The organism is Flaviflexus sp. (assembly GCF_041440645.1).
Classification (GTDB): Bacteria; Actinomycetota; Actinomycetes; order Actinomycetales; family Actinomycetaceae; genus Flaviflexus.
On the sequence record NZ_JASDVN010000055.1, the window covers coordinates 7803 to 64147 of the forward strand.

63 protein-coding genes (1 of these 63 only partly in view) are annotated in these 56345 nt (G+C 60.7%); 11 read left to right on the forward strand and 52 right to left on the reverse strand.

Annotation, left to right across the window (positions count from 1 at the left end; translation table 11 throughout):
- From alr to glmS, 3 genes are all read right to left on the reverse strand, one after another.
- The coding region (gene alr / locus QMB98_RS08180; protein WP_371685218.1) for an alanine racemase at nucleotides 1-974 on the reverse strand (974 nt) is incomplete at its 3' end.
- Nucleotides 967-2388, reverse strand: a complete 1422-nt coding sequence (locus QMB98_RS08185) for a bifunctional ADP-dependent NAD(P)H-hydrate dehydratase/NAD(P)H-hydrate epimerase (protein WP_371685219.1) — start codon at nucleotides 2386-2388, stop codon at nucleotides 967-969. The genes QMB98_RS08185 and alr, both read right to left, overlap by 8 nt.
- 74 nt (nucleotides 2389-2462) lie before the next feature.
- Nucleotides 2463-4313 (reverse strand): glutamine--fructose-6-phosphate transaminase (isomerizing), encoded by a 1851-nt coding sequence (glmS, locus tag QMB98_RS08190; protein ID WP_371685220.1) that lies wholly within the window; start codon nucleotides 4311-4313, stop codon nucleotides 2463-2465.
- A gap of 51 nt (nucleotides 4314-4364) precedes the next feature.
- Here glmS and coaA point away from each other — a divergent pair, with 51 nt between their 5' ends.
- A complete protein-coding gene (coaA, locus tag QMB98_RS08195; protein ID WP_371685221.1) occupies nucleotides 4365-5318 on the forward strand; it encodes a type I pantothenate kinase in 954 nt (317 codons plus the stop codon).
- Nucleotides 5319-5377: 59 nt separating this feature from the next.
- On the forward strand, nucleotides 5378-6301 hold the full coding sequence (locus QMB98_RS08200; protein WP_371685222.1) for an alpha/beta hydrolase fold domain-containing protein: 924 nt from the start codon (nucleotides 5378-5380) through the stop codon (nucleotides 6299-6301).
- A gap of 248 nt (nucleotides 6302-6549) precedes the next feature.
- Here QMB98_RS08200 and QMB98_RS08205 read toward each other — a convergent pair whose 3' ends face one another.
- Nucleotides 6550-7323, reverse strand: a complete 774-nt coding sequence (locus QMB98_RS08205) for a nucleotidyltransferase domain-containing protein (protein WP_371685223.1) — start codon at nucleotides 7321-7323, stop codon at nucleotides 6550-6552.
- 243 nt (nucleotides 7324-7566) lie between these two features.
- Here QMB98_RS08205 and QMB98_RS08210 point away from each other — a divergent pair, with 243 nt between their 5' ends.
- The 3 genes from QMB98_RS08210 to QMB98_RS08220 are packed head-to-tail and all read left to right on the forward strand — an operon-like array spanning nucleotide 7567 to nucleotide 10918.
- Nucleotides 7567-8949 (forward strand): ribulose-bisphosphate carboxylase, encoded by a 1383-nt coding sequence (locus QMB98_RS08210; protein ID WP_371685224.1) that lies wholly within the window; start codon nucleotides 7567-7569, stop codon nucleotides 8947-8949.
- Nucleotides 8946-10001, forward strand: a complete 1056-nt coding sequence (locus tag QMB98_RS08215) for a hypothetical protein (protein ID WP_371685226.1) — start codon at nucleotides 8946-8948, stop codon at nucleotides 9999-10001. Before QMB98_RS08210 ends, QMB98_RS08215 begins: the two co-directional genes overlap by 4 nt.
- 8 nt (nucleotides 10002-10009) lie before the next feature.
- The gene (locus tag QMB98_RS08220) at nucleotides 10010-10918 is read left to right on the forward strand and encodes a phosphoribulokinase (protein ID WP_371685227.1); all 909 of its coding nucleotides are present in this window, start codon (nucleotides 10010-10012) and stop codon (nucleotides 10916-10918) included.
- Between the two features lie 349 nt (nucleotides 10919-11267).
- Here QMB98_RS08220 and QMB98_RS08225 read toward each other — a convergent pair whose 3' ends face one another.
- The 6 genes from QMB98_RS08225 to truA form a co-directional block, all read right to left on the reverse strand.
- Entirely contained in the window at nucleotides 11268-11576 is a 309-nt protein-coding gene (locus QMB98_RS08225) for a hypothetical protein (RefSeq protein WP_371685228.1), read from the reverse strand.
- A gap of 55 nt (nucleotides 11577-11631) precedes the next feature.
- Nucleotides 11632-12333, reverse strand: coding sequence for a DedA family protein (locus tag QMB98_RS08230; protein WP_371685229.1), 702 nt, complete (start codon nucleotides 12331-12333; stop codon nucleotides 11632-11634).
- Nucleotides 12334-12341: 8 nt separating this feature from the next.
- Entirely contained in the window at nucleotides 12342-13688 is a 1347-nt protein-coding gene (glmM, locus tag QMB98_RS08235) for a phosphoglucosamine mutase (RefSeq protein WP_371685230.1), read from the reverse strand.
- A gap of 461 nt (nucleotides 13689-14149) precedes the next feature.
- Nucleotides 14150-14638: a 30S ribosomal protein S9 gene (gene rpsI, locus QMB98_RS08240; RefSeq protein WP_371685231.1), complete on the reverse strand. Its 489-nt coding sequence runs from the start codon at nucleotides 14636-14638 to the stop codon at nucleotides 14150-14152.
- Nucleotides 14639-14673: 35 nt separating this feature from the next.
- Nucleotides 14674-15117 carry a 50S ribosomal protein L13 gene (gene rplM / locus QMB98_RS08245; protein WP_371685232.1) on the reverse strand — a complete coding sequence of 148 codons (444 nt, stop codon included), beginning with the start codon at nucleotides 15115-15117 and terminating at the stop codon, nucleotides 14674-14676.
- A gap of 184 nt (nucleotides 15118-15301) precedes the next feature.
- Nucleotides 15302-16174 carry a tRNA pseudouridine(38-40) synthase TruA gene (gene truA, locus QMB98_RS08250; RefSeq protein WP_371685233.1) on the reverse strand — a complete coding sequence of 291 codons (873 nt, stop codon included), beginning with the start codon at nucleotides 16172-16174 and terminating at the stop codon, nucleotides 15302-15304.
- Nucleotides 16175-16232: 58 nt separating this feature from the next.
- Between truA and QMB98_RS08255 the strand changes: the two genes are divergently transcribed.
- Together QMB98_RS08255 and QMB98_RS08260 are read left to right on the forward strand one after the other, a co-directional pair.
- Nucleotides 16233-17003, forward strand: a complete 771-nt coding sequence (locus tag QMB98_RS08255; RefSeq protein WP_371685234.1) for an ROK family protein — start codon at nucleotides 16233-16235, stop codon at nucleotides 17001-17003.
- A gap of 293 nt (nucleotides 17004-17296) precedes the next feature.
- Nucleotides 17297-17734: a hypothetical protein gene (locus QMB98_RS08260; protein WP_371685235.1), complete on the forward strand. Its 438-nt coding sequence runs from the start codon at nucleotides 17297-17299 to the stop codon at nucleotides 17732-17734.
- A 323-nt stretch (nucleotides 17735-18057) separates the two neighbouring features.
- Here the strand turns inward: QMB98_RS08260 and QMB98_RS08265 are convergent, their stop codons facing one another.
- From QMB98_RS08265 to rpsJ, 32 genes are all read right to left on the reverse strand, one after another.
- Entirely contained in the window at nucleotides 18058-18735 is a 678-nt protein-coding gene (locus QMB98_RS08265; RefSeq protein ID WP_371685236.1) for a GTP pyrophosphokinase family protein, read from the reverse strand.
- Nucleotides 18736-19219: 484 nt separating this feature from the next.
- Nucleotides 19220-20923 carry a hypothetical protein gene (locus tag QMB98_RS08270; protein ID WP_371685237.1) on the reverse strand — a complete coding sequence of 568 codons (1704 nt, stop codon included), beginning with the start codon at nucleotides 20921-20923 and terminating at the stop codon, nucleotides 19220-19222.
- A 164-nt stretch (nucleotides 20924-21087) separates the two neighbouring features.
- Complete coding sequence (locus QMB98_RS08275; protein ID WP_371685239.1) at nucleotides 21088-21435, reverse strand: cupin; 348 nt, start codon at nucleotides 21433-21435, stop codon at nucleotides 21088-21090.
- A 123-nt stretch (nucleotides 21436-21558) separates the two neighbouring features.
- Nucleotides 21559-22152 carry a 50S ribosomal protein L17 gene (gene rplQ / locus QMB98_RS08280; RefSeq protein ID WP_371685240.1) on the reverse strand — a complete coding sequence of 198 codons (594 nt, stop codon included), beginning with the start codon at nucleotides 22150-22152 and terminating at the stop codon, nucleotides 21559-21561.
- 21 nt (nucleotides 22153-22173) lie between these two features.
- Nucleotides 22174-23178 carry a DNA-directed RNA polymerase subunit alpha gene (locus QMB98_RS08285; protein ID WP_371685241.1) on the reverse strand — a complete coding sequence of 335 codons (1005 nt, stop codon included), beginning with the start codon at nucleotides 23176-23178 and terminating at the stop codon, nucleotides 22174-22176.
- Between the two features lie 77 nt (nucleotides 23179-23255).
- Nucleotides 23256-23654 (reverse strand): 30S ribosomal protein S11, encoded by a 399-nt coding sequence (gene rpsK, locus QMB98_RS08290; RefSeq protein WP_371685242.1) that lies wholly within the window; start codon nucleotides 23652-23654, stop codon nucleotides 23256-23258.
- Between the two features lie 40 nt (nucleotides 23655-23694).
- Nucleotides 23695-24063 carry a 30S ribosomal protein S13 gene (gene rpsM / locus QMB98_RS08295; protein WP_371685243.1) on the reverse strand — a complete coding sequence of 123 codons (369 nt, stop codon included), beginning with the start codon at nucleotides 24061-24063 and terminating at the stop codon, nucleotides 23695-23697.
- Nucleotides 24064-24185: 122 nt separating this feature from the next.
- Nucleotides 24186-24299, reverse strand: a complete 114-nt coding sequence (gene rpmJ / locus QMB98_RS08300; RefSeq protein ID WP_077138342.1) for a 50S ribosomal protein L36 — start codon at nucleotides 24297-24299, stop codon at nucleotides 24186-24188.
- A gap of 53 nt (nucleotides 24300-24352) precedes the next feature.
- Nucleotides 24353-24574 (reverse strand): translation initiation factor IF-1, encoded by a 222-nt coding sequence (gene infA, locus QMB98_RS08305; RefSeq protein ID WP_371685244.1) that lies wholly within the window; start codon nucleotides 24572-24574, stop codon nucleotides 24353-24355.
- A 384-nt stretch (nucleotides 24575-24958) separates the two neighbouring features.
- Entirely contained in the window at nucleotides 24959-25789 is an 831-nt protein-coding gene (map, locus tag QMB98_RS08310; RefSeq protein WP_371685245.1) for a type I methionyl aminopeptidase, read from the reverse strand.
- Complete coding sequence (locus tag QMB98_RS08315) at nucleotides 25789-26349, reverse strand: adenylate kinase (RefSeq protein WP_371685284.1); 561 nt, start codon at nucleotides 26347-26349, stop codon at nucleotides 25789-25791. The genes map and QMB98_RS08315 overlap by 1 nt, the downstream gene beginning before the upstream one ends.
- Before the next feature lie 5 nt (nucleotides 26350-26354).
- Nucleotides 26355-27641: a preprotein translocase subunit SecY gene (secY, locus tag QMB98_RS08320; protein WP_371685246.1), complete on the reverse strand. Its 1287-nt coding sequence runs from the start codon at nucleotides 27639-27641 to the stop codon at nucleotides 26355-26357.
- A 148-nt stretch (nucleotides 27642-27789) separates the two neighbouring features.
- A complete protein-coding gene (gene rplO / locus QMB98_RS08325) occupies nucleotides 27790-28248 on the reverse strand; it encodes a 50S ribosomal protein L15 (protein WP_371685247.1) in 459 nt (152 codons plus the stop codon).
- The gene (gene rpmD, locus QMB98_RS08330; protein ID WP_371685248.1) at nucleotides 28248-28421 is read right to left on the reverse strand and encodes a 50S ribosomal protein L30; all 174 of its coding nucleotides are present in this window, start codon (nucleotides 28419-28421) and stop codon (nucleotides 28248-28250) included. Before rpmD ends, rplO begins: the two co-directional genes overlap by 1 nt.
- Nucleotides 28421-29128, reverse strand: a complete 708-nt coding sequence (rpsE, locus tag QMB98_RS08335; RefSeq protein WP_371685249.1) for a 30S ribosomal protein S5 — start codon at nucleotides 29126-29128, stop codon at nucleotides 28421-28423. Before rpsE ends, rpmD begins: the two co-directional genes overlap by 1 nt.
- Before the next feature lie 26 nt (nucleotides 29129-29154).
- Complete coding sequence (gene rplR / locus QMB98_RS08340) at nucleotides 29155-29526, reverse strand: 50S ribosomal protein L18 (protein ID WP_371685250.1); 372 nt, start codon at nucleotides 29524-29526, stop codon at nucleotides 29155-29157.
- A complete protein-coding gene (gene rplF / locus QMB98_RS08345; protein WP_371685252.1) occupies nucleotides 29526-30062 on the reverse strand; it encodes a 50S ribosomal protein L6 in 537 nt (178 codons plus the stop codon). The genes rplR and rplF overlap by 1 nt, the downstream gene beginning before the upstream one ends.
- Before the next feature lie 16 nt (nucleotides 30063-30078).
- On the reverse strand, nucleotides 30079-30477 hold the full coding sequence (gene rpsH, locus QMB98_RS08350; RefSeq protein ID WP_371685253.1) for a 30S ribosomal protein S8: 399 nt from the start codon (nucleotides 30475-30477) through the stop codon (nucleotides 30079-30081).
- Between the two features lie 87 nt (nucleotides 30478-30564).
- Nucleotides 30565-31134, reverse strand: a complete 570-nt coding sequence (rplE, locus tag QMB98_RS08355; RefSeq protein WP_371685254.1) for a 50S ribosomal protein L5 — start codon at nucleotides 31132-31134, stop codon at nucleotides 30565-30567.
- On the reverse strand, nucleotides 31131-31472 hold the full coding sequence (rplX, locus tag QMB98_RS08360) for a 50S ribosomal protein L24 (protein WP_371685255.1): 342 nt from the start codon (nucleotides 31470-31472) through the stop codon (nucleotides 31131-31133). The genes rplE and rplX overlap by 4 nt, the downstream gene beginning before the upstream one ends.
- A complete protein-coding gene (gene rplN / locus QMB98_RS08365) occupies nucleotides 31473-31844 on the reverse strand; it encodes a 50S ribosomal protein L14 (RefSeq protein ID WP_371685256.1) in 372 nt (123 codons plus the stop codon). It lies immediately after the preceding gene.
- A 70-nt stretch (nucleotides 31845-31914) separates the two neighbouring features.
- Entirely contained in the window at nucleotides 31915-32196 is a 282-nt protein-coding gene (rpsQ, locus tag QMB98_RS08370) for a 30S ribosomal protein S17 (protein WP_371685257.1), read from the reverse strand.
- Between the two features lie 8 nt (nucleotides 32197-32204).
- Nucleotides 32205-32444: a 50S ribosomal protein L29 gene (gene rpmC / locus QMB98_RS08375; protein WP_371685258.1), complete on the reverse strand. Its 240-nt coding sequence runs from the start codon at nucleotides 32442-32444 to the stop codon at nucleotides 32205-32207.
- Nucleotides 32444-32863 carry a 50S ribosomal protein L16 gene (gene rplP, locus QMB98_RS08380; RefSeq protein ID WP_371685259.1) on the reverse strand — a complete coding sequence of 140 codons (420 nt, stop codon included), beginning with the start codon at nucleotides 32861-32863 and terminating at the stop codon, nucleotides 32444-32446. The genes rpmC and rplP overlap by 1 nt, the downstream gene beginning before the upstream one ends.
- A 3-nt stretch (nucleotides 32864-32866) precedes the next feature.
- Nucleotides 32867-33643, reverse strand: a complete 777-nt coding sequence (gene rpsC, locus QMB98_RS08385; RefSeq protein WP_371685260.1) for a 30S ribosomal protein S3 — start codon at nucleotides 33641-33643, stop codon at nucleotides 32867-32869.
- Complete coding sequence (gene rplV, locus QMB98_RS08390) at nucleotides 33643-34017, reverse strand: 50S ribosomal protein L22 (protein ID WP_371685261.1); 375 nt, start codon at nucleotides 34015-34017, stop codon at nucleotides 33643-33645. Before rplV ends, rpsC begins: the two co-directional genes overlap by 1 nt.
- A gap of 31 nt (nucleotides 34018-34048) precedes the next feature.
- A complete protein-coding gene (rpsS, locus tag QMB98_RS08395) occupies nucleotides 34049-34330 on the reverse strand; it encodes a 30S ribosomal protein S19 (RefSeq protein ID WP_371685262.1) in 282 nt (93 codons plus the stop codon).
- 15 nt (nucleotides 34331-34345) lie between these two features.
- Nucleotides 34346-35182: a 50S ribosomal protein L2 gene (gene rplB, locus QMB98_RS08400; RefSeq protein WP_371685263.1), complete on the reverse strand. Its 837-nt coding sequence runs from the start codon at nucleotides 35180-35182 to the stop codon at nucleotides 34346-34348.
- A gap of 29 nt (nucleotides 35183-35211) precedes the next feature.
- On the reverse strand, nucleotides 35212-35511 hold the full coding sequence (gene rplW / locus QMB98_RS08405; RefSeq protein WP_054953301.1) for a 50S ribosomal protein L23: 300 nt from the start codon (nucleotides 35509-35511) through the stop codon (nucleotides 35212-35214).
- Nucleotides 35508-36152: a 50S ribosomal protein L4 gene (rplD, locus tag QMB98_RS08410; RefSeq protein WP_371685264.1), complete on the reverse strand. Its 645-nt coding sequence runs from the start codon at nucleotides 36150-36152 to the stop codon at nucleotides 35508-35510. The genes rplW and rplD overlap by 4 nt, the downstream gene beginning before the upstream one ends.
- Nucleotides 36153-36154: 2 nt before the next feature.
- On the reverse strand, nucleotides 36155-36820 hold the full coding sequence (rplC, locus tag QMB98_RS08415; protein WP_371685265.1) for a 50S ribosomal protein L3: 666 nt from the start codon (nucleotides 36818-36820) through the stop codon (nucleotides 36155-36157).
- Between the two features lie 8 nt (nucleotides 36821-36828).
- Nucleotides 36829-37137 carry a 30S ribosomal protein S10 gene (rpsJ, locus tag QMB98_RS08420; protein WP_054953298.1) on the reverse strand — a complete coding sequence of 103 codons (309 nt, stop codon included), beginning with the start codon at nucleotides 37135-37137 and terminating at the stop codon, nucleotides 36829-36831.
- A gap of 857 nt (nucleotides 37138-37994) precedes the next feature.
- Between rpsJ and QMB98_RS08425 the strand changes: the two genes are divergently transcribed.
- Nucleotides 37995-39368, forward strand: a complete 1374-nt coding sequence (locus QMB98_RS08425) for a uracil-xanthine permease family protein (protein WP_371685266.1) — start codon at nucleotides 37995-37997, stop codon at nucleotides 39366-39368.
- 245 nt (nucleotides 39369-39613) lie between these two features.
- Complete coding sequence (locus QMB98_RS08430; RefSeq protein WP_371685267.1) at nucleotides 39614-40618, forward strand: LacI family DNA-binding transcriptional regulator; 1005 nt, start codon at nucleotides 39614-39616, stop codon at nucleotides 40616-40618.
- 219 nt (nucleotides 40619-40837) lie between these two features.
- Here QMB98_RS08430 and QMB98_RS08435 read toward each other — a convergent pair whose 3' ends face one another.
- The 10 genes from QMB98_RS08435 to QMB98_RS08480 form a co-directional block, all read right to left on the reverse strand.
- Nucleotides 40838-42301, reverse strand: a complete 1464-nt coding sequence (locus QMB98_RS08435; RefSeq protein ID WP_371685269.1) for an MFS transporter — start codon at nucleotides 42299-42301, stop codon at nucleotides 40838-40840.
- Nucleotides 42302-42522: 221 nt separating this feature from the next.
- On the reverse strand, nucleotides 42523-43473 hold the full coding sequence (locus tag QMB98_RS08440; RefSeq protein WP_371685270.1) for a sugar phosphate isomerase/epimerase family protein: 951 nt from the start codon (nucleotides 43471-43473) through the stop codon (nucleotides 42523-42525).
- 11 nt (nucleotides 43474-43484) lie between these two features.
- Nucleotides 43485-44522, reverse strand: coding sequence for a Gfo/Idh/MocA family oxidoreductase (locus QMB98_RS08445; RefSeq protein ID WP_371685271.1), 1038 nt, complete (start codon nucleotides 44520-44522; stop codon nucleotides 43485-43487).
- 332 nt (nucleotides 44523-44854) lie between these two features.
- Nucleotides 44855-45055 carry a hypothetical protein gene (locus tag QMB98_RS08450; RefSeq protein WP_371685272.1) on the reverse strand — a complete coding sequence of 67 codons (201 nt, stop codon included), beginning with the start codon at nucleotides 45053-45055 and terminating at the stop codon, nucleotides 44855-44857.
- A 241-nt stretch (nucleotides 45056-45296) separates the two neighbouring features.
- A complete protein-coding gene (locus QMB98_RS08455; RefSeq protein WP_371685273.1) occupies nucleotides 45297-45977 on the reverse strand; it encodes an HAD family hydrolase in 681 nt (226 codons plus the stop codon).
- 145 nt (nucleotides 45978-46122) lie between these two features.
- A complete protein-coding gene (locus QMB98_RS08460; RefSeq protein ID WP_371685274.1) occupies nucleotides 46123-49827 on the reverse strand; it encodes a sugar-binding protein in 3705 nt (1234 codons plus the stop codon).
- A 373-nt stretch (nucleotides 49828-50200) separates the two neighbouring features.
- Entirely contained in the window at nucleotides 50201-51004 is an 804-nt protein-coding gene (locus tag QMB98_RS08465) for a carbohydrate ABC transporter permease (RefSeq protein WP_371685275.1), read from the reverse strand.
- A complete protein-coding gene (locus QMB98_RS08470) occupies nucleotides 51004-51939 on the reverse strand; it encodes a carbohydrate ABC transporter permease (protein WP_371685276.1) in 936 nt (311 codons plus the stop codon). The genes QMB98_RS08465 and QMB98_RS08470 overlap by 1 nt, the downstream gene beginning before the upstream one ends.
- Nucleotides 51940-51941: 2 nt before the next feature.
- Nucleotides 51942-53288 carry an ABC transporter substrate-binding protein gene (locus QMB98_RS08475; RefSeq protein WP_371685277.1) on the reverse strand — a complete coding sequence of 449 codons (1347 nt, stop codon included), beginning with the start codon at nucleotides 53286-53288 and terminating at the stop codon, nucleotides 51942-51944.
- 23 nt (nucleotides 53289-53311) lie between these two features.
- Nucleotides 53312-54304 (reverse strand): carbohydrate kinase family protein, encoded by a 993-nt coding sequence (locus QMB98_RS08480; protein ID WP_371685278.1) that lies wholly within the window; start codon nucleotides 54302-54304, stop codon nucleotides 53312-53314.
- 88 nt (nucleotides 54305-54392) lie between these two features.
- On the opposite strand from QMB98_RS08480, the gene QMB98_RS08485 reads away from it, so the two are divergent.
- Together QMB98_RS08485 and QMB98_RS08490 are read left to right on the forward strand one after the other, a co-directional pair.
- Complete coding sequence (locus QMB98_RS08485) at nucleotides 54393-55133, forward strand: DeoR/GlpR family DNA-binding transcription regulator (protein ID WP_371685279.1); 741 nt, start codon at nucleotides 54393-54395, stop codon at nucleotides 55131-55133.
- Nucleotides 55130-56345, forward strand: partial view of a 6-phospho-beta-glucosidase gene (locus tag QMB98_RS08490; protein ID WP_371685280.1) — the 5' portion only. The gene runs 119 nt beyond the window's last position; the window shows 1216 of its 1335 coding nt (coding positions 1-1216); it begins with the start codon at nucleotides 55130-55132; its stop codon lies beyond the right edge, outside the window. Before QMB98_RS08485 ends, QMB98_RS08490 begins: the two co-directional genes overlap by 4 nt.

The following is a 56345-nucleotide window of genomic DNA, read 5'->3' on the forward strand; positions in this document are numbered from 1 at the left end:
TTAAAATCCACATCGATAACAAAATAATACAAACAGACCCGCCCAACGACGCGGGTAGGTACGCCGTTGACCACGAGCGGACCCGCGCTGGAGGCGGATCTCGGTATCCCATCCGCGTACCCCAGCGGGACCGTTCCGAGCCGCGTCTTCTTCGTGACCACTTCCGTGTGCCCGTAGGAGACTCCCGTGCCTTCCGCCACGTCGCGGACCGCAACGACCTTGGAGGTGAGGGTCATGACGGGCTGAAGACCGATGTCCTGGGAGGTGGCCGCCTCGGGATTGGGGCTCAGCCCGTACAGCCCGATCCCGGGCCGCACCATGTCGAAGTGGGTGTCAGGGTGCCAGAGCAGACCGGCAGTGTTGGCGAGGTGCCTGAGCTCGGGGTGAATGCCGTGGCCCGCAAGCAGATCGAGTGCCTCGGTGAAGACGTCCAGTTGGCGGGCCGTTTCACCGTTGTCTGGTTCGTCGGCGCGAGCCAGGTGCGACCACGCACCAATCACGTGCACGAGACCCTCCTCTTGTGCCTTCGCGACCTTGTCGGCGGGCCCCTGCAGGAGCTGGGGATCGAACCCGCCGCGCGCCATCCCCGTGTCGATCTCGATGTGCAGGCGGGCCGCACTACCCGAGGCGCGTGCCGCCGCGATGAGTTCCTCGAGAGCCCAGGGTGCACCCACGGAGATGTCGAGGCGCGCCTCGATGGCTCTCTCGAGGTCAGCGCCGGGGGCAAAGATCCACGTAAGAATCGGTATCTCGGGTTCGCTCTCGCGCAGAGCAAGGGCCTCGGACAGCTGAGCTACGCCCAGGTAGTCGGCTCCCGCTTCCACGAGAGTTCGTGCGACCTCGACGATTCCGTGCCCGTAGCCGTTGGCTTTGACGATCGCGGCGATCTTCGCCTTCGTGTGGGACTTCAGCAGGGCAAAGTTGGCTGCCAGCGCATCGAGGTCGACCTCTGCGCGGCCCACAAAGTCAGCCACGAAGAGCCCGCCTCATGGCGGTGGGGATACCGGCGATGATGTCCGTGGCCCGGATTGGGCCGGAGGAGTCACCTGCGGCCCCGTGGATCCAGGACGCTGCGGCCGCCATGAGGGCCGGCTTCCCGTGGCCCCTGCCGGCGCGCGCGAGATCCTCACCCACGGATGCCAGGAGCGTGCCGAGCAGGCCAGCATAGACATCGCCTGCGCCCGCGGTGGCCTTCCAGTGGGAGGGTGCGGGCTGGCTGTAGACGGGACCATCGGGTCCCGCAATGAGGTCGGTCGCTCCCTTGAGAACAATGGTGGCGCCGGTGATGGTGGCAGCAAGGCGAGCAGCCCTGATCGGCGCCTCCTCGACGTCCTGGCGTGTCACTCCCTCGCCTCGTGCTGACAGCAACTCGGCAAGCTCACCCGCGTGCGGGGTGAGGACGACGGTGGACGGCAGATCCGTGTAGTCGTCTTTGAGGAGCTCAAGAGCACCCGCGTCAAGAACCACCGGGTACTTCTCCTCGAGAGCGCGGTCCAGTGGCGCTTTCAAGCGATCAGCCTCGGAGGCGGGAACACCGGAACCGAGAACGGTTGCCTGGGCCCTACCCAGTCCCACAACCACTTCCGGGTAGCTGCGCAGGACGAGACCGGATGCTTCCGGGGAGTCGAGCCGGACCATGCCGGGACCTGCCGCGAGCGCACCACCCACGGACAGCACCGCCGCACCCGGGTAGAAGGCGGAGCCGGTACCAAGGAGCACGACTCCACGGGTGTACTTGTGGTCGGTAGGGCCGGGGACGGTCAGGAGGTCACCCACGTCCGAGGCCGACAGGGTGGCCATGGCCGGCTTGTCGATGAGATCAAGACCGAGATCAACAATCTCGACGCGGCCGCACGCGCGGGAGGCGGGAGGTGCGAGCAGTCCCGGCTTCGCGACTCCCATCGTGACCGTCACGGTCGCGGTCAGGTGCGGACCAACAAGTGAACCGTCGTCGATGCCGATTCCGGTGGGGCAATCGACCGCAACGATGATCGGTTCGGCAGGGGACGAGAGTCGTTCCTGCTCGAGCGTCTCGACTAGGGCGGCGAGCGGTTCGCGCAGGGGCGGGGTGATGCCGATGCCGGCAATGCCGTCGATCCAGACGCCAGCATCGCGGGCGGCGCGAACCAGGGCTTCCTCCCCCGGCTCGATCACGCGGCAGCCGCTGTACAGTGCCGCCTCGAGTGCGGCCTCGTGGACGGAACCTGACGTGCGTGCGATCTCAACCCGCGCTCCCCTGCGGGCCAGGTAGCTACCGGCATACAGCGCATCTGCACCGTTGTTGCCACCTCCCGCAAGAACCAGAATCTGGGAGCCTGAGACGTGATAGTCGCGGGCCGATAGCTCCTTCGCGACCACGGTCGCGAGCGCAAAGGACGCTCTCTCCATGAGTGGTACACCAGCGGCGAGGAGAGGCTCCTCCGCAGCCCGGACGTCTCTCGATCGGAAGGCTCTCAGCATCATTACTCCACGGTGACGGACTTGGCGAGGTTGCGGGGCTGGTCCACGTCAAGGCCCTTCTCCGATGCAAGCGCGCACGCAAAAATCTGGAGGGGAATGACGGACACGAGCGGGTGCAGAAGCGTCGGGGTCTCGGGGATCCGCAGAACAGCATCCGCAAAGTCGTCGACCGCGCTGTCACCCTGCTCGGCGATGCAGAGGACGCGGGCACCGCGTGCCTTGACCTCCTGAACGTTGGAGAGAACCTTCGCGTGCAGGACTGGGCGGCGCGGGGTCGGCACGATGAAGAACACGGGCTGGTCCTGCTCGACGAGAGCGATGGGTCCGTGCTTGAGCTCGCCCGCGGCGAATCCTTCGGCGTGAATGTAGGCGATTTCCTTGAGCTTGAGGGCGCCCTCGAGGGCAACGGGGAATCCAACGTGGCGGCCGAGGAACAGCACGGAGGTCACGTCCTTCATGTCCTTCGCGAGGGCCTTGACCTCGTCCTCACGGGAGATGACGTCCGCGATCTTGTCGGGCATGGCCATGAGCTCATCGAGGTAGGTGAGGACCTCATCGGAGTACTTGTTGCCGCGTAGCTGGGCCAGGTAGAGGCCGAGCAGGTAGGTTGCGGTGATCTGGGCGACGAAGGCCTTCGTTGACGCGACAGCGACCTCGGGGCCTGCGTGCGTGTAGAGAACGGCGTCGGATTCGCGGGCGATGGTGGAGCCGTGCGTGTTGACGATCGCAAGAACCTTCGCGCCCTGCTCTCGTGCGTGACGCACCGCCATGAGGGTGTCCATGGTTTCACCGGACTGGGTGATGGCAACGACGAGGGTCTTCTCTGAGACGACGGGGTCGCGGTAGCGGAACTCGTGTGCGAGTTCGACCTCGACGGGGATGCGGCACCAGTGCTCAATGGCGTACTTGGCGACGTGACCGGCGTAGGCCGCGGTACCACAGGCAACGACAATGATCTTGTCGATCCTGCGGAGGATCGCTTCGTCAATGCGAAGCTCATCGAGCATGAGGGAGCCGGACTCACTCATGCGACCAAGCAGCGTGTCGCGGACGGCTGCGGGCTGGTCGTGGATTTCCTTCTCCATGAAGGTGTCGAAGCCGCCCTTGACGGCCGCCTCGGCGTTCCAGTTGACGAGGAACTCCTCACGCTCAACCGGCTCACCGTCGAAAGTCTGAATCTCGACGGAGTTGGCGGTAATGGTGACGAGCTCGTCATGTCCCATCTCGATCGCACGCTTCGTTTGACCAACGAAGGCGGCTACGTCGGAACCAACGAAGTTCTCGCCGTCGCCAAGGCCAACAACGAGGGGCGAGTTGCGGCGTGCCGCAACGACCGTGTCGGGATTATCGGCAGCGACAGCCACGATCGTGAAGGAACCCTCGAGTTGGGCGACGGTGGCGAGCATCGCCTTCGTCAGGTCACCCTCCTTCTTCAGCGCGAGTGCAAGGTGGTGGGAGACGACCTCAGTGTCGGTCTGCGTGGCGCGTTCGATTCCCTGTTCGGCAAGTTCGCGAGAAAGTTCGGCAAAGTTCTCGATGATTCCGTTGTGCACGATGGAGACGGATCCATCGAATGAGAGGTGAGGGTGAGCATTCTCATCCGTCGGTCCACCGTGAGTTGACCAACGGGTATGTCCGATCGCGGCGGTGGCTTCCGGAAGCGGCTTTGCTTCCAGCTCATCCAGGAGGTTCTGAAGCTTTCCTGCCCGCTTGGCCTGCGAAATTGTCCCTGTTGTGACCGCGACGCCCGCCGAGTCGTAACCGCGATACTCGAGCCTGGACAGCCCCTCGATCACGACATCAACAGCCCGAGTGGACTTTTCTGTGCCTACATACCCAACGATTCCGCACATACTTCCAGCTCCTTGCAGATGATTTGGTTCTGAGATGACAAACTATAGAACATGACCCAATCCCCGGCTACAAACCCGCTGGATCCTTTCCTCCATCTTACTCGCGATCACTGGGACTCTCTGGCAACCAGCACACCTCTTCCGCTTTCTTCCGAAGAAGTGTCGAAATTGTCGTCTTTGGGTGACCCGATCGATATGGCCGAGGTCGATGCGGTCTACCGTCCGCTCAGCGCCCTGATCCAGATGCACGTGGAATCGGCGCTACGTCGCCACATCCGGGTCAGCGAGTTTCTTCGCACCACGGAGGACCACACGCCGTTCGTCATTGCGATCGCTGGTTCTGTGGCCGTGGGCAAGTCCTCGGTGGCGAGACTCCTCCAGCGCCTGCTCCAACGCTGGCCCTCCACTCCCAAGGTTGAGCTCGTCACGACCGACGGTTTCCTCTACCCGAACCAGGTTCTCGAAGAGCGCAACATCATGCACCTTAAGGGCTTCCCGGAGTCGTACGACAGGCGCGCGCTGCTCCGGTTCGTGCGGGCGGTCAAGGCGGGCCACTTCCCTCTCGAGGTCCCAATCTACGATCACGTCACGTACAACATCGTGAAGGACCACGTGCAGCGCGTGAACTCGTGCGACATCGTCATCATCGAGGGCCTGAACGTGTTGCAGGCGCCGCGACCGGACTCGACCGGCCAGCTGTCGGCGGTCTCCGACTTCTTTGATTTCTCGATCTACGTCGATGCTCAGATCGAGCACATTCGGTCCTGGTACATCAACCGGTTTCTCCAGCTCCAGCAGACCGCCTTCGTCAATCCCCGCTCCTACTTCACCCGCTACGCGGACCTCAGCACGGAGCAGGCGGAGGAGATCGCGAACGGGATCTGGGCGGGAGTCAACGCACCCAACCTGACGAACAACATTGAGCCCACGAGATCACGAGCGACCGTGATCCTGAGAAAGGGCTCGGACCACCGCATGGAATCCGTCTACCTGCGCAAAAGCTAGCGTATCCTGTTAATGCCATCTGATTCTGGTGGCGTGTGGAGACCCGGGAGGCGGCGAGCATGAGTGCAGAGTTTCGTCCTGATCGTTGGGTCATGGCATGGATGGTTCAGACGCGTTCCCGCATGACAGGAGCATCCAACTTCCCCATCACAACCAATCAGGTTGACGAAACCACCGTCTCAGTCGATACCCGCAGCGGCCCCATGAGTGCCCTCCTCTACCGTTCCCGCGGCATCGGCCCGCTCTCGGGTGACGGGCACTCCCGCCCTCCCCTGCACATCCAGCTTCACGGCGGCGGCCTCATCGGGCGGGCCATCCGAGAAGACGAGCACATCAGCCGCTTCCTGGCCTCCGAGACCGGTGTCGTGGTGCTGGCACCTCACTTCCGGGCCGCCCCTCAAGTCACCTTCCCCACCACGGAGCAGGACTGCTTCGATGTCCTCCAGTGGGCGCAGTCGGTTGCCGACCAGTGGGGCTGGGACCGCGACCGGATCACGGTCGGTGGATCCGGAACGGGAGCGAAGCTCGCCATCAATGTTGCCCAGCAGGCATTCGAGGCCCGCCTTCCCCTTTCCGGTGTCATCGCGACAACTCCCGTCACGGACGTCAGCAAGACCAACAAGAATCCGGTCCCGGAACCCGAAGACTCAAAGTTCGCGTTCCTGTACCGCACGTACTCGAAGATGGTGGCGTTCACGGCGGACGCATACTTCCCGGACCCGGACTCCCGCATCCTTCCTCTCGCGAGCCCCGCGTACGACCTTGCCCTCGTGAAAAAGCTCCCGCCCACCCTCATCCAGGTCGGAACCGGGGACCTGCTCAAGGACGACGGGTTGGACATGGCGAAGCGCCTTCACAAGGCCCGCAAACCGCACGTGCTCACCGAGTACGAGGCAGGCCACGCCTTCACCACCAATGGCGCCGATGACATCATCGAAGAAGCCCTGCTCGACCAGGTCACGTTCCTCAAGAGCCTGTACTAGGTCACGATCTGCCACGGGCTCCAGAGTCCACACCATGAGGCCGGTCTCAACGCCAAGCCAGAGGCTCGAACTCTAAATGGCGCCAGCGGGGACTGTCACGCGAAGCCTTTGCGGCCTCCCGCGAGGGTTGATCACAGTATTCTGACCGCAATCGGTGATCTCACGGGTCGCTGAACCGCCAACGACGTGGGCTGGGGCGAGCTAGTGACCACGTGGGCCAGATGAGCTCGCGTCCACGTGGGCTGTCGCTAGACGAATGAGAGTCCCTCGGCCTCCAGCCACTCAAAGAGTGCGTCGATGAGGGCAGAGCACGCTGGGGCTTTGTCGTAGGAGACGATGAGGTTGCGGATCAGGCGGTCGGATCCCATCGGCTTCTTCTCTAACTCCTCGAGGTAGCCAAGCAGCCTCTTCTCTCCGGGGTGGGTCTGCTTGTTCACTGCAAAGACAATGTCGAACCAGCTGGCGAGAACGGACGTGGTGCGGTGTTGGAGGGACACGAGATCATCCCTTTGCGCCGCCTTGATGATCTGCTCCTCGAGGGAGAACATGACGCCTCGGAGTAGACGCGAGTTGTAGGTGACGATGGAGCGGGTCAGGTCGTCTGAGTTCTCGAGTGCTGCAAGGTCTTTGAGCTCATCGAGCTTTGCTCGATACTCGGGCTTGCTACCCACCTCCCGCCACTGCCTGATCGTGTGCCAGAAGGCCGTCGTGTATCCCGTCTTTGGCTCGTGGTCGACCACGACCCTGCGCAGGTCCGAGATCGTGTCGACAAGGCTCCAGAACATGACGTCCCGGACCTCGTACTCGTTCGCCCAGGCATCGCCGTCACCGAAGTGGCCGGGAGCAATCGTGTAGCGAGTAGGACGCTGGCTCTCGATGTATTCCCTACGCCACTCAAGATCGACCTCACCCACGGTCAGGATGCAGGTGTCGATATCCGAGAACTCATCGGCGACGCCGCTCAACACTGAACCGGATTCGTAGATGGCGGCGACGGATGGGTGCTCGAGGAAGTCTTTCATGACTACAGCCTAGCGACGTGAGAGGTCGAACCAGCGAAATCCGTGAATCCTAGGCCCTCCGGCCCGATTTGGCCCATTATCTCGCCGAAAAAACCGGGACAAAGCCGGGGCAATGTGCGCTGAAGCACGAAGGTCCCAACACGGCACAGCTTTCAAAGAATAGCCTCAGTGGCTATACCACACCGAACCGAATAAGGAAAATTCGGACACCTGGTATGTGCCACACGCTGTTAGGAGCTCACGATGGACCAGTCATCTCGCTACGTCGACCTGTCACTGCGCGAGGAGGAACTGATCGCGGGGAACAAGCACATTCTCTGCGCCTACCACCTCAAGCCGAAGTCGGGGACCGGTTTCCTCGAGGCGGCCGCGCACTTCGCCGCGGAGTCCTCGACGGGAACGAACGTGGAAGTCTCGACGACTGACGACTTCACGAAGGGCGTCGATGCCCTCGTCTATCTCGCGAACGAGGAGACGGAGGAAGTACGCGTTGCCTTCCCGCTCGAGCTGTTCGATCGGAACATCACCGATGGTCGGATGATGATGGTTTCGTTCCTCACCCTGACCATTGGCAACAACCAGGGCATGGGCGACATCGAGTACGCGAAGATGTACGACTTCTACGTTCCCCGCGCCGCCATCTCCCTCTTCGACGGCCCCTCCATGGGGATCGCGGATCTGTGGCGCGTGCTTGGACGACCGGTCGAGGACGGTGGGTACATTGCCGGCACCATCGTCAAGCCCAAGCTGGGCCTGCGACCCGAGCCGTTCGCGGAGGCAGCATACCAGTTCTGGTTGGGTGGCGACTTCATCAAGAACGATGAGCCGCAGGGCAATCAGGTGTTCTCCCCCATGAGGCAAACCATTCCGCTCGTGCGTGACGCGATGAGGCGGGCCATGGACGAGACGGGCGAAGCCAAACTGTTCAGCGCGAACATCACGGCCGACAGTCACGACGAGATGCTGGCACGCGGCGAGTTCATTCTCGAAACCTTCGGCCCCGACGCCAACAAGGTGGCGTTCCTCGTTGATGGTTACGTTGGTGGACCCGGCATGATCACGACAGCACGGCGCTGGTTCCCGAACCAGTTCCTCCACTTCCACCGCGCCGGCCACGGCGCCATCACCTCCCCGAACTCGAAGCGCGGCTACACCGCCTACGTCCTCGCGAAGATGTCGCGCCTCCAGGGCGCCTCCGGCATCCACGTCGGCACCATGGGATACGGAAAGATGGAAGGTGAGCGGGACGATCGCGCCATCGCCTACATCATCGAACGTGACGAGTACGAGGGTCCCGCCTACACACAGCATTGGTACGGCATGAAGCCGACAGCTCCGATCGTCTCGGGCGGCATGAACGCGCTCCGCCTGCCCGGGCTGTTCAACAACCTCGGGCACGCCAACATCATCAACACCGCCGGTGGCGGCGCCTACGGCCACATTGATGGTCCCGCGTCCGGTGCGCTCTCGCTCCGTCAGGCACACGAATGCTGGGAGGCCGGTGCCGACCCGGTCGAGTGGGCACTGACCCACCGGGAGTTTGCTCGCGCCTTCGAATCCTTCCCCTACGATGCTGACGTCATCTACCCGGGATGGCGGGAGAAGCTGGGCCAGGGGCTTTCATGATGACCGCTCCCCCACAGATCCTCACCCACTATCTCCTCGAGGTGGCTGACCGGCGCGGTCAGCACGGCTATTCGCACGCGCTCTCAACCGTTGCCACCGCTCTCAAGCTCATCTCCGCCATGGTCTCCCGCGGCTCCCTCATCCTCTCTCCCGAGTCGTTCACCAATCCGGGAGTAACGGAGGAGCTGAATGAGGCGCGGAGATTGAAGAGCACGAGGATCGTGCTCGAGCAGGCCGCAACCTGCGGTGAGATCGCTGCCGTGTCCTTCTCCGATGAGTCGATCATCTACCAGGTGACACAGGGCGCTCCCTATCTGCTGTCGATCGACGTCATGCATCACACGATCACACTGGCCGAGAACCAGCCGATCGGCATCGCCTTCTCCATCACGGAACGCAAGTCCGGGACAGAGACGGTGACGGAGGCGGACTTCCTGCGCGCGGGAACAGAACAGCTGAGTGCCGGCTTTGCCCTGTTCGGTCCCGTCTCCGTCCTCATCCTGACCACGGGCGAGGGAGTGGACGGCTTCACCCTCGATCAGAGCGTGGGCGACTACGTGCTCACCAGCCCGTCCATCGCGATTCCGGAAGATTCCGACGTGCTCGCCGTGGATCTCTCTCACGCGCAGAGCTGGAGCCCGCCCCTGCGGCGCTACGTCGATGAGCGGATCCGGTCTTCCCAGGCCCAGGGCGGGCGGCGCTGCACGATGCGGTGGAACAATTCCGCGATTCTCGGCGCTTTCCGGGTGCTCATGAACGGCGGGCTGTTCATGTTGCCCGAGAGCGACCAGGGCGGCCTCATTCCGCTCCTTCACACGGCACAGCCCCTCTCGATGCTGATCGAGCAGGCGGGTGGGCAGTCGACCGACGGCGCGAACCGGATCGCCACGATCTGCCCGAAGAGCCTCACCCACCGGGTCCCCATCGTCTTTGGCGCACCCGATGACATCCAGACCATCGAAGCGTACTCGAGCGGTCACGACACCAGTGACGAACCCGAAGGCAACTATCCCCTCTTCCACAATCGGACCATCTACATCCGAGGCGACTAGGAGCACCCATGTCCCGCAAACACCCCATCATCGCCATCACTGGATCCTCCGGGGCCGGCACCAGCACCGTGACCAACACGTTCCAGCAGATCTTCGATCGCGAGAGGATCCGCTCCGCGATCGTCCACGGCGATTCGTTCCATCGGTACGACCGCGCCGAGATGAGAGCGCAACACAATAAGGCCGTCGAGGAGGGCAGGCCCCCGCTTTCTCACTTTGGGCCGGAAGCCAACGACTTTGAGGCCCTCGAGTCCCTCTTTGAGAACTACGCCGAGGGCGGCACCGGCAGGATACGCCAGTATGTCCACGACGAGATCGAGGAAGCGGAGCTGGGTTCGCCCCCGGGCACGTTCACCCCGTGGGAGGACCTGCCGGCCGGATCCGACCTGCTCTACTACGAGGGTCTGCACGGGGCTGTCCGTACCGACGCCGTCGACATCGCAAAGCACGTTGATCTGTGCATCGGTGTCGTTCCCATCATCAATCTCGAATGGATTCAGAAGATTCAGCGCGACAAGTCGGCTCGCGGTTACTCGACCGAGGCCGTGACCGACATGATTCTGCGCCGCATGCCGGACTACGTGCACTACATCTGCCCGCAGTTCAACAACACGGACATCAACTTCCAGCGAGTGCCGATGGTGGACACGTCGAACCCGTTCACGGCCAGGTGGATCCCCACCCCCGACGAGTCCATGACGGTCATCAGGTTCAAGAACCCGCGCGGCATTGACTTCCCCTACCTGTCAGCCATGATTCCCGGTTCGTTCATGTCCCGCGCCAACTCCATCGTCATCCCCGGCGGGAAGACCGACCTCGCCATGCAACTCATCTTCACCCCGATGATATGGCGGCTGATTGACAATTCGCGCAAGGCACGGGGACTGCCCGGCCTCCCACAAAAGCCCACGTATTAGCGGGCAGTAAGCCGCGGAATGCGGCCCACAGAGCTCACGCCCCTCATCTCAAAGGGTAGTACGGTGCGGGACGTGACAGGGCGGTAGAAAGAATGGACTCTCTACCGCCCCTTTTTCTTGGACTTGGCTTGTGTTCTTGGTCTTGACTCCCACTCGAGCCCATGTTGTTAAGTCTGCGTCGAGCTCGTGTTCTTGAGTGTCACTCGAACTCGTGTTCTTGACACGTTCTTGCGATCTTGAAACGTGCTTTTGATCATCTGTTGCTTGTGATCTGTCACGGGCTCGACCAGTTACAGGCTGGACATATCGGCTGGAATAGGTGCCCGCGTTGGTGGCTCGCCGCTGACTGTTAGGCAGCCCAGTAGCCGACTGCGATGGCGATGATGATGACGACTGCGGCAAGCAGGGTCACGACCGGCATCGGGATCGAGGTGCGAAGCTGGGGACGATCCAGGTATGCGGCGCCCTGGCTCTGCAGCGGTGTCATCGGAGCCCCTCCCCAGGGAGCCTGCTGACGGACCGGCTGGACCCGGTGAACGGGCGGGGCCTGAACGGGACGACGGTTGCCTACCGGGGCGAAGTGGTTGGGTGCCTGGTAACGAGCAGTAGGTGCGTAGCTGTAGTTGAAACCTGCTGGGCGGTTTTGGATTGCGGTCATGATGTTTACCTCCTGAGAAGACGATAGAACATCTCAAAACCGCATGAAACCGCCGTTACAGGTGAGTGGTACCCGGGGAGTCCGCCCCACCATCAAGGTGGTTTTTCGACCACTCTTCTGCTGCCTTCTCCGCGGCAGCGTAACGCTCCGGGAAGAACCTCTTCTGAAGGAAGGTGATGAGGTGGGAAACGATGACGCCAATGATGATGCCGCCGACTATTCCCGCCAGCATGGCCAGCAGGGGGTGACCCTCGAGAATATGAGCAGCCCCAATGCCTATCGCCACCGAGTAGGCGGCCCACATCATCGACGACAGAGCATCAACAACGGAGAAGGTTGACCGCCTGTAACCGATCGATCCGGCCCCCATGTTGACCGCGATGCGGCCGATGGGAATGAAACGGGCAGCCATGATGAAGACGGGGCCGTGGGACAGCAGGAGCGCCCCAGCCCGTGCGTACGCGCGGGCACCCCTCCCCCTGTTGAGGAACGGAATTTTCTTGACAGGGATCCACTTGCCGATCGAATAGGCAACCTGGTCGCCGATGAAGGCACCGACCGCGGCCACGGCCCACAGGATGATGAGGTTGGGGCCCTGGGAGGAAACCGTCAGTGCCGCGAGGGCAATGACGATGGATTCTGATGGGAAGGGTGGAAAGAATCCGTCAACGATGCACAGGGCGAAAGTGGCAAGCAGAGCCCACGGTGAGGCACCCGCCGAAATGACCCAGTCCTGGATCGAATAGAAAATATCCACCAGCGCAACTAGAGGCTCAGGCGGTCAGCAACCACGTCAGCGAGTTCCTTCGCAACGCGGTCTGCCTCCTCCTGGGTCCCAGCCTCAACCATGACGCGCACGAGGGGTTCGGTACCGGAGGGGCGGAGCAGAACTCGGCCCGTCTCCCCGAGGCCCTCCTCGGCCTCCGCTACGGCCGCCAGGAGCTCCTCATCGGTCTTCGCGCGGGCCTTGTCCACCCCGGGCACGTTGATAAGCGTCTGGGGCAGGCGGTGAATGAAGCTTGCGAGGTCCCTGAGGGTCTTGCCGCTCTTCGCGACCTGCTCTGCCAGCAGCAGAGCGGTCAGCAGGCCGTCGCCGGTCGTTGCGTACTCTGCAGCAATGACGTGACCGGACTGTTCGCCACCGAGTGCGTAGCCGCCCTCCCTCATGGCTTCTAGGACGTAGCGGTCACCCACGGCGGTCTGGATGGTCTTTATGCCCTGGTCCCTCATCGCCAAAATGAGTCCAAGGTTCGACATCACGGTAATGACGAGGGTGTCGTCGGGTAGGTTCCCCGTTTCCTTCAGGCCGACAGCGAGGACTCCGAGGATCTGGTCGCCGTCGACCATGTTGCCCTCGTGATCGACGGCGAGGCAGCGGTCAGCGTCGCCATCGAAGGCGACACCGAAGTCGGCCTCGGAGGCAACGACGAGAGCCTGGAGCTGCTCGGGGTGGGTGGAGCCGCAGTGGTCGTTGATGTTCTTGCCGTCCGGGGCGGCGTTGATGACGACAACGTCAGCGCCCGCCCTGCGGAGTGCTTCCGGACCCAGAATGCTTGCCGCACCGTTCGCGCAGTCAACGGCGATGCGGAGGCCGGACAGGTCGGTCGACAATACTGTGGAAAGGTGATCGAGGTACTCGCGGGAGGCGACCTCGTAGTCGTCACCAATCTTGCCAACACCGGAGCCGACGGGACGCTCCCACTCCTCACCGAGGGTGGCTTCAATGACTTCCTCGGTGGCGTCCTCTAGCTTGTAGCCGTTGTGGGCGAAGAATTTGATGCCATTATCTGGCATGGCGTTGTGGGACGCGGAGATCATGACGCCAAGGTCGTAGTCAAGGTTCGCGGACAGGTACGCGATTGCGGGGGTGGAGACCACGTCAACGTGGGTGACATCCACGCCGGCGGATGCGAGGCCCGCGGCAACAGCCTGGGCAAGCATGGCTCCCGATTGGCGGGTGTCGCGTCCGATGATGGCGCTGGGGCGAGTGGTGGCTTCACGGTCCTTCAGGAGCACCCGTGCTGCGGCTTCACCGAGCTGAAGCGCCAGATCCGCTGTCACAAAGCGGTTGGCTAGTCCACGTACTCCGTCGGTCCCAAATAGTCGACCCACAATATTCCCTTCACACGGTAACTAATCTGCACCAAATGTACCGCAACTGGCACCGCCGGGTCGTGGGACCACCAGGATTGAGAAAGATCCAGGTACGCAATCCTTCAGGATTGAATGCATCATTGCCGAAACCTGATGGAATGTGAGAAAGCTCGATTCTCGTGAAGTCACCGACGTCCGTAGGAGTCCCACGTTTGTCACCGCGAAAGACTAAGAAAGAGAGCCGAGAACGGATTGGCGAGATAAGGACTGTTGAAGAAAACTGCTGGAGAAATATTGCAGGAAACAAAACGTTGGAGGTAATTCACCTGGATCAGTTCACCTGAGGCAGTTCACCTCAAATAGTGGGCTGCAACCATGTCGTCCGAAACAGTTCGAAATACTCGCTTGGGAGCCTGAGGGTATCGCCGGAAAAACAACTCACCCCCGCATAAGCGGGGGTGAGAACAGTTCGGTAAAGCTTAACGCTTCGAGAACTGCGAAGCCTTGCGGGCCTTCTTGAGGCCTGCCTTCTTGCGCTCAACTGCACGAGCATCGCGCGTGAGGAAGCCAGCCTTCTTCAGTGCCGGACGGTTGTGGTCGCGGTCAATGTTGTTGAGGGCGCGGGAAATGCCGTGACGCAGAGCGCCGGCCTGACCCGAAATGCCACCACCGTTGATGCGAGCAATCACGTCAAAGCGGCCCTCGATGTCGAGGAGCGCGAACGGGGAGCTCACGAGCTGCTGGTGGATCTTGTTGGGGAAGTAATCTTCCAGGGTGCGACCGTTAATGCTCCACTGTCCCGTTCCGGGGACGAGGCGGACGCGTGCAACGGCCTCCTTGCGACGGCCAAGTGCTTGGCCGGGGGCGGTCAGGGACTGGCCCTGGCCTGTCTCGGGAGCATCGCTGCTCACTGTGTACGAGCTTGGGGCATCCTCAAGCTCAACATCTGCTGCGGTAGTCTCTGCCACAGTTCTCCTTAAAAGTTCCTGGTCCGTGCGGGGCTCTACTGAGCCACCTGGGTCAGCTCAAAAACCTCGGGGTTCTGGGCCTGATGCGGATGCTCTGCACCTGCGTAGACCTTGAGCTTATTAATCTGCTGGGCTGCGAGTCGGTTGTGAGGGAGCATTCCCTTCACGGCCTTCTCAACGGCGCGCTCGGGGTACTTCGTCAGAAGCTCCTCGTATGAAACTGCGCGCATGCCACCCGGGTAACCCGAGTGGTGGTAAGCGAACTTCTGCTGACGCTTGTTGCCGGTCAGGCGAACCTTTTCAGCGTTGATAATGATGACGTGGTCACCCAGATCAGCATTGGGAGCAAAGTTCGGCTTGTGCTTCCCACGGAGCAGGGTGGCAACCTGAGCTGCCAGTCGGCCGAGCACAACGTCGGTGGCATCAATGACGAACCACTTGGAATCAACGTCGCCGGGCTTAGGTGTGTACGTACGCACGGGCTATGCCTTCGTTTCTCATGTGGGGCAAGCTGCTCGCATGGCTCACGGTCAGCTTCCACCAAGGTGAATGAACAAAATTAGTTGTTGCTTTCAACGCCAGGCGAGTGGGAACGCGCAGACGGATAACACAACTCTCATAACTGTAGTGGCACGGCCCAACCTGGTCAATTGCTTGAGCCAGCTATGTGAGTGGGTTCTCACGGACTTGGCGCGCCACTTTAGCCTGTTCAGCGTATCGTTCCGGTGCCGGATAGTCCACTCGTTCCAGGGTGAGCCCGTGGGCCGGAGCCAGGATCACTCCCCTGTCCCGACTCTTCTCACTGAGCCGTTCCCGCGGCCAGGTGGTCGGCTTCCTCTTCCTACCGACCTCGATGAGGGAACCAACGATCGAACGCACCATGGAATGGCAGAAGGCATCGGCCTCCAGATCCACGACAACCAGTCCAGCATCCGGCCCAATCTGGGGTCTCGTCACGTTCAGTTTCCGGAGCGTGCGAATGGTGGTTGCTCCCTCGCGGGGCTTGCAGAAGGAGAGAAAATCGTGCTCCCCCAGCAGCTCGAGTCCGGCCACCAGCATCTCCCCCTCATCCAACGCCTCGGTGCGCAGAGCAATATGGCGGGTAAAGACCGAAGGAACGGCGCGATCATCGATCCGGTACCTGTAGGCGCGGCCCGTGGCAGAGAACCTAGCATCAAACTCTTCCGGCACCACTGCCGCGGAGGACAGCACGATGTCACCGACCTGCTTGTTCACGGCATTGCTTTCGCGAGCGAGAACGCCGCCGACGCGAGTGAGCAGTGAGGTCTCCGGGGTGCGGTCGGATCGTCCCGGGAGCCTAGCCCACGCATCGCCGTCGACATCGACGTGGGCGACCTGGTGGGAGGCGTGCACCCCAGCGTCGGTCCGTCCCGCCACCGTCAACTTCACCTCGTGCCGGAGAACGGTCTCGAGCGACTCGGTCAGCACGCCTTCAACGGTTCGCAATCCGGGTTGCGTTGCCCAACCGTGGAAGTGGGTACCGTCGTAGGCGAGATCGAGGCGGATGCGTTTCATTCCATCAGTTTCGCACACGAGGGCAGGGTCCTAGACGCCACATAGTAGTGTTTTCGTCATGGACAACAATTCGCATGAGGGGCCGCTCACGCTCGGAGTGGACTGCGGTGGTGGCGGCATTAAGGCCACAGTTCTCGACGCAGGTTCCTTTCAGATCGCTCCCGCCCTCAGAGAGCCCGTGCCCTACCCCCTTCCCCCGAAGAAGCTGATCTCGCTCGTGGAGGGGATGGCCGAGCAGCTGCCCGCCTTTGATCGGATCACGCTGGGCATGCCGGGAATGATCCGTCACGGCGTCGTCATTCACACCCCGCACTACATTTGTCGTTCTGGTCCGCGCACGAAGCCCGTACCTGAGCTCATTGCACAGTGGAAGGACTTCGACATGCAGGGGGCAATGACCGAGAAGTTCGGCACTCCTTCACTCGTCCTCAACGACGCCGAGGTCGCCGCCTCGGGTATTGTGACCGGCCAGGGACTCGAGTTCTTCATGACTCTCGGAACCGGACTCGGTACCGCCCTCGTGGACCGCGGAATTCTCGCTCCCCACCTCGAGATCTCCCACGCACCGATGCGCTGGGGACTTACTTTCGACGATGTTCTCGGTGAGCACGAGCGGCGCAGGCTCGGAGACTCCGCATGGTCGCGCCGCGTCCTGCGGGCCATCGAACTCCTCTACCCTGTGCTCCGCTGGGACACCATCTACATTGGCGGAGGCAACGCCTCCCGCATCTCCCCACAGGCCCGCGAGCGCATCCCCGAGGCAAACTTCGTGTCCAACGCCGCGGGCATGTCATCCGGTGTTCGTGCATGGAGCCTGTCGGGTAGGTAGGGACTAGGGTTCAGAGTCAGTGGCCGCGAGAACTCTCGCAATAGTTTTCAGCTTCGACCGTGGTGTAGGAAGCGGAATCAAACGGATGATCGCACCCTCGCCTGTCCTGTGAAAACCTCCGACGACAAGCAAACGATCGGTAAACAAAGTGCCCTCACGTCGCTCAAGCGTTATTCAACTACTAGGCTTGATTCATGCTCAGAAGACTCGGAGTTATCGTTCTCAGTCTGCTAACCATGATCAGTCTAGCGGCCTGTACCGATAACGAGACTCCACCGGATGAGGAGACTAGCGTGAGCGTAGCTACCGAAGACCTTCCCGCGCAGGTTCGCGCAACCCTTGAGGACGAAGGTTGGAATGCACTTCAAAACGGAAGCACTGGAGCACTCAACACGATCGTCGAAATGGAAAAAGCTGACGACTCTGGGAATAGAGGTCACTTCATGCTTCAGTCCCGCCCATCTCACAGCGACCCCGATCGGTATCGCCAGTTGCGCATCGAGAACCTTGAGGCTGACTCGTCTGTTGAGAACGTCATCGACGCGGGCACTCGGGAGTTCGGATCCTCCCCAGCATTTGGACTCCAGTACTTCAATGTCAATAATGGCCGCACGACACAATCCTGGTACACCCAGAACCGGGACAGTCTTCTCATTATCACGGTCGATTATCCCGGAGAGGGCGAGATTCCCTCCGACATCGTGGACGTCTTGGATGCAGTGATCCTCTAGTCACAGTTCCTCCGCGCAAGAGGACGCACCGGTCATCTACCGCACGTGAGGGTGCTCGTCCTCGTGACGAGCACCCTCAACCTTTGTCCAGGGCCCAGTGAAGTGTCACGTGACTGATGAGGTACATAACGCCCCGACACGCCGAACCCAGACACGCTTTTCTCCCTTTAACCCCGACATCCGCTAGCCTCTGAGCATCATCACAGTTTGTCGTCGCATCTGCCTGAATCTCGCTGCGGTCGTAGTTGATCGCTCTCCCACAGGTACCCTCCACGAACTTCACAAGAGCGTTCCTCATTCAAGCCTAAAACCGCCCCGTGACTCTAAATATGCGACCCCGGGTCCCTCAGTTCCTTCAGAAGCTCCTCCAGGGTTGTCTGGGGCGAGAGCTCAATCCGTTGATTCCCATCCTCGGGTTCTTGGGGATGGAGGGCCTTCACTTCGTCGCTGACCGTCTCCATGCGAACGTCCAGATCGTTGGCGACCTGGGCTGCGCTGTAGAGCTGTTCCTTCAGGTGAGCGGGAATCTCTGAGTCGAACTTGTAGTAGATCTTGTGCTCGAGGCTGGCCCAGAAGTCCATCGCGATCGTTCTGATCTGAATCTCCACGTGGACCTTCTCCTCGGCGTTCGAGAGGAAGACAGGGATCTCAACAATGAGGTGGAGGCTGCGGTAGCCGTTGGGCTTGGGATCGCGGATGTAGTCCTTGACGTCCAGGACCGTGACATCGGGCTGCCTGGTCAGCATGTCAGCGATGATGTAGGCGTCCTTGAGGAAGCTGCAGACGATGCGGATGCCAGCAATGTCGTAGATGTTGTTGCGGATCCCGTCGATGGAGATGGGGTAGCCGCGGTCCTTCACCTTCTTCAGCAAGCTTTCGAAGCTCTTCAGCCGACTGCTCACGTGCTCGATCGGGCTGTAGTCGTGGAGCTGAGTGAACTCAGCCTTCAAGATGTTGATCTTCGTCATGACCTCGTCGAGGCCGAACTGGTAGGTCAGCATAAAACGAGTCAGGCTGGTACGAAACTTCCTCAGATCCTGCATTTGCGTGCTCTCCAAGAAGGGCGCGAGATCGTGATCTTTCGATTCGTCGATGCTCATAGCTAAGTCGTTCTCCAGTTCAACATGCGTCATTGCCGGCGGACGAAGTCCCCCACTGTGCCTCATCCATTATGTCAAACCACAGGTACGAACCCTACACCGATGCAAGGAACCACGGGAACGTTCTACGGAGTCTTCCAGCTTCGAGCATCGGACCGACGTGCACATTCTGCCTCCTCGGGAACTGGACCTTTCGAAGCCAAACCTTCCCGCAACGGCCTCATGGCCTCCAGGAACGAATGGTTCTGAGCCTGCGTGGCTACTTGTGAGCGCGGGTGGGTTGGCTTCTTGGTTCGAGAGTAGTCGTGAGCGGTGGCAGAAGAACTCCACCACCGCTCGCGACTGCCCTTTACTGGGCAACAGATTGACTATTCAACCTTGAGCGTTACTCGACCCTGTTAATCGCGAGTGTGTCGATTCCGTCGCCGTTCCAGTCGCCCACGGCGATAGTGTCGGAGACGAGACCGAACTCGACGGAACGTTCAGCGGTGCCACCTGCGAGAGCGTTGTTGACGTGGATGACGTTGCCGCGGCGCAGCGTCACGGTGTCGATGCCATCCCTGTTGAAGTCACCAACAAGCACCTCATCGCCCACGCGTCCGTAGTTGTAGCTTCGTTCCGCATTACCGCCAATGAGCTGGTTGTTGATGTGGAAGGTCGTGGACCTGCGGATGCTGATCGTGTCGGATCCGGAACCGTTCCAGTCGCCAACGAGCACCTCGTCGGCTTCGCGACCGTAGTTGAAACTGATCTCGGCGTCGCCACCGGTGAGAGTGTTGTTCAGGTGGAAGGAGTCGCCACGGCGAATACCGAGGGTATCGGTGCCGTTACCGTCCCAGTCGCCGACAATGACATCGTCGCCCGCCCTGCCGTAGTTGAACTGGTAGTCAGCGTTGCCACCCGAGATCGTGTTGTTGAGATAGAAGGTGGTGCCTCGGCGCACGCCAAGGGTGTCGGTGCCATTGCCGTCCCAGTCACCAACGATGACCTCGTCGCCTGCCCTGCCGTAGACGAACGACTGAGCGATCGTGAGCGAGTTCCAATCGTTCGTGATGTGGAAGTAGTTCTTACCCGTGGGTTCGGGTTCAGGGTCCGGTGCGGGTGCCGTCACTGGATTGCCCGAGACCGTTACCGTCGATCGGTACGTCGTGCCGGTTGAGGTAGTCGCGGTGATGGTGGTGGTGCCGCCACCCACGGCGCGATACTGACCGTTCCGATCAACGGTCACCACATTGGCATTGGAAGAGGAGTAGGTGGCAGCAATGCGGACGGGAACCGCGGGTAGCCAGGTCGACGCCTTGGCGGAGCCGGTCACCGCAGCCATACCGGTTGCACCTGAGGTGAGCTGGGAAGGAATCTGGAGTGACCCGTTCAGCCTGCTCAGGTTGGAAGCGTTCACAGCAGTCTCAAATGTGTAGGTGCCCTTCAGCTGCGTTCCGGTTGCATTGCCCGAGACCGATCCGGTCATCCAACCAACGGTCACGCCACCGACCCGTGCGAAACCGTAGTAGCGGTAGTTCGGGTTGATGAGGTTGTAGAGGTGGCCGGTATCGTTGTTGAATTTGCCGTTGTAGCGGATGAGATCATCACGCTCCCCCGCCCACGAACCGTTCTCAATGTCAGCGATGGCGACCGCGATGTCGGCCTGGGTTGTGAGGATTTCTGCAGGCCAGCGACCAAGAAGATCCGCTTCCTTGTAGGAGCTGCCATCGGGACGCGTGTGACCCCAGTACACGTTCTGCTCGTAGGCACGCTGCAGTGCGGACTTCTCCATGTTCGTGTCCCACACGACGGCGTTGATGTACTGCTCGCGAGTCATGCCCTTGTCCTGGACGACCTGGTAAAGGGGCTTACCATCGAACAGGACTTCCTTATCGTCGTACATCTTCGCCCGAAGTTCCCTCAGAGCGGGCATGGCCTTCGACTGGATGCTGGGCTGATCCACGGCCAGATCGCTCTCGATGAGAGTGCCGTTACCCGGGTCCGTTCCCAGGCCTGGATCTGGCGCCGCCGAGGCAGGCGATGCTACTAGTGCGGTCGTGAGGAACAGGAGTAGGGCGAGAGCCGAGCCGAGAACACGAGAGGCCACGAAGCTTCCTTCGATAGGTGACAAGTCAATATCTCAAATCGATAACGCTCCGAGACACAGGAAGAATATCAGGTGGCACCCAGGCTCGTGGCAAAACTGTGGCCTCTATCAAATAGGACAAAGCAAATTACTCACCTGATCAGCAATTATGCAGAAAATGACGGTTATAGCTTTCGTTCATCGTGACTATCTGTCCCAACAATCCCAGTGACCGTCGTCAACAGAAAAGCCGAGTCTCGTTTCGCCACAACACCGTGACGAACGTGTGTGAGCGCCTTGAGAGCACCCTGGGTCAGCAGATCCGGCTCCGTACCAATGATTTCGATCTCGCCACGTAACACAAGGATCGAAGCCGCGGGAGGCGAATTGTGTGCAGGGAGCTCCACTCCCTCAATGAGCGTGATGAGTGACTGCCGTAGCGGGCCGTCACTCACAAGCAGCTCTGCGTGCCGCCCGTGATCCGACCTGCGAGCCACCTCAAGCGCCTCGTCTACTCTCGCCAACACATCCATGGCTCTCTCCCGTCTTTCCCCCATTCGACCACCTGGAACGACCAGAGTCCAGAGGAAAGCAAGAAGGGCCAGGGATGAACCCTGGCCCTTCTAGGTTGCTACGAATTACTTCGCTGCTACGAGTTACTTCTCTTCTGCTTCGTCAGCAGGAGCTTCCTCGCCGGTCTCTGCGGACTCAGCGGAGTCGGTCGACTCAGCGGAATCTACGGAGTCAGCGGACTCCACCGATTCGGTGGACTCTGCGGACTCGACAGAATCTGCCGACTCAACGGACTCGACAGTCTCTTCGGCTTCTTCAGTTGCAGCGGCCTTAGCGGTTGCCTTCTCAGCTTCAGCGACGACAGCCTGCTTCGGAGAAACGGCTTCGGTCACGAGCGAGATGCGGGCCATGGGGGCGTTGTCGCCCTTGCGGTTACCGATCTTGACGATGCGGGTGTAACCGCCCTGGCGTTCAGCAAAGGTGGGAGCGAGCTCTTCGAAGAGGATCGCGACAGCGGAACGGTCGGTGATGTCCTTGAGGACGTCACGACGAGCAGCGGTCGTGCCCTTCTTGGCCTTGGTGATGATACGTTCCGCGTAGGGGCGGAGGCGACGTGCACGCTTCTCGGTGGTCGTGATCGAGCCGTACTCGAACAGATCCTTCGCGAGATTGGCCAGCATGGCCTTTTCGTGGGCGGCGCTTCCCCCAAGACGGGGACCCTTAGAGGGCTGAGGCATGATGTCTCCTTGTAATGATTGTCAGTGCGCGGCGTCGTCGCTGAACATGGACGAACCGTAGGACTCGTCGTAGCCGCCCATAAAGCCGCTAGGAGAGTCCTTCAGAGCGAGGTCGAGCTTTGCCAGCTCGTCCTTCACGTCCTCGATCGACTTCGCACCGAAGTTACGAATATCCAGCAGATCTGCCTCAGAGCGCAGGATGAGCTGGCCAATGGTTTCGATTCCTTCACGCTGCAGGCAGTTCTGCGAACGTGCGGGAAGATTGAGAATGGTGATGGGACGCTGCAGGTCTGACGACTGCGTCTCCTCCACTGCGGGTTCGCCGAGCTCAATGCCCTCTGCCTCGAGGTTGAGGTCAGCAGCGAGACCGAACAGTTCGACAAGGGTCTTACCTGCGGAAGCGAAAGCGTCGCGCGGGTTGGTCGAAGGCTTGGTTTCGACGTCGATGATCAGCTTGTCAAAGTCGGTGCGCTGCTCAACACGGGTGGCCTCGACCTTGTACGAAACCTGCAGGACCGGGGAGTAGATCGAATCAACGGGGATGCGACCAATCTCGGCGTCAGGGTTCTTGTTCTGGGCGGCGGACACGTAGCCGCGACCGCGCTCAACAATAAGGTCGATCTCGATCTTGCCCTTCTCATTGAGAGTGACGATGACCAGATCCGGGTTGTGAATCTCTACACCGGCGGGCGGGTTGATGTCACCAGCGGTAACAACACCGGGACCCTGCTTGCGGACGTACATCTGAACCGGCTCGTCGTTCTCCGAGGAGACAACGAGTTCCTTGATGTTCAGGATGATCTCGGAAACGTCTTCCTTGACACCTTCGATGGTCGAGAACTCGTGAAGAACCGAGTCGATCTTGATCGAGGTGACTGCCGCTCCGGGGATGGAGGACAGCAGGGTGCGACGAAGGGAGTTACCCAGGGTGTAGCCGAAGCCGGGCTCGAGCGGTTCAAGGATGAACTTGGCGCGGTGTTCGGAAATGACTTCCTCGGAGAGGACGGGACGCTGTGCGATTTGCACGATATTTTCCTTTCAGCAGTGACCGCTATATGACACTGCAGTACGGAACCGGCACCAAGCGGAGCCGGGTCAACAAATCAGACGCGGCGGCGCTTGGGCGGGCGGCAACCGTTGTGAGCCTGGGGGGTGACATCCGAGATGGAGGTGACCTCGAGGCCGTTAGCGGTCAGGGTACGGATCGCGGTTTCGCGACCTGAGCCCGGGCCCTTCACGAAAACGTCGACCTTCTTGAGGCCGGATTCCATGGCGCGGCGAGCTGCGGTCTCGGCAGCAAGCTGAGCAGCGTAGGGGGTGGACTTACGGGAGCCCTTGAAGCCCATCATGCCGGAGGATGCGGTCGAGATGACGGCACCGGTCGGATCGGTGATGGTGACAATGGTGTTGTTGAAGGTCGACTTGATGTGGACCTGACCATTGACAATGTTCTTGCGCACTGCGCGACGAGGGCGCGCAGCCGTACGTGACTTAGGTGGCATTGGTTAAATTCTCCTTGAGATCATCGGTTCGCGAAGCGAACTACTTCTTCTTGCCTGCAACGGTGCGCTTCGGGCCCTTGCGGGTACGAGCGTTGGTCTTCGTGCGCTGGCCATGAACGGGCAGGCCACGACGGTGACGAATGCCCTGGTAGCAACCGATCTCGATCTTGCGGCGAATGTCAGCCTGCACTTCGCGGCGAAGGTCACCCTCAACCTCGTAGTGCTCATCGATAAAGGTACGAATCTTTACCTGGTCTTCTTCGGTCAGGTCCTTCACCCGAACATCGGGGGAAACACCGGTGCCGGCGAGGATTTCCGAGGCGCGGGTGCGCCCAATTCCGTAAATGTAAGTGAGTGCAACCTCTACCCGCTTCTCGCGGGGGAGATCAACACCTGAAATACGTGCCAACGTTAACTCCTGTTGGTAGGCCGGAGGTGTGGTGCGCTACCGTCCAGTTCTCTGGTCCGTGGCCTCCGGGCCACGGGCGTATCTGTAGCGCTGTCGCGGGCGGGATACCCACTTTCAGGGATTCAGCCCTGACGCTGCTTGTGCCGCGGGTTTGTGCAAATAACCATGACGTTGCCGTGGCGACGAATCACCTTGCAGTTGTCACAGATGCGCTTCACGCTTGGCTTGACCTTCATGTCCAACCTTCTTTAAGCCCGGGACAAATCCCGGGCTCGGTGTAGTGCGGGGCTTACTTGTAGCGGTAGACGATTCGACCACGATTCAGGTCGTAGGGAGTCAGCTCCACAACAACCCGATCCTCGGGCAGAATCTTGATGTAGTGCTGACGCATCTTGCCCGAAATGTGGGCGAGCACAACGTGCCCATTCGTCAGTTCTACACGGAACATCGCATTGGGAAGGGCCTCAGCGACCGTTCCCTCAACCTCGATGACGCCGTCTTTCTTCGCCATAACCCCCGCTAACGCAGTTAATCTGAAATGCTATCGGTCGATAGCTGCGGTGACCTGCTGGTACAAGGCACCGACTATTTAGTTTAGAGGAAAGTTCCAAGGTTGAGTAGTGGGGATGTGCGTGCAACGGCCCACATCTCACCCATTTCCCAACGCTTCCCCCTTAAGTCCAACACCGGTCGTTCTCGACACGGCCGGGTATATATCCACTCAGGGCAGCCGAGTACATGTCCACTCAAAGCGGGTGAGCGGATTACTGCTCAGAGCGGTTTTCTACTTGCCTTGGATGAAACGATGACCCGGCACCTTCGTGCCGGGTCATTGAGAGCCACTTCGCTTGCGACGACTCGCTACTCGGAGATAGTTGTGGAGAGCTGCTCTTCCTTAATCACCGAGGGGAACGGGAGTAACGCCGTAGGGCTTCAAGCCTTCCACTCCCCCATCGCGTGCCGTCAGCACCCAGATGCCGTCCTTGTGGATGGCGACCTCGTGCTCCCAGTGGCAGGCGTTCGAGCCGTCCTTCGTCACGACCGTCCACTCATCGTCCAGGGTTTCGTTCGCGGGACGACCGAGCGTCAGCATTGGTTCTACACAAAGAACCATGCCGGGCTTGATCTTCGCGCCCTTGTTACGTGCACGGTAGTTGAGGACGTCGGGTGCCATGTGCATGGCAGACCCAATGCCGTGACCCATGTACTCCATGACGAGACCTGGACGGTCCTTCTCGGGAATCGAATCGACGTAGTCCTCGATCGCGCCACCGACCTCACCGACGTGCTTCGCGCTAGCGAGAGCGGCGATGCCGGCCCACATGGCGGTCTCCGTGTATTCGGACAGCTTTCTGTTTGCCTCAGAGGCGTTCGGCATGCAGACCGTGAAGCACGCGTCCCCATGCCATCCGTCGAGAACGGCACCGCAGTCGAAGGACACGATGTCGGTGTCGCTGATAACACGGTCGCCGGGGATACCGTGCACGATGACCTCGTTGACGGAGATGCAGGCGTTGGCCGGATATCCGTAGTAGCCGAGGAAGTTCGAGCGCGCACCTGCGTCCTGGAGGACCCTGCCGGCAACGAGATCGAGCTCGCCGGTCGTTATGCCGGGCTTCACGGCCTCGCGCAGAGCGTCGTGAATGTCGGCGACGACGAGAGCCGACTTCCGGATCTTCAGGATCTGGTCGTTGCTCTTGTACTCGATTGATTCGCGACCGAACATTACTCGCCTGCGACGACGGCCTGGATGCGGGCCTGGACTTCCTCGACGGTACCAAGACCGTCGACCTGGGCAAGAATGCCGCGCTGCTCGTAAACACGGGACAGCGGCTTGGTCTGCTCGACGTAGACCTCCATGCGCCGCCTGATGACCTCTTCGGTGTCGTCCGCACGACCCTCGATCTCGGCGCGCTTGAGGAGACGCTCAACGAGAGCATCCTTCTCGGTCACGAGCTCGATGACGATGTCGAGGAGCTTGCCCTGCTCGAGCAGGATCTCGTCGAGTGCACCAACCTGTGCGAGGGTGCGGGGGTAGCCGTCGAGGAGGAACCCCTCATCGGCGTCGTCCTGGTGGAGGCGGTCCTTGACGAGCGCGTCCGTGATCTCGTCGGGAACGAACTCGCCACGATCCATGTAGCCCTTGGCTACCTGGCCAAGCTCGGTGCCTTCCGCAATGTTGGCCCGGAAGATAGCACCGGTGGAGATTGCGGGAATGCCAAGAGAGTCTGTGAGAATTTTTGCCTGGGTACCCTTGCCTGCACCTGGTGCACCAAGAATGATCATGCGCTTCATCGGAGGAAACCTTCGTAGTGTCGTTGCTGGAGTTGGGCGTCAATGTCCTTCACGGTCTGAAGGCCGACACCCACAATGATGATGATTGATGTGCCACCGAAGGCCATCATCGTGATTCCGAGCTGGTTGAAGACAATCGTCGGGATGAGGGCAATGGTTGCGAGGTAGAACGAGCCAACCCAGGTGATGCGGGTGACGACGTTCTTGAGATAGCGGGCGGTCGGAGCTCCGGCACGGATGCCGGGGATGAACCCGCCGTAGCGCTTCATGTTGTCGGCGACCTCTTCAGGGTTGAAGGTGATCGACGTGTAGAAGAACGCAAAGAAAATGATCAGCAGTGCAAACGTCGCGAGGTACAGCGGCGACGTCTGGTTGTAGTGCTGGGAGAGCCAGATTACCCATCCTGCTGTCGGGTCACCGAACTGCATCGCCATCGTCGGCAGAGCCAGCAGCGAGGACGCGAAGATCACGGGGATCACGTTCGCCATGTTGATCTTGATCGGGATGTAGGTGGTGGAACCACCGTAGGTGCGGCGACCAACAACGCGCTTCGCGTACTGGACGGGAATGCGGCGCTGCGACTGCTCCACGAACACAACCACAACGGTGATCGCGAGGAACAGGGCAATGATAAAGATGAGGTTCTGGACGCCGTTGTTGGAGCGCAGCACCTGGCCCATGGCGGGCGGGAAGGAAGCACAGATACCGGAGAAGATCAGGATGGACATACCGTTACCGACACCGCGTTCCGTGATCTGCTCACCCATCCACATGATGAGGCCCGTACCGGCAGTCATCGACAGGATGGCCAGGAGGACCATGCCAGCGGACGTGTCCGGGAAGGGATCAACAGTACAGCCGAGGAACAGGCTCGAGTTCGCAACCGTGATGACAACAGCGGACTGCATGATCGCAAGACCGATGGTCAAGTAGCGAGTGTACTGCGTGAGCTTCGCGGTACCCGACTGTCCTTCCTTATGCAGTTCTTCAAAGCGCGGGATCACAACTCGTAGGAGCTGAATGATGATCGAGGCCGTAATGTATGGCATGATGCCAAGCGCAAACACGGACAGCTGGAACATGGCGCCGCCCGAGAACATGTTGAGCATCGTCAACAGGTCAGCGGAGCCAGATTCGGCAAGACACTGCTGAACGTTCTCGTAGCTCACTCCCGGGGCGGGTACGTAGGTGCCCAAGCGGTAGAGGACGATAATGCCCAACGTGAATAGCAGCTTGCGGCGCAGGTCCGGTGTTCGGAAGGCCGAGACGAATGCGGAAAGCAAACTTCCTCCTAGGTGGTGATACCCGACATGGTGTGGAAACCCGTTTCGGGCCACAGACAGTGTATCGCGACTGACGGCAAAGGTTAGAACGCGACGAGAGTGCAATGAGGCGGGCCGGAGTCCGGCCCGCCTCATTACTAGATGTTAATCATCGCGCGGAAATGGATCCGTCGGCAGCTTCGATCTTCTGCTGTGCGGATGCCGACCACTTGTCGACAGCCACATTCACCTTGACCGAGATCTCGCCAGTACCGAGAACCTTGACCGGCTGGTTCTTGCGAACCGCGCCCTTGGCAACAAGTTCCTCGACGGTGACGTTGCCGCCCTCGGGGAAGAGGGAGTTGATGCGGTCCAGGTTCACAACCTGGTACTCGACGCGGAACGGGTTCTTGAACCCGCGCAGCTTCGGCATACGCATGTGCAGCGGCATCTGGCCACCCTCGAACCCGACGGGGACCTGGTAACGAGCCTTGGTACCCTTGGTACCACGACCCGCGGTCTTGCCCTTCGAGCCCTCACCACGGCCGACACGAGTCTTCGACTTGTGTGCGCCAGCTGCGGGAGCGAGATCGTGGAGCTTGGTGACGTCGTTGGTGTTTTCCGACATCATGCCTCCTCTACCTTGACGAGGTGCGAAACGACGTTGATCATTCCACGAACCTCGGGACGATCCTCACGCTCAATGCTCTGGCCAATCTTGCGCAGGCCGAGCGACAGCATGGTGTCCTTCTGCTTCTGGGATCCACCAATGGTGGACTTGGTCTGAGTAATCTTCAGCATCACGCACCTACTCCGGCTGCGGCTGCCTCGTTCTCAGCTGCGGCTACTTCAGCGGCCTGCTTCTCGCGCTGCTCTGCGTCGTAGGACGCACGCTGGCGGAGCATGGCTGCCGGAGCGACCTGCTCGAGGGACTTGCCGCGGCGAGCCGCAACAGCCTCGGGCTGCTCAAGCTGACGGAGTGCAGCGACGGTTGCGTGAACGATGTTGATGGCGTTCGACGAACCAAGCGACTTCGACAGGATGTCATGGATGCCTGCGGCTTCCATGACTGCACGCACCGGGCCACCGGCGATAACACCGGTACCGGGGGATGCGGGGCGCAGGAAGACAACGCCTGCTGCGTCCTCACCCTGGGTGATGTGCGGGATGGTGCGGCCAATGAGCGGGACGCGGAAGAAGTTCTTCTTCGCCTCCTCGGTGCCCTTGGAAATAGCCTGGGGCACTTCCTTGGCCTTGCCGTAGCCAACACCAACGGTGCCGTTACCGTCACCGACGACGACCAGAGCGGTGAAGGAGAAGCGACGGCCACCCTTCACAACCTTGGACACACGGTTGATGGTTACGACGCGCTCGATGTAGGCGTCTTTCTGTTCGTTGCGACGGTCGTTGTTTCCACGACGTCCCCTGGGACGGTCGGAACCGGAACGCTCATTGTTGCGCTCGCCGTCGCCTTCCGGACCGTTGGTCCGACGCTGCGATGCAGCCATAGTTTTCCTCTACTCTCGTTCCGTCACTACAGGGTAAGGCCAGATTCGCGGGCACCGTCGGCGACAGCCGCGACGCGGCCGGCGTACTGGTTACCGCCGCGGTCGAAGACCACGGACTCTACACCTGCAGCCTTAGCGCGCTCGGCGACGAGTTCGCCAACCTTGCGTGCCTTAGCGGTCTTGTCACCATCGTTGCCGCGGAGCTCAACCTCAAGTGTGGAGGCAGAGGCGACCGTGTGGCCGGCCAGGTCGTCGATAACCTGGGCCACGATGTGGCGATTGCTTCGGGTAACAACGAGGCGCGGACGCGCGGCAGTACCGGTGATCTTCTTGCGAAGGCGGAGGTGCCGACGCTTGCGGGCAACAAACTTGCCCTTTCCCTTGATCGAGACAGCCATCACTTACCAGCCTTTCCGGCCTTGCGGCGGACCTGTTCACCAGCGTAGCGAACGCCCTTACCCTTGTACGGTTCAGGCTTGCGGAGCTTGCGGATGTTGGCCGCGGTCTCCCCAACCTGCTGCTTGTCGATACCGCTCACGGTGATCTTGGTGGGGCCTTCAAGAGCGAAGGTGATGCCTTCGGGGGCCACAACATCGATCGTGTGCGAGTAGCCGAGAGAAAGCTCCAGGTCGGAGCCCTTCTGGACTGCGCGGTAACCGGTACCGATGATTTCAAGCTTCTTGGAGAAGCCTTCGGTAACGCCGGTGACGTTGTTGAAAATGAGTGTGCGGACCAGGCCGTGCAACGAACGAGACTCGCGCTCGTCGTTCGGACGGGACACAACGATGGTGCCGTCTTCCTGAGCTACGGTGATCGGAGCCGGAACGGTGTAGGACAGGGTGCCCTTCGGGCCCTTGACCGACACGTCCTGACCGTCGATGGTGACGTCGACGCCGGCCGGGATGGTCACGGGGAGCTTACCAATACGAGACATATTTTCTTGCCCTCCCTTACCAGATGTAGGCGAGAACTTCTCCGCCCACACCCTTGTCCTTGGCCTCGCGGTCCGTCAGCAGGCCTGAGGACGTGGACAGAATGGCCACGCCAAGACCACCGAGAACGGTAGGCAGCTTCGTCGACTTTGCGTAAACGCGCAGGCCGGGCTTCGAGATGCGTCGAAGGCCAGCGAGTGAACGCTCACGGTTCGGTCCAAATTTCAGGTTGAGAGTCAGGGTCTTGCCGACCTCTGCATCGTCAACGTCGTAGCTCGCGATGTAGCCTTCGCGGACGAGAATGTCCGAGATGGCTCCCTTGAGCTTCGAGTACGGCATGGAAACCGACTCGTGGTACGCCGAGTTGGCGTTACGCAGACGCGTCAGCATGTCTGCGATAGGGTCTGTCATTGTCATCGGGCCTGCGCCCTTTCCCGTCGCGGTTTCCTTAGGACCTGCGACGTAGATGGAATTACCAGCGGGTGAATGTTAAACAAAGCGTGCTCAGTTTTCCTTGAACGGGAAACCGAGGTGGCGAAGGAGCGAGCGGCCCTCTTCATCGTTCTGTGCGGTGGTCACGATCGTGATGTCCATGCCACGGGTGCGATCAATCTTGTCGAGGTTGATCTCGTGGAACATCGACTGCTCCGTCAGACCGAACGTGTAGTTGCCGTGTCCATCGAACTGCTTCGGGGAGAGGCCACGGAAGTCACGGATGCGGGGCAGCGCGAGAGAGAGAAGCCTGTCGAGGAACTCCCACATGCGGTCGCCACGGAGCGTGACGTGTGCGCCAATAGCCTGGCCCTCACGCAGCTTGAACTGTGCAATGGACTTGCGGGCCTTGGTGACCTGCGGCTTCTGACCGGTAATGGCGGTCAGGTCCGCGATTGCGCCTTCGATGACCTTGGAGTCGCGGGCTGCGTCTCCAACACCCATGTTGACAACAATCTTGTCGAGCTTGGCGACCTGGTTGACGTTCTTGATACCGAACTCTTCAATCAGTGCGGGCACGATGTTCTCGCGGTAGTTCGTCTTGAGACGAGGGGTTACCTTTTCGGTCGTTGCTTCGCTCACAGCTCGATCTCCTCTCCGCCACGGCGGCCGATACGGACTCGGGTCTTGCGGACGCGACCGTCGCGCTCAACTTCAACTTCCTTGTAGCCAACGCGGACCGGCTTCTTGTCCGGACCAACGAGAGCAACGTTGGAAACGTGGATCGGGGCCTCAACGGTCTCGATGCCACCCGAAGCTGACGAACCCGGCTGGCCGGCCTTCGTGTGCTTCTTGACGCGTTGCACGCCCTCGACAACAACACGGTTACGTGCGGTGTCGACGGTGAGGACACGTCCCTGGAGGCCCTTGTCGCGGCCTGCGATCACCTGGACGAGGTCGCCCTTCTTGATCTTCGCCATTTAGAGCACCTCCGGAGCGAGCGAGACGATACGCATGAACTGCTTGTCGCGAAGTTCGCGACCCACGGGGCCGAAGATACGCGTGCCGCGGGGATCAAAGCCGTCGGCCTTGATGATGACGGCAGCGTTCTCGTCGAAGCGGATGTACGAACCATCGGGACGACGGTTTTCTTTCTTGGTGCGGACGATAACAGCCTTAACGACTTCGCCCTTCTTAACGTTGCCGCCAGGAATTGCATCCTTGACGGTGGCGACAATGGTGTCGCCAATTCCGGCGTAGCGTCGGCCGGAGCCGCCGAGCACCTTGATGCAAAGGATTTCCTTCGCACCGGTGTTATCGGCGACCTTGAGCCGCGACTCTTGCTGGATCATGAACTATCTCCTGTCGTCGTGCCGGTTCTCTTGCGAGCCTGGCCGAACGGATGGGTTGGTGGGGAGAAGACTACTTGGCCTTCTCGATGACCTCGACCACGCGGTAGTGCTTGGTAGCAGACAGCGGGCGGGTCTCCATGATGCGAACGAGGTCTCCCACGTGCACTTCATTGTTTTCGTCGTGCGCCTTGACCTTCTTGGAGCGACGGATGACCTTGCCGTAGAGGGCGTGCTTCACCTGCTCCTCAACCTCGACAACCACGGTCTTGTCCATCTTGTCGGACACGACGTAGCCGCGTGCGGTCTTGCGGTAGTTGCGCTCGAGCGACTCGGTGTTCTGAGTTTCAGTCACAGTCGTCCTCAATTCTTCTCTGCCGGAGCAGTGCGGATGTTGAGCTCACGCTCGCGAGCAATGGTGTAGATGCGGGCAACGTCGCGACGGACTGCCTTGAGTCGACCGTGGTCCTCGAGCTGGCCGGTAGCTGCCGAAAAACGGAGGTTGAACAGCTCAGCCTTGCATTCTGCGAGACGCTCTTCGAGTTCCTGATCGGTCATCTGGTCCAGATCTTCAGGGAACAGTCCCTTGGTTCCTACTGCCATCAGTTGTCACCGCCTTCACGCATAACAAAACGAGTCTTCATGGGGAGCTTGTGCTGCGCACGCGACATGGCTTCACGAGCCAGGTTCTCGTCAACGCCGGAGAGCTCGAACAGAATTCGGCCGGGCTTGACGTTGGCGACCCAGAACTCAACCGAACCCTTACCGGAGCCCATGCGGACTTCGGCAGGCTTCTTGGTCAGGGGGCGGTCAGGGAAGATGTTAATCCACACCTTGCCGCCACGCTTGACGTGACGAGTCATGGCGATACGAGCTGCCTCGATCTGACGGTTGGTGACGTATGCCGGCTCGAGAGCCTGAATAGCGAAATCACCAAACGCGATCTGGTTGCCACCCTTGGAGTAACCCGAACGGGTGGGGCGATGCTGCTTGCGGTACTTAGTCCTGCGAGGGATCAGCATTGGCTATGCCTCCGATTCGCTGGTCGATGCGGCCTGCTCGGCCTGCTGCTTGTTCGGACGGGGGCGACGTGCGCCTCCGCGGCGTTCGCCACCGCGTCCGCGACCGCGAGGAGCTTCGTTGAGCTGACGCTGGTACTCGGCTTCGGTGATGTCGCCCTTGTAGATCCATACCTTGACACCGATGCGACCGAAAGTGGTCTTGGCCTCGTGGAAGCCGTAGTCGATGTTGGCGCGGAGGGTGTGCAGGGGCACACGGCCTTCGCGGTAGAACTCGGAGCGGGACATTTCAGCGCCACCCAGACGGCCGGAAACCTGGACACGGATGCCCTTGGCGCCGGAGCGGAGTGCGGACTGAACGCCCTTACGCATTGCGCGGCGGAAGGAAACGCGGGAAGCGAGCTGCTCCGCGATGCCCTGTGCGACGAGCTGTGCGTCTGCCTCGGGGTTCTTCACCTCAAGGATGTTGAGCTGGACGGCGCGGCCGGTCAGCTTCTCGAGCTGCTGCTTGAGGCGATCAGCCTCTGCGCCGCGGCGACCGATAACGATGCCGGGGCGAGCAGTGTAAATGTCGACCTCGACGCGGCCAGACTTGCGGGAGATGTTGACGCGAGAAATGCCCGCGCGCTCAAGTCCCTCTTCCATCATGTTACGGATGGCAATGTCTTCAGCGACGAAATCCTGGTAACGCTGTCCCTTAACGGTCGAATCAGCGAACCAGCGCGAACGATGTTCGGTGGTAATGCCGAGTCGGAACCCGGTCGGGTTGACCTTTTGTCCCACTAGCGGGTCCTCCCCTTCTTCTGGGCGACTTCGTCGCCGACAATGATCGTGATGTGGCTCGTGCGCTTCAGGATCTGGTTGGCCCTACCCTGCGCACGGGGCTGGATCCTCTTCATTGTCGGGCCCTCGTTGACGTAGCTCTCTACAATGTGGAGCGCGTCGATGTCGAAACGCTCACCCGCTGCGTCTGCCTTCTGGCGAGCATTCGCCATGGCGGACTCAAGCAGCTTACGGACAGGTTCCGCAGCGGCCTGGGGAGCGTATCGCAGCACGTCGACGGCCTCGACTGCACGCATTCCGCGGACGTGGTCCACGACACGGCGTGCCTTCATGGGCGTAATACGAATGTATCTCGCCTGTGCCTTGGCTTCCATGTGTTCCTAACTTTCTTAGTCGCGGCGCGCCTTAGCGGCGGCGTCCCTTGCGGTCGTCCTTCTCGTGACCCTTGAAGGTCTTGGTCGGAGCAAACTCTCCGAGCTTGTGACCGACCATCGATTCGGTGACGAACACCGGAACATGCTTGCGGCCGTCGTGGACTGCGAACGTGTGTCCCAGGAAGTCCGGTGTGATGACCGAACGGCGGGACCACGTCTTGATGACGTTCTTGCTGCCCTTTTCGTTCTGAGCATCGACCTTCTTCTGAAGGTGCTCGTCGACGAAGGGGCCCTTCTTCAAACTGCGTGGCATATCGTTCGCCCTCTCCTATCGGTTCTTGCCGGACTTGCGACGGCGGACGATCTGCTTGTCGCTGGCCTTGTTCGGACGGCGGGTGCGGCCTTCCTTCTGACCCCAGGGGGACACAGGATGACGACCACCGGAGGTCTTACCCTCACCACCACCGTGCGGGTGATCGACCGGGTTCATGACAACACCGCGGACGGTCGGGCGGACGCCCTTCCAGCGCATACGGCCAGCCTTGCCCCAGTTGATGTTGGACTGCTCGGCGTTGCCGACCTCGCCAACCGTTGCACGGCAGCGAGCATCAACGTTGCGGATTTCGCCGGAGGGCATACGCAGCTGGGCGTTCTTGCCTTCCTTAGCGACGAGCTGGACCGAAGCACCTGCGGAGCGAGCGATCTTGGCTCCACCACCGGGACGCATTTCGATAGCGTGGATGACGGTACCGACGGGGATGTTGCGCAGCGGCAGGTTGTTACCTGGCTTGATGTCAGCTGCAGGACCCTGCTCGATGCGGTCACCCTGCTTGATTTTCGCGGGAGCGATGATGTAGCGCTTGTCGCCATCTGCGTAGTGCAGAAGCGCGATGCGTGCGGTGCGGTTGGGGTCGTACTCGATGTGAGCGACTGTTGCCGGGATGCCATCCTTGTCGTGACGACGGAAGTCGATCACGCGGTACTGGCGCTTGTGGCCACCGCCCTTGTGACGGGTGGTGATACGGCCGGTGTTGTTACGACCACCGGTCTTGTGCAGCGGACGGACGAGCGACTTCTCCGGCTCGGAGCGGGTCAGCTCGACAAAGTCAGCCACGGACGAGCCGCGACGACCCGGTGTCGTGGGCTTGTACTTGCGGATACCCATGAGTTAAATCCTCAATCTTCCTGCCGGCCTCAGCCGATCTGCCCGTAGAGTTCGATGGAGCCCTCGCGGAGAGTGACAATGGCGCGCTTGGTGTCCTTACGCTTGCCAATGCCGTCACGCGTGCGGCGGGTCTTGCCCTTGCGGTTCATGGTGTTGACCGAATCAACCTTGACGTCGAAGATCTTCTCAACGGCGATCTTGATTTCGGTCTTGTTAGAGCTGGGCGCAACTTCAAACACGTACTTGCCTTCGTCCTCAAGTCGGTACGACTTTTCGGTCACGATGGGGCGGATGATGATGTCGCGCGGATCCTTGCTGTGAAGGTTCACTTCTCCTCCTCCTGGCCGCCACCAACGAACGTGGTGATAGCGGACTCGGTGAAGACGACATCGTCAGCGACCATGACGTCATAGGTGTTGAGCTGGTCCACGGTGAGGACGTGTGCCTCAGCAAGGTTGCGAACAGACTTGGTGTTCAGCACGTCACCGCGGGACACGACAACGAGGGACTTGCGGCTCTCGGTCGCGGTCTCGAGCAGGTTGCGTGCTGCCTTGGTGGACGGGGTGTCACCCTCGACGAAGGCCGAGACGACGTGAATGCGGCCTGCGCGTGCACGATCGGACAGAGCCGAACGAAGAGCAGCTGCCTTCATCTTCTTGGGGGTGCGCTGAACGTAGGAACGGGGCTGCGGTCCGTGGACCACGCCGCCTCCCGTGAACTGCGGAGCGCGGATCGAACCCTGACGAGCACGACCGGTGCCCTTCTGCTTGAACGGCTTCTTACCACCACCGCGCACTGCTGCACGGTTCTTGGCGGAAGCGGTGCCGCGGCGGGCTGCTGCCTGCTGGGCAACGACAACCTGGTGAATCAGGGGGATGTTCAGTTCAACATCGAAGATCTCAGCGGGGAGATCGAAGGAACCGGACTTCGCGCCAGCGGTGTCGAGAATATCGACGGTGAGGTTCGCCATGACTAGGCTCCCTTCGTGGCGGTGCGGACTACAACGAGACCACCCTTGTTGCCGGGAACGGCGCCAGCTACGAGGAGCAGGCCGTTCTCAAGGTCAACCGACTGGATGGTGAGGTTCTGGACGGTCAGACGGGCGTTGCCCATGCGGCCGGCCATGCGAAGACCACGGAAGACGCGGGACGGAGTCGAAGCTCCACCGATCGAACCGGGTTTGCGGTGGTTACGGTGTGAACCGTGGGAAGCACTCACGCCAGCGAAGCCGTGACGCTTCATGACACCAGCGGTGCCCTTGCCCTTGGTGGTGCCAACGACGTCAACGACGTCTCCGGCCTCGAACACCTCGGCGGTGAGCTCCTGGCCCTTTTCGAAGTCAGCAGCAGCGGACGTACGAATCTCAGCCAGGTGGCGCTTCGGGGTGGTGCCGGCAGCAGCAAAGTGGCCCTGCAACGGCTGGGTGACGTTCTTCGGCTTCTTGTCGCCTACGGCGAGCTGGATAGCGGAGTAACCGTCAACTTCGGGGGTGCGCACCTGCGTAACAACGTTGGTGCCTACTCGCACGACCGTAACCGGAACAAGGCGACCTGCCTCGTCCCAGACCTGAGTCATGCCGAGCTTGGTGCCGAGGAGCGCCTTGGGCGCTGCGGCAACCGCTTCAGTTTTGTTGGACATGATGAACCTCAGAGCTTGATTTCGACGCTAACGTCACCGGAGAAGTCGATCTGCTGGAGCGAATCGATGGTCTTCGGTGTGGGATCGATAATGTCGATCAGCCGCTTGTGCGTACGCTTCTCAAAGTGCTCGCGGCTGTCCTTGTACTTATGGGGAGAACGAATAACACAGTAAACGTTCTTCTCGGTCGGCAGCGGCACCGGGCCAACTACCTGAGCACCGGTACGAGTCACTTCGTCGACGAGCTTCTTCGCCGCGCTATCAATGACCTCATGGTCATATGACTTGAGCCGGATGCGGATTTTCTGTCCCGCCATGGCGTCGTCTACCTCTCTTTAACCGCAGTGTTCACCTGTACCCGCATCCGGGAGTGTCTCACCGCGGAAGATCCGCGACAATCAGCCCTATGTTGGTTAAGTGAACCATTTTCTTTTTACCTGCCAGCCCGTGTGGGCCGACAAACGTCTTTCACGTTCTCTCGAGCAACCGTCCTAGTCTGGCAGAAATGCCCCTAGACGTGCAAACATCTGGAGAAAGTGCGTTCTGGATTACACCAGTTCGCATACCTCCAGCCGAGAGCGACCTATCCATTCTAACCACTGATGTTCTCCGTCGAAAGCGCTAGCTTCGTGACTCTCGTTATATCCCAGCATTCTTCACCGGTCTGGCGGACGCCAACACCCTCGGAGTAGACGCCAATACCCTCGGCGGGTGCATATCCGCTCCCCTGCATCGATCGATTCACCTACTCCCGCGGCACAACCGTGTCCCCAATACATTGCTCGGATGGTTTCCGCACCGGCAGATCTCCAACGAGCATCGCCGCCCGCATCCATCGGCTCGACTGGACGCACTCCGAGCCCCGCCAATTGGGACCCGTCGGCGCACCTCCATATAGAAGCATGCGTGAATTAAGAAGCAATGGATGGCCTCGTGGTGGGAGGGCATCCTCGACGATCACGTTCATCGATGCTCTCGGAACCAGCAACGTCTCCTTTCAATTGCTGACGTGCCCGGCGTCCCTGAACTGTTCAGCAACAACCGCCATCGCAATGCTCGCCCTCTCTTACCACCTGGCAGTCGACTTTTTACTAACGAAAGTCACATGGACAGGTGCCTGAGATGAAAGCCGTGGGATTTACACTTTCCTGGGATTTACGACTAGGAGGCCCTTATGTCAATGTTTCGTTGGAAGCTCCATGGTGATGGAAAGACAATTGCGGCGGGAGAGGTTGTTCAACCCGATGAACGCCTGGCGTGGCCGCAGACTATTGGTATTGGGGCGCAGCACGTTGTTGCCATGTTTGGTGCAACGTTCCTCGTACCCTTGCTGACCGGCTTCGATCCGGCAACCACACTCTTCTTCACGGGTATCGGAACTATTCTGTTCCTCCTCATTACCTCAGGCAGGCTACCCAGCTACCTGGGGTCTTCTTTTGCCCTGCTTGCTCCGATCGGTGCCGTGACCGGCTACGTGGCAAACGGCGGTCAGCCACTGGATGAGGAACTCGCATCGCTTGCCCAGGGCGGCGTCATTGCGACCGGCCTGTCCCTCGCTCTCATCGGTGTCATCGTTCACTTCGCTGGTGCACGCTGGATCGACAAGCTCATGCCGCCCGTCGTGACCGGTGCGATCGTTGCTCTTATCGGATTCAATCTGGCTCCTGCGGCGTGGAACAACGTGACTCAGGCTCCCTTGACCGCGATCATCACGATCGTGACAATCCTGTTCGTCACCGTGTTCTTCAAGGGCATCATCGGACGCCTCTCCATACTCATCGGCGTTATAGCCGGCTACATTGCGGCGGTCATTCAGGGCGAGGTGAGCTTCGATCGGATCGCATCCGAGGCCTGGGTTGGCTTGCCCGAGTTCCGTGCACCCTCCTTCGACCTGTCGCTTCTCGGCCTCTTCATTCCCGTTGTCCTCGTGCTCGTGGCCGAGAACGTGGGACACGTGAAGTCCGTGTCCGCCATGACCGGCAAGGACCTGGATGACGTGACCGGACGGGCGCTTTTTGCCGACGGTCTGTCCACTGCACTGGCGGGATCCGGTGGCGGTTCCGGCACCACGACCTACGCAGAGAACATCGGCGTCATGGCGGCAACCCGCGTGTACTCGACCGCGGCCTACATTGTCGCGGCGTTCTTTGCCCTCGGTCTTTCCATGTTCCCCAAGTTCGGTGAGCTCGTTGCTACCATTCCCCCGGGCGTTCTCGGAGGGGCCGCAACGGTCCTCTACGGCATGATCGGCATGCTCGGCGTTCGCATCTGGGTTCAGAACCGTGTCGACTTCTCCGATCCTGTCAACCTCAACACCGCTGCCGTTGCCCTCGTTCTCGCGATCGCTAACTACACGTGGCACTGGGGTGACATGGTCTTCGAAGGAATTGCTCTCGGCTCCTTCGCGGCAATCGGCATTTACCACGCGATGCGCTGGATCTCCCGCAAGCGCGGCACCTCCCTCGAGTCCCCCTCCCCCGCTTCAGTACCCGGTGGCGCGGAACTCGACCCCGGTGCCCTCAAGAGGGAGCCCGATCCGGAAAGTTAGGGACTGAACCGGGAATTTGATTCCGAGTTTCCCGGCTTCCTTCTCGTGGGCACCCAGCTTCGTCTCGTGGTCAAGGCTGGGATTGAAACCGAAAGGGCGCGGCGACAGGCGACCCGGCTCGGAAGGTCACGGATAGAAATGCAGTGATGGTCAGGATCAAAGGTCCTGACCATCACCACATCCGAACCCCAGTAGAATGAGGGCGAAAACTGTGAATATGACTCTTGTGGTGAAGGGGGTGCCTCGTGACTAGGCGGCCGAACATTCACGACGTCGCTAAGCGGGCCGGAGTATCGACCGCGACCGTGAGCCACGTCCTCACCGAGAGCCGAACCGTTCGAGAGAGCACGAGGACTGCGGTTCTCGAAGCAGTTGAGGAACTCGGATATCGGAGAAACAAGAGCGCAGCTGCCCTCCGTAAGGGATCGTCCGATTCCGTCACGGTGATCGTCCCCGACATCACCAACCCATTCCACGCAGAGATCGTTGCCGGCCTAGAAGACGAGGCGGAGAAGATGGACTCCTCCCTTTCTCTCATGAGCGCCAACCTCGACCAGAAAAAGGAAGCCCGCTACCTCCGCGACGCGATGGGCTCCGATGCTCGAGCCGTTGTCTTCCTTCCCATGAACGTGAAGTCTCTCGAAGAGGTACGCCACTACTTCTCCAGAAAATCACCGCGATTGATCCTGACGGACAGCATTGCTGCCGATAGCCCCTTCTCGACAATTTCTGTCGACAACCCGGCCGGAGGCAGTCTTGTCGCCGAACACTTCGCACGCATTGGGCGCAAGGCATCCCTGGTGGCCGGAGCGCCGGCCGGACTGCCAACCTCCTCCCAACGAGTCGGCACCTTCGTCCAGAGGGCCCGCGAACTGGGCATTGTCGTGAAGGATGAGTGGCTGACCTACGGCGCTCGCAGAACAGCAGACGCAGCGGACTCTGTCATGGCGATCTTGGAAGCAAACCCCGAGATCGACTCAGTGTTCGCTGGTGGCGACCTCCTCGCCGTCCACATCATGAAGCAACTGCGTAACCGTGGCGTGAAGATCCCCGAGGACATCGCGGTGTGCGGGTTTGACGACATTGATTGGGCCGAGCTTGTCTCCCCCACGCTGACGACAGTCCGTCAACCCCTTCGAGAGATTGGGCGGCACGCCGCTCGACTTGGACTCGCATCCGACAACTCTCCCAAGGAGGACGTGCTCCTGCCCGTCGAACTCATCGTTCGAGAATCCACCATCGGCCAGTAGCCAAAACACCCGAGCACGTTCGCCTCAGGAACTCCCGACGGCGTTCCTTTCAGGAACTCCCCACCGCTTCTGCTTGAGGAGTTCTCCGCTGTTTTCGCTTCACCCATCACCAATCACCCCGACGACAGGGGTGTGGGTCGGCAAGATGAACCTACCGACCCACGGTCTGATGCTTGTCATTTGCAGAGTGAGCTGCTGACGGCACCGAGAATCTGCCCCCTAGTCTTCGTCACCTGGCCGCGAGTAGCGTGCCTTGAGCCTTTCCTCGATCTCCTCAAGCGAGGAGTCCTTGGTTTCTGGAACAATCTTCCAGTAGAAGAGGAACGCGACAACGTTGATCAGTGCGAAGATCAGGTAGGTCTTGGCACCGCCGAGGTTCTCCATCATCGGAGGGAACACGAAGGCAACGACGCCGTTGAAGGTCCACAGGGCACCGATGGCAAATCCCTGCCATGCGCCACGAATCTTCGCGGGGAAGATCTCTGCGAGGACGATCCAGACGACGGTACCGGCCTGCTTGACGAACACGAACACACAGACAACGGCAACGACGAGCCACGGCACGAAGGCGGGGATCGATCCGGAGATCTCGCCGCTATCCAGAATGTGGGGTTCCACGCCAAAGTGGAAGATGGCGGAGAGGACCAGGAGTGAGATCGCGATGCAGGCCTCCTGCGTCATGCCAACCTTGCGGCGCATGAATTTGTGAACGACATAGAATCCGGTTGCGGAGCCGATGGCGGACACGAAGCCCGTGACAACGTTGAGGGTGATGGCGTCGGCCGTTGAGAAACCAGCGGAGGAGAGGATCTTCGGCATGTACCACATTGCGGTATTGATGCCTGTGAGCTGATCGAAGATACCGAGGCAGATGCCGATGTAGAGAATCCGCCTCGTCCATCTCGTTCTCAGCCCCTGTTTAATGCTCCACTGCTCGACTTTCGCCTGTTGGGCCTCCAAGTCGATCATCTCGACGATCTCTTCAGTCACCTCGTCCTCGGAGTTGCGCACCTGCTTGAGAGAGGAGATCGCCTCGTAGTAGCGCTGATTCGCTGCGTACCAGCGCGGGGATTCCGGCATCATGCGCATGCCGATCCAGAGGAGGATCGCGGGAACTGTTGCGAGGATAAGCATCCACCGCCATGCCATGCCGTTGCCGCCGGAGACGACAATGCCGTCAATGTGCTGAAGCACGTCCCACGGAACAACCTCACCGGCCTGGTATGTGCCAGTCGGGTCCAGCTCAACGGTCGCCTCAGGTGCGTGGTTCATGCGAGCGATACCCGCGTTCATGACGTACGCGACGAACTGCCCAAACACGATCATGAATTGGTCGACGGCAACAATCGGTCCACGAATGCTCTTTGGAGCTGTCTCCGCCAGATAAAGCGGCACGGTTGATGAGGCACCACCGACCGCCCATCCCAGAATGAAGCGGAACGGGTACATCATTTCGGCGCTCATCGCGAAGGTGCAACCAACGGTGCCGAGGATGAACAGGCCCGCGAGAATGAGGATGTTCTTGCGGCGGCCGATCCGGTCGTTGATCTGACCGCCAATGACAGCGCCAAACGCTGCACCGAAGGCCAGCATGGCGGTCACGAGGCCCTCGGAGAGGGAGTCGAGATCGAGGCCGGAGGCCGAGTGCGGGAGATACATGTAGGGCAGTGCACCAGCAATCACGCCGGTGTCGTAGCCAAAGAGGAACGAGCCGATCGTTGCGACTCCGGCCAGAAGGATGGGAGCACGTTGCTTTCCACCCGCCTGGATACGGGCGACGAGTCCCGGTACCTCGTCCCGTGAGGGCCGGTCCCCCTCGGAAGGATATTTTCCTTATCAGACATCATTGTCCTTTTCTTGTGCGGGTTTGGGAGGGCGCACAGAGGAGAAGCGCCCTCCCAGGATTAGATGGCGGCCGGCTTCCAGCTCGGTTCCGCGGTTGGGAGGATGGACCCAAGAAGATTGACCGTGTGGGTCAGTCCTTCGAGAGCATCCAGCTGGATGTCCTCGTGCTCGATGGAGAGGACTCCGTCGTATCCGGCTGCCCGAAGGTCGCACAGGAGCTGGCCCCAGAACTGCACTCCACCCGGGTAACCAAGCCCGAGGGTGACGTAGTTCCAGGAGCGCTTGCGATACTCGCTTGGAGGCTGAGTGTCGAGTACGCCGTTGACGTCGGAGTTCACGTGCTGAATTCGTGAGTCCTTCGCGTGGACGTGGTAGATCGCGCCGGTGAGCTCGCGTGCGAGCGCCTGCGGGTTCGCACCCATCCACATCGGGTGAGAGGGATCGAAGTTTGCTCCCACCTGATCGCCGATGGCATCGCGCAGCCTCAAGAGTGTGGCACCGGAATACACGAGCTGATTGCCATGCATCTCGATCGCAAAGCGGACGCCACGTTCTTTGCCAAACTCCGCCATCTCACTCCAGTACGGGAGCGCAACGTCGTTCCACTGGTAGTTCAGGATGTCCTGAGTTTCGGGAGGCCAGCTTGTGGTCACCCAATTGGGGGTGCGTTCCCCAGGCCCTCCGCCCGGGAGCCCGGACATGCACACCACGGTCGGGACCTCGAGTCGGTGCGCCAACTCGACCGTGTCCCTCAGAACCCTGTCAACGTCCTGTCCGATAACCGGGTGAAGCTGGTTGCCATTAGCATTGAGGGCCGAGATTCTCAGACCGCGATCCTCAACCGCGGCCTTGAATGCTCGTAGCGAATCGTCATCGGCGAGTAGCTCGCTCACCTTGCAGTGCGGTGCCGTTGACCAACCTCCGGTCGGGAACTCCACCTCTTCGATTCCGAGTCGAACGCACGTATCGAGCATGTCCTCTAACGTGTAATCGGCCAGTGAATCGGTCACGATACCAAGCTTCATTTCGCTGCCATCCACTCGTCTACCGACTCGACCTCAACAATGGCTGAATCGGAGTTCATCGAATCGACAACGGCCTTGGCGATGAGCGCCGCCTGAAGAGCATCGCGAGGCGATGCCGCATCGTCGGGGCTCGTGCCCGCGAGCGCTGCGGTCACCCAGGCCTGCAACTCGCGGCGGTACGCATCTGCGAACCGGGGGCGCCAGTCGGCTGGGTAGGGTGCAGAACGGGTGAGATCGCGGCTCACCACAACGGGGCTCTCTTCGACGAGTGCGGGCACGGCTGCCAGTTCGGCGCTACCGCGTTCGCTGACGACCTCGCATCGCACATCGTATCCGTACTGAGCATGCACCTGAACCTGCACCGTATGGAGTGCGCCGTTCTCATCGTGCATGAGAACAAACTGCGGATCGTGCCGAGTATCGAGCAGGGACGTTGCTCGTCCCGCGGTCCACTGGACCTTGGTGATGCGGGAGCCGACGAGCCACGGAATAATGTCGAACTCGTGGACTGCAGAGTTCGTGATTGTGGCCGAAGAATCCTGCCCTGGATACGCCGACACGTTCCTGTGGACCGAGTGGGTCATGAGTAGTGCACCGTCCACGCCCTGATCGATGCGGGCCCTGAGCGCGCGATATCCGAGATCGAAGCGGCGCATGAATCCCATGGACATGAGCTGCTTGTCCTTTGCTTCCGCCAGGGTAACAAGCTCGCGAGCCTCCTCAGCGGTCGGGGCAAGCGGCTTCTCGCACAGGATCGCCAGATCGGCTTCGAGGGCGGCTCTCACGAGGTCCGCGTGCGTCTCGTCGGGGGTGGCGATAATGACTGCGTCCACCTCGCCGGAGCTGATCATCTCGGGTCCACTCGTAAAGACGTGCGGAACCCCAAGTTCCTCGCCCATGGCCTTTGCTCGCTCCGGAATTGCCTCACTGATTGCAGCGAGCTCGGCCCCGCGCACACCGGCAGCAAGGTTGCGCGCGTGATCCGCACCCATGACGCCAAGCCCGATGACACCTACTCTTAGTTTTTCACTCATCATTCCTCCTCGAATGATTGTTTGTGACTACCTCACACTCGGAGGTTAAACGTTTAACTTCGGGTTTGCAAGCAATGTTAGAACATTGGAAGAAATCAATTTTTCAACTCACAGGAGGGCCGATAGGCGCCACCGGCGCGACGATACATCCCGGAAGGATAGCGACAGCGGGTATTCAATTGCTTGCGATGGGATCTGCCAGCAAGAGCTGGGTGCGATTGTTTGTACAAATTGGAGGCCAAGATCCGAAGCCCAAAGTGGAGGGTTAAAGCATAAGAAAAGCTACCGGCATGGCCGGTAGCTCATTCAATCCAGGTGGAGTTGGTCCTCGACTAGACGACTCGAGTGGACTTGCGGTAGGTCGTCCACGCAAAGAATCCGGCAGTGCCAACGAGAGCAACGATGACGGAGATGGAGACCTTGGGTTCTCCCGCGAAGAAGTGCAGGACAACCTCGACGCCAACGAGAAGGACGAGGAAGACAAGGAGAAGCTCGCCCAGGACGGCGAAGAAAGTCTTAAGTGCATGACCCATGGCTCGATTCTCTCACAGGCTAAACCCATTTCGAAAGCTCCTCAACCCCCTTTTCAGAGGAATGTGCCACCATTTTCGAGCTTAAATGAACAGCCGGTTAACGGCGTGTTACCGCGGTTTTACGCAAGTGGGAATCACGAGGGCAGGAAGCTTCGTACCGGGTGGGTCGGAGCTTGTAGCACGCTCGCTTCCAAGCTTGAAAGACACGGGTGTTTAAACGTGCGGGACTGTCGCGTCTACATCAGATGTAGCCGAGGAGGCTGGAGAGTGGGGTGTCATTGACGGACACGACCGTTGCTCCCGACGCTCGTGCCGCAGCCAGTCCAGTCACCGAATCCTCAAAGACGAGGCACTGGGCGATGTCCACGCCGATGCGCTCCGCACCAAGGAGGTATGGTGCGGGGTCAGGTTTGCCGGGGACATCGTCGCTGCCGGAGACAAATGCTTGGAGCGGGTGTCCTGCCATGCCATCGAACAACGCCTGAACGAGGGGCTTAGGTGAGGCCGTTACGAGCGCCTGGGGGATGCCTGCTGAGTGGAAGGCATCGAGTATCTCCTGAGCTCCCGGGATGAGAGTGAACCCCTGGCGCAGGTGCGTCTCGATGTGCTGGACGACCTTCCCGAACAGCTCCCAACCATCGGCTTCCACGCCACCGCGAACAACTGCTGTCGCGAGCGTGTGGACGTGTTCTTCGGAGGAGACGCCAAGTACCTTTTGTGGATCCTCATCGGGATGCCAGATGCCACCATTGCCCTCGACGACCTCGATGGAGGCCGCGAGCCATTCCGGCTCAGTATCGATGAGAGTTTCGTCCATGTCCCACAGGATCGCCTGGGGACGGGAGGAGAGACCAAGGTGGGCAAGCAGGGCATCAACCATGCCTCCCACCATACCGACTCCCCACGACCAACCATCATTCACCCAGTCCCCTGGGCCAGTCTCTTAGGTCTGAGCTAGTTCCGCACCAACAGCACGGTAGCTGTGTCAGCTGTTCAGACAGGGCGATCCCCGGGACAGATCAGTGTCTGTCCCGAGGATCCCTTTTTTGAACGACGTGTCGTCGCTGTTACTTCACGTAACGGTTGACGACTGGGGTGTCGATACCGTCTCCGTCGAAGTCACCGACGTAGGCCTTGTCGGAGGCCCTGCCGTAGCCGATGCTGATATCAGCATTGCCGCCGGTCAAGGTGTACTTGACGTGGAAGACGTTGCCGCGACGCAGAGCGATCGTGTCGCTTGCATCGGCCTGGTAGGTGCCGATGAACACCTCGTCGCTTGCCTTGCCGTAGTTGAACTGAGCGGCCGCAGGACCGCCAGCCAGAGCATTTGCAACGTAGAAGGTGTTACCGCGACGGACCGTGATCGTGTCCGTATCATCTCCGTCGAAGTCACCAACGTATGCCTCATCGGTTGCCTTGCCGTAACGGAAGCTAACATCGGAGCTGCCACCCACGAGAGTGTTCTTCACGTGGAAGGCGTTGCCGCGACGGATAGCGGTGGTGTCGGTGCCATCCCCATCCCAGTCACCAACAAGCACCTCATCGGTTGCCTTGCCGTAGCGGAAGCTGATGTCGGCGTTGCCGGACTTGATGGAGTTGTCGAGGAAGAACTGGTTGCCGCGGCGAACACCGAGGGTGTCCTTGCCATCACCATCCCAGTCACCAACGAGAACCTCATCTCCCTTGCGACCAAACACGACGGTCTCATCGGCGGAGGTTGTGGTCCAGCTGTTTGCAACAAAAAATAGGTTGCCCTTTGTCGGAGCGGTTGGCTCCTCGGGAGCATCGGTTGCCGTGACCGGGAAGGACCACGCTGCAACCTCCGTCGCATCCGCGTAGGACACGAGCAGGTAGACGTCCTGGTCGGTATCGACTTCGACGCCGGCGAGATCAACCGCGAGCGCGCCCGTGGCCGCATCGCCCTCGGCCGAGGCCAGGAGCCTGCCGCCCATGTCCGGCGCCCATGGACGAGCCTGACCGTCGGAGGCGGAACACGCATCGTTTCCGTACTCGGAGACTGCACACGAGCTGGTCCACACGGGAATGTAGGTGGGATCGCCCTGCCACACGAATGCTCGGACGGTGCCCTCCGTCGCCCCATCGACCGCGAGGTTGACGGTGTCACCCGAGAGCGACGGCGTCACGTCGACACTCGTGTTGGGCTGAAGGCCAGCAATGGTGTTGCCGGTGGTGGCGGACTGGTACACAGTCTGCGGGGACTCTGCGCCCTGGAGTGCCGTGTTCGGGATGATGGGTTCGGAGACCTCAGTGGAGCGATCCGCGGGCGGCTCGTAGCCATCGAGGTAGGCGTGACCCCAGCGGTAGGGCTCGGACTGCTGAGAGCCGAACGCAGACCATGCGAGTCGCGTTTCACCAACAAAGCTCTGATTGTCGGTGTCGTAGGGAGAAACGTTGAGCCCCATGTAGGTGGGGTCAAGGTCGTTCGTGGCCGCGTCACCCGTGGGTGCGGCGGAGGTAGGTCCGGTGGCTGCGGGGAGCTGATCGAGAGGAATTTTGACCTCGATCTGGTAGCGGCCACCCACGTAGGAGTTGCCGTCGCGTTCCACGTTGACAGCGACCTCAACGCCTTCGGCGTTCAGGCCACCCTCGATGTCGGCGGCGAGCGGTCCGGAGGAGAAGCCCTGATGGTTGTCAGCGTCCCTCGTCCAGCACGGTCCGTTCACGCCGTTTCCGGCCCAGTTCTCAGCATCCTCCGTGAAGGGGAAGATACCGAGTTTGAAGGTCGAGGAGGTATCGACACCGTTGCCGAGAGGATCGAGCTGAACCTCAACGGAGTCGACGAGCCAGTGGCCGAAGCAGCGGTCGGGGGTTGCAGCTGCGGAGGCGGTGTCGTCAACAACATCGATCCACATGTAGGCCGCATCGTCGTACCAACCGAGCTTCGCGGTGCTGTCGGCGCCACAGTCGACATCGTTCTCGCAGGCGGGTTCTTCCCAGAGGGAGGACACGTCGATCGCGGCGGTGTACTCGTCGCCGTTGCCATCAACCGAGGGTGCAGACTCGAGTTCCGGGATCACGGTCGTCGGAACGACGTACAGATCCATGGTCTCCTCCGCAACGGAGGTACCGGACGTGGTCGTGATCGAGACCTTCTCGATCCGGCCACCCAAGTCGCTGGGATCGAGGTGCGTGAGCGTAGCGGTCACAACCTCGGTCTCGCCCGGGGCCACGTTCTCGAATGCCACGGTGTCCTGGTCGAGGCTGAAGCCATCGGGAACATCGAACGCGACCGTGCCCGAGGCGGGCTCGGAGGTCCTGTTCGTGACGTCCACATCGAGGGAGACGGATTCGCCGGCACCGATCTGGTTGATCGCGGGCGAGTTGCCCTCGACCCTGACACCGGATGCGTCGGTCCATTCCTCAAACTCGAGGAAGTTGCCCCAGCGGCTGAAGCGACCATCAACGGGTGCGGTCACTTCGACGTGGGTCTCGTTGTAGGCGGTCACGCCGTCGCCAGCGAACCTGACGGGCAGGCGCACCACGCCGGGGGTCTCGCCGGCCGCCACGTTGACCGAGAAGTCAACGGTCACGGTCTCGCCGGGGGCGAGTGCGGGGATCTGTGCGTCGCTATCGACGCTCCAGCCTTCAGGAACCTCAACGGTGGCGGTGCCCGCGGGGGTTGCCGTGTCGCCGGCGGTGACGGTCAGGGTCACGGGAGTGCTCTCACCGGGAGCAGCGAAGTAATCGGTTGCCTCCGGGTAGTAGATGGTGCCGATAGGCATGCCGCCCGGATCCTGGATCGAAGCACCGTAGTGAACGGCGAGGTCATTACCCGCCTCCGTGGTTCCCAGTTCCTGCATCGGAACCCAGGATTCACCCACGAGGTAGTTGACGCAGCCCGGGTCGACGACGCCCTTGACCATGGTGCGGGCCTGGGTGGCGTGGAGCTGACCGTCCTCGCGACCCACCTGGGCCCAGGATTTCTTCGTGCCTGCCGGAACGCCAGCAGTGTTGCCCTCGACCCACTCGTACTCGGACTCGTAACCGGTCCAGGTTCCGTGAACGGTGTAGGCGTTCGGGTTGCTCGGCGTGTAGTTAGCCATGCAGTTCGGGGCGTTGGTGACGATTCCCGTACCTGCGGGAGCGCGCCACATCTGCTGAACGACCTTCTTCACCTGCCAGGTGTCGACGGCGTTCGGTCCCTCGAGCTGCTCGGGGAACATTGTCGGATCGGATGCTGCGGCGGCAATGTCATAAGTGAGCCTGCCGGCGTACTGGTGGTTGCCGTGTCCTGCCGTGACCGAACCCGTCCATCCCACGAGGATCTCGGGCTGGGTCTCGCGGACGACGCGGACTGCCCTGCGGAGGACATCCTCTTCGCCCCACGCCTGCTCGGTGAGCGGCGCGGAGGTGTTGTAGAAGAAGTCGACCTTGTCCAGGTAGTACAGGTCAACCGTTCCCGCGCGTACGTGGGATGCTCGGTCTTCGTTTTCGCGGCGTAGACCTAGGTCGGGACCTGCCTCCGGTCCCACCGAGTTCGAGCCACCCTCACCGCGTGTGGTGAGCATGATGCCGCAGTCGATGTCGTCGAGGTCGCCCCACACACCGCACGGAGCGATGATTCCAGCATCGTCGTCCGGATGCGACCAGACAGCGAGTACGTCGAGCTTGACGGGATCGACGTCGGTCGATCGGGTGCCCTCTTCAATTTGTAGTGTTTCTTCGGCACTGACCCCATCACCGGCGCTCGCCAACGTTGGGGTCAGCAGGCTGGCGACAGCAACCATCGCCAATCCCATTTTCCATTTCATGCTTCCTCCTTGAAGCCCTTACCCTCGTCGATCCGACAGATCAGGTCGACGCTGTAGAGCACAGCCTACGTATAAATAAACTGTGCCGGTAGTAAACGGGACATATTCCCATTTTTGGCCTGAAATTGCATTTCGGGTAGCAGTAGGCTACGCAATGCTTTATTGTGCGCTCATCCTACCCAGCATCCTTGCGATGGTATGACGAGGCCGAGAGTGAAAAATGATATAGCAAAGCGAACGGTGTTCGCCGCCTGGTCGAATGGTTCGACAGCGTCGAATCGTTCGATGTGATGGGGCCGGGTGGTCCCATGGCGCGTGCCTGGTGGACTAAAAGGCACGTGGGCGGACGCAATTGCACCCACCCACGCAGCTTCTATTCCTTGACCGATCCCTCGGTCATGCCTGCAATGAAGTACTTTTGCAGGAAGATGTAGAGAATGATCATGGGCAGTGCCACGAGCACGGCCGCGGCTGACATGAGAACCGCCGATGAGGTGTGGTTCGTTTCGAAGAACGCGAGGCTCATCGGGGCGGTGCGGAAGCGTCCCGTGGGCGACATGACGAGCGGAATGAGGAAGTCGTTCCAGGTCCACATGAACGTGATCATGATCTGGGTGACGATCGCGGGGCGGCCCATGGGAAGCAGAACGCGCCACAGGACCTGCCACTCGCTCGCACCGTCCATGCGTGCCGCATCAATGATCGATGGGTTCACTCCCCTGAAGTACGCCCTCATCCAGAACGTACCAAAGGCCAGGGATTGGGCGATCTGCGGCATCGCGACGGCCCAGATCGTGTCAGTCAGCCCAAGATCGCGGAAGTCGAAGTAGAGGGGCAGCACGAGTGCCTCGGCGGGCACCATCATGCCGGCAAGGAAGATGAAGAAGATGATGTTGCCGCCCTTGGGCCGGATGACGCCCAGGACGTAGCCGGTCATGACCGACAGGATGAGAGCGGTGGTGACGACCAACAGTGCGATCATCACCGAGTTCTTCATGTACTGATTGAAGTTGCCGTCTTCCCAGGCGGTCGCGTAGTTCTCGAAGTGGCCCCACGAGTGGTCGGTTGCGACCGTGGAGTCGAGGGAACGAACAAAGACCGAGAGAATCGGGTACAGCACGGAGACCGCGAACAGAATGAGGATGGCGTAGGTGAACAGCTTCTCGGTACGGGACATTACTTCTTTTCCCTTTCACCGAGGATGTTGACGACCAGGTTGATCATGAAGATCAGGATGGTGAGGACCACCGCGAGCGCCGACGCAGTACCGACGTTGCCTGCACGGAAGGCCTGATAGAAGACTTCGTAGGCGGGCACCGTCGTAGATGTGCCCGGGCCACCGGCCGTCGTCATGTAGACGAGGTCGAAGGTCTTGAGAGCGTTGATGGTCGTGAGGGTGATGCAGACAAGGATCTCTGCACGCACGGCCGGGAGGGTGATGTACCAGAACTTGCCGAGGGGGCCGACACCGTCAAGGGTGGCCGCCTCGTAGTAGGACTCGTCGATGCGGGCGATGCCGGACATGAGGAGCACGGTCACGAGACCAACGGACACCCAGGTTCCGATGAAACCGACCGCGGGTAGAGCCCACGTGAAGGAGCCGAGGAACGACTCGTTCATTTCCACACCGAACCAACCCAGGACCGTGTTGATCGGTCCGTTTATTGCATAAATATTGCGCCACGCGACCGCGAGAACCACCATGGCAATGACCTGTGGCAGGAACACGACGATGCGGAAGAAGCCGAGGCCCTTGACCTTGCTTCGCACGAGCATGGAGGCGAGCGGTAGGCCGATGAAGATGGGCAGGATCGCGAAGAAGAAAATGAGGACGAGGCCGTGCAGGAAGGCGTCTCGCAGGCGCGGATCGTCCCAGATCGCCACGTAGTTGTCGAAGCCGGCCCAGGTGGCGTCCCCAAGTCCGTCCCACTCCCACATGGAGAGCCCAACGACCCTGATGAGTGGGTAAATAATAAAGGCGCCGTAGACGAGTACGGGAACCGCAAGCAGGGCGACCGATGTCAGGAGCCGGATGCGGCGCTTCGTGCGCGCCTTGCGCCGAGGGCCGGCGCCACCTTTGGTGGCGCCGGCTACCTCAGGGAGAACAGCCATTGCTAGTTCGTGGCCTCAGAGTAGGCTTCCTCAAGAGTTTGGACGAACTCTTCAGGGGTGACGTTGCCTGCGATGAGGTTCTGCAGAGCATCACCGATGACCTGGTCCATGGTCTCTGTTGCCCAGTCCAGGTAGGGGGTGATGTTGCCGGTGGTGGTCAGCTCGTCGAACGCGATCATGACGTCGGCGACAACGCCTTCTGCCTCGTCCGCGTAGTCGGCCGCGTTGTTGACGGGCACGTTGCCGGTCTCTGCGAGGATCTGCATGGCCTCATCGGAGGTGATGAAGTCGATGTAGGCTGCCGCCACATCGGGATCCTTGGCCGCGGAGGTCATGGCGAACGGAAGGCCGGTGCCACCGGTGGTGGTGGGGCCTTCGCTCGGGGGAAGCGCGAATCGAACATCATCGCCCATGGCATCGCCGAGGTCGGCTGCGAGCCAGGAGCCTGCGATCAGGTAGACGCCCTCGCCGTTGGCGAAGTCCTGCCAGACCTGGTCGTAGTCGGCGCCGTTGACGCCTGCGTTGAAGTAGCCTTCCTCCACCCAGTTCTGGAGCTCGGCTGCCGCCTCGATGTTTTCTTCGGTGTCCCACGACGCTCCGCGGTTACCGAAGCCGAGGGTGCTGATCTGATCGGCGGACACGTACTCGCCCTGGATGGCACCGAACACGTGACCCGCGGGCCACTTGTCGATGTTGCCGAGAACGAGCGGGGTCTCCCCTGCCTCGACGATCTGTGGCAGCTGCTCTTCGAGCTCCGCCCAGGACTGCGGGTACTCGAGGCCGAGTTCATCGAGCTTGGACTCTGAGTAGTAGATGCCGACGGTCTCGCCGACCTGCGGGAGACCGTAGACGCAGCCCTCACCGAAGACGGTGGCGTCCTCGGAGTAGGAGGAGTAGCCGAGGATCTGCTCGGAGAAGCGGGAATCCCATTCGTATGCATCGACGTAGTCGTCGAGGCACTGGATCTGGCCCGAAGAGACGAACTGTCCCATCATCGAGCGGGAGTTGTTGGCCTGGACAACGTCGGGAGCGTCGTTGCCAGAGAGCGCGAGACGCAGGGTGGTCTGCAGATCATCGAACGACTGCGAGTTACGCTCGATCGTGATGTTCGGGTACTTGTCCATGAACGCTTCGTTTAGGCGTTCCATCTGTTCGTTCTGTCCGCCGCGGACCTCCTGGTCCCACACGACGAGGGTCTGCTCGGGAGCATCGGAGATATCGGTCGAGACCTCGCCGCTACCCTCCGTGCCGGTTGTTGTTTCCTCATCGTCCGAGGACGAGGGGTTACAGGCCGTGAGGACGAGAAGCGCTGCCGCACTCAGCCCCACAATCTTTCGACTAGTTCTCATGTTCTATCCTTCCGTCAGACGCATCATTGCGTCGTAACACCATTGACTCGTGACTGAACTGCACGGACTGAGTAGCCCACGAGTTCGTTAAGTTCACCGTTGTTCTCTACCCAATCGATTAGTTCATGCATGGTTGGTGCAGCGCACGATCCGCCAATCCGTGAGACCGTCCACGCCGCAGCGCACTGTCCCACGTGAATGCTGTCCGCAAGTGATGCTCCTGTTGCCAGGCCAGTCGCGAATCCCGCACTGAACGCATCCCCAGCACCCGTCGTATCGATGGCATCGACCGAGATTGCTGAAAATACCTCAGTTTGAATATTATCGCCATCCCGCCGAGAAACGTGAACGCCCTCACCGCCGCATGTCACCACGACCGTGGGCACGTACCTCGTGAGTTCCCGTGCGGCATCCTCAAACGTGAGGGTCCGCGTGTAGTGCTGCGCCTCTGCACAGTTGGGCACGAAGACATCGGCGACCTCGAGTGCGTGCAGATGCTCGACCGGCCACTGGCCGGTCTCGTCCCACCCGGTATCGGCAATGACGATGGTGCCCTGCTCCCGCCATCTCTCCACGTGCTCCCTCGCACGCATGAGGTAGGGAAGGGAGGCCATGAAGATCGTTGGAGCCGCAATGCCCTCGGGCGGTAGTGGAACCTCGTCGGCACCGTGGGTGGTGAGTGCGCGATCCCCCTCCATCACCAAAGACACGGTGATGTTCTGATGCCCCGTGTGCTCGGCCAGGGACATGTCGACGTTGTCCTCGGCAAGCATCTCGCTCACCCAACGCCCCGCGCGATCCTGGCCGACGTAGGTGATCACGGAGGAGATCATGCCCAGGCGCGCACAGGCGACGGCTTGGTTCGCAACTCCTCCTGGCATGATGCCACTGCCAGCAACCCACTGCTCTTCGCCCGGGCGGGGTGCGTGATTCAGCCCCGCCATGACGATATCGAGGAACAAAGAGCCGGCGACATAGACGGTTGGTCGACCACCGCCCTGCGTGACATAACCCATAGGGGAAGCCTAAAGGCGCGATTTCCTGAATGCAAGTGATTGAATCTGCGTGCTTGTGAACGTTTTCCCGATTCATTATGCTCATTACATGCTCCCCGCCGAACGCAGGAAACGCATCCTCGACGAGGTGCGCTCTTCCGGGGGACTCGATGTCGTGTCCCTGTCCGAACGCTTTCAGGTCTCGAAATCCACGATTCGACGAGACCTGAACCTGCTTGATGCTCAGGGCAAGCTCCAGAGGGTGCGCGGCGGCACGATCGAGGTTGATGCACGCACCTTCGAGCAGATTGCGCCACACGCTGCGGCGGACAAGCAGTGGATCGGTAGCGCCGCTGCAGAGCTCGTGAAAGATGGAGACATAGTTCTCATCGACATCGGGACGACCACCGCGGCCGTAGCGCAGGCCCTTTTTGGTCGCAGAGTCACGGTCCTGACCGCCTCCCTCGCCGTCGTCGATATCCTGCGCAACTCCCCCGACACGGAACTCGTCATCCTCGGTGGCGTTGTGCGCAGCACCTACCTGTCGATGGTCGGGTCACTGACCGAACAGGCCCTCGATCAGCTCCGCGCAGACATCGCCTTCCTCGGCACCTCGGGGGTTCGCGAGGACATGTCGGTCATGGACTCGACCGGCACGGAGGTCCCGATCAAGCAGTCGATCCTGCGCAACTCCTCCAGTGCCTACCTGGTAGCCACCCCCGATAAGTTCCCCGGTTCCGGCATCCTCAAGGTCTGCTCAGTCACCCAGTTTGATGGCGTGGTGACGACAGCCACGGGCCCTATAGTTGATTCCATCAAGTCCCACAACATACAGGTGATTCATCCATGAAACTTCTCCTTGTCGGTGGCGGCGGTTTCCGCGTCCCACAGATCCTCAGTGTCCTGGCAGACCCTAACCTCCCCATCAACCTGACAGAAGTGTGCCTCTACGACGTCTCCCCCGACAGGCTCGGGGTCATGAGGGACGTTGTCACCCAGCTGGGATACAAGAATCTCCCAACGATCACGGTCACGACCGACATGACAGACGCGGTCAAGGGAGCGGACTTCATCTTCTCCGCCATGCGCATCGGCGGCACCTGCGGGCGCGTGATCGACGAACGGGAGGCACTCTCCCGCGGCATCCTCGGGCAGGAAACCGTTGGCGTGGGCGGCTACGCCTACGCCTTCCGCACCATTCCCGAGGCCATGAGGCTCGCCGAGACCGTCCGTCAGCACGCTCCCGAGGCGTGGGTCATCAACTTCACCAACCCCGCCGGCATCATCACGCAGGCGATGCGCACCGTCCATCCCAAGGTCGTCGGCATCTGCGACACCCCGATCGGTCTCGTTCGACGAGCGGCACTAGTTGCGGGACACAAGGAAAAGGACATCACCTACGATTACGTGGGCCTGAACCACCTTGGGTGGTTGCGTTCGCTCAGCCTTGATGGCGAGGATCTGCTTCCGTCGATCATTGCGGACGATGCGAAGCTGGAGCGCCTCGAGGAGGCCCGCACGGTTGGCTTCGACTGGGTGCGCACCCTTGGCGCAATCCCGAACGAATACCTGTACTACTACTATTTCAACCGCGAATCGGTTGCATCCATCTCCCACGGACAGACCCGAGGCGAGTTCCTCCACGATCAGCAGGGCAGCTTCTACGAGCAGGCACAGAAGGACCCAGCACGAGCGGGTGAGCTCTGGACCGCGACACACAACGAGCGCGAAGCAACCTACATGGCAGAGTCCCGGGAAGAAGGCGAAGCTCGCCGGGAGGAAGACATGGGAGGCGGCTACGAGCACGTCGCACTCGAGCTCATGACCGCCCTCGCAACCGGCACCCCTGCCCGGATGATCCTGGGCGTTGCCAACGACGACGCCGATCGCCTCATCATTCCCCAGCTCCGCGAGGACGCAGTCGTTGAGGTTCCCTGCAACGTGGACGGCAGCGGAATCCACCCCATCATGCATGAGCCGCTCACCGGTCCCGAGCTCGGGCTTGTGATCTCGGTCAAGGCCTGCGAGGAACTTGTCATCGACGCCGCCCTCTCAGGAGACA

Coding starts and splice junctions, on each gene's coding strand:
- QMB98_RS08210 (WP_371685224.1), top strand. CDS start 7,567: ATGGACCAGTCATCTCGCTACGTCGACCTGTCACTGCGCGAGGAGGAA.
- QMB98_RS08470 (WP_371685276.1), bottom strand. CDS start 51,939: ATGGCTGTTCTCCCTGAGGTAGCCGGCGCCACCAAAGGTGGCGCCGGC.
- rpsH (WP_371685253.1), bottom strand. CDS start 30,477: ATGACAATGACAGACCCTATCGCAGACATGCTGACGCGTCTGCGTAAC.
- QMB98_RS08220 (WP_371685227.1), top strand. CDS start 10,010: ATGTCCCGCAAACACCCCATCATCGCCATCACTGGATCCTCCGGGGCC.
- rpsE (WP_371685249.1), bottom strand. CDS start 29,128: ATGGCTGCATCGCAGCGTCGGACCAACGGTCCGGAAGGCGACGGCGAG.
- glmS (WP_371685220.1), bottom strand. CDS start 4,313: ATGTGCGGAATCGTTGGGTATGTAGGCACAGAAAAGTCCACTCGGGCT.
- rpsJ (WP_054953298.1), bottom strand. CDS start 37,137: ATGGCGGGACAGAAAATCCGCATCCGGCTCAAGTCATATGACCATGAG.
- QMB98_RS08200 (WP_371685222.1), top strand. CDS start 5,378: ATGAGTGCAGAGTTTCGTCCTGATCGTTGGGTCATGGCATGGATGGTT.
- QMB98_RS08480 (WP_371685278.1), bottom strand. CDS start 54,304: ATGGGTTATGTCACGCAGGGCGGTGGTCGACCAACCGTCTATGTCGCC.
- rplP (WP_371685259.1), bottom strand. CDS start 32,863: ATGCTGATCCCTCGCAGGACTAAGTACCGCAAGCAGCATCGCCCCACC.
- rpmD (WP_371685248.1), bottom strand. CDS start 28,421: ATGCTGAAGATTACTCAGACCAAGTCCACCATTGGTGGATCCCAGAAG.
- rpmC (WP_371685258.1), bottom strand. CDS start 32,444: ATGGCAGTAGGAACCAAGGGACTGTTCCCTGAAGATCTGGACCAGATG.
- QMB98_RS08475 (WP_371685277.1), bottom strand. CDS start 53,288: ATGAGAACTAGTCGAAAGATTGTGGGGCTGAGTGCGGCAGCGCTTCTC.
- QMB98_RS08225 (WP_371685228.1), bottom strand. CDS start 11,576: ATGACCGCAATCCAAAACCGCCCAGCAGGTTTCAACTACAGCTACGCA.
- QMB98_RS08315 (WP_371685284.1), bottom strand. CDS start 26,349: ATGATCATTCTTGGTGCACCAGGTGCAGGCAAGGGTACCCAGGCAAAA.
- QMB98_RS08275 (WP_371685239.1), bottom strand. CDS start 21,435: ATGGATGTGTTGGCGAGAGTAGACGAGGCGCTTGAGGTGGCTCGCAGG.
- QMB98_RS08450 (WP_371685272.1), bottom strand. CDS start 45,055: ATGGGTCATGCACTTAAGACTTTCTTCGCCGTCCTGGGCGAGCTTCTC.
- rplD (WP_371685264.1), bottom strand. CDS start 36,152: ATGGCGAACCTCACCGTCGATATTCTCGACACCGCTGGCGCGAAGTCC.
- rplF (WP_371685252.1), bottom strand. CDS start 30,062: ATGTCTCGTATTGGTAAGCTCCCCGTGACCATCCCGGCCGGCGTCGAC.
- QMB98_RS08425 (WP_371685266.1), top strand. CDS start 37,995: ATGTCAATGTTTCGTTGGAAGCTCCATGGTGATGGAAAGACAATTGCG.
- rplC (WP_371685265.1), bottom strand. CDS start 36,820: ATGTCCAACAAAACTGAAGCGGTTGCCGCAGCGCCCAAGGCGCTCCTC.
- QMB98_RS08485 (WP_371685279.1), top strand. CDS start 54,393: ATGCTCCCCGCCGAACGCAGGAAACGCATCCTCGACGAGGTGCGCTCT.
- QMB98_RS08205 (WP_371685223.1), bottom strand. CDS start 7,323: ATGAAAGACTTCCTCGAGCACCCATCCGTCGCCGCCATCTACGAATCC.
- QMB98_RS08265 (WP_371685236.1), bottom strand. CDS start 18,735: ATGCTGACCTACCAGTTCGGCCTCGACGAGGTCATGACGAAGATCAAC.
- QMB98_RS08445 (WP_371685271.1), bottom strand. CDS start 44,522: ATGAGTGAAAAACTAAGAGTAGGTGTCATCGGGCTTGGCGTCATGGGT.
- rplB (WP_371685263.1), bottom strand. CDS start 35,182: ATGGGTATCCGCAAGTACAAGCCCACGACACCGGGTCGTCGCGGCTCG.
- QMB98_RS08465 (WP_371685275.1), bottom strand. CDS start 51,004: ATGTCCCGTACCGAGAAGCTGTTCACCTACGCCATCCTCATTCTGTTC.
- rplN (WP_371685256.1), bottom strand. CDS start 31,844: ATGATCCAGCAAGAGTCGCGGCTCAAGGTCGCCGATAACACCGGTGCG.
- QMB98_RS08460 (WP_371685274.1), bottom strand. CDS start 49,827: ATGAAATGGAAAATGGGATTGGCGATGGTTGCTGTCGCCAGCCTGCTG.
- map (WP_371685245.1), bottom strand. CDS start 25,789: ATGTTCGGTCGCGAATCAATCGAGTACAAGAGCAACGACCAGATCCTG.
- truA (WP_371685233.1), bottom strand. CDS start 16,174: ATGAAACGCATCCGCCTCGATCTCGCCTACGACGGTACCCACTTCCAC.
- rplR (WP_371685250.1), bottom strand. CDS start 29,526: ATGGCTGTCTCGATCAAGGGAAAGGGCAAGTTTGTTGCCCGCAAGCGT.
- rplV (WP_371685261.1), bottom strand. CDS start 34,017: ATGGAAGCCAAGGCACAGGCGAGATACATTCGTATTACGCCCATGAAG.
- QMB98_RS08185 (WP_371685219.1), bottom strand. CDS start 2,388: ATGGAGAGAGCGTCCTTTGCGCTCGCGACCGTGGTCGCGAAGGAGCTA.
- rplX (WP_371685255.1), bottom strand. CDS start 31,472: ATGGCGAAGATCAAGAAGGGCGACCTCGTCCAGGTGATCGCAGGCCGC.
- rpmJ (WP_077138342.1), bottom strand. CDS start 24,299: ATGAAGGTCAAGCCAAGCGTGAAGCGCATCTGTGACAACTGCAAGGTG.
- rplO (WP_371685247.1), bottom strand. CDS start 28,248: ATGTCGGAAAACACCAACGACGTCACCAAGCTCCACGATCTCGCTCCC.
- rpsK (WP_371685242.1), bottom strand. CDS start 23,654: ATGCCACCTAAGTCACGTACGGCTGCGCGCCCTCGTCGCGCAGTGCGC.
- coaA (WP_371685221.1), top strand. CDS start 4,365: ATGACCCAATCCCCGGCTACAAACCCGCTGGATCCTTTCCTCCATCTT.
- infA (WP_371685244.1), bottom strand. CDS start 24,574: ATGGCGAAGAAAGACGGCGTCATCGAGGTTGAGGGAACGGTCGCTGAG.
- QMB98_RS08215 (WP_371685226.1), top strand. CDS start 8,946: ATGATGACCGCTCCCCCACAGATCCTCACCCACTATCTCCTCGAGGTG.
- rplQ (WP_371685240.1), bottom strand. CDS start 22,152: ATGCCTCAGCCCTCTAAGGGTCCCCGTCTTGGGGGAAGCGCCGCCCAC.
- QMB98_RS08255 (WP_371685234.1), top strand. CDS start 16,233: ATGGACAACAATTCGCATGAGGGGCCGCTCACGCTCGGAGTGGACTGC.
- rpsS (WP_371685262.1), bottom strand. CDS start 34,330: ATGCCACGCAGTTTGAAGAAGGGCCCCTTCGTCGACGAGCACCTTCAG.